The sequence below is a fragment of the Streptosporangium sp. NPDC049046 genome (assembly GCF_040649155.1).
GTDB lineage: Bacteria > Actinomycetota > Actinomycetes > Streptosporangiales > Streptosporangiaceae > Streptosporangium.
The window spans coordinates 170730-228157 of the sequence record NZ_JBEZEZ010000003.1 but is presented as its reverse complement, the minus strand read 5'-3'; the positions used below and the strand labels follow the sequence as shown (position 1 = coordinate 228157).

General features: G+C 66.6%; 53 protein-coding genes, 1 tRNA gene and 2 pseudogenes (2 of these 56 cut by a window edge). 29 read left to right on the top strand and 27 right to left on the bottom strand.

The genetic code is table 11. The features are described from left to right. Positions 1-173 carry the end of a transposase gene (locus AB0B96_RS05445; RefSeq protein ID WP_362896741.1) on the top strand. The gene continues 1069 nt to the left of window position 1, outside the view, so 173 of the gene's 1242 nt are visible here — the last part of the coding sequence; the start codon falls outside the window, past its left edge; the stop codon is at positions 171-173. Between the two features lie 197 nt (positions 174-370). On the opposite strand, the gene AB0B96_RS05440 is transcribed toward AB0B96_RS05445, so the two are convergent. Beyond that, a complete protein-coding gene (locus AB0B96_RS05440; RefSeq protein WP_362896740.1) occupies positions 371-799 on the bottom strand; it encodes a MerR family transcriptional regulator in 429 nt (142 codons plus the stop codon). A gap of 28 nt (positions 800-827) precedes the next feature. Between AB0B96_RS05440 and AB0B96_RS05435 the strand changes: the two genes are divergently transcribed. Further along, on the top strand, positions 828-1514 hold the full coding sequence (locus AB0B96_RS05435) for a methyltransferase domain-containing protein (RefSeq protein ID WP_362896739.1): 687 nt from the start codon (positions 828-830) through the stop codon (positions 1512-1514). 119 nt (positions 1515-1633) lie between these two features. Next, positions 1634-2302: a DNA alkylation repair protein gene (locus tag AB0B96_RS05430; protein ID WP_362896738.1), complete on the top strand. Its 669-nt coding sequence runs from the start codon at positions 1634-1636 to the stop codon at positions 2300-2302. A 133-nt stretch (positions 2303-2435) separates the two neighbouring features. On the opposite strand, the gene AB0B96_RS05425 is transcribed toward AB0B96_RS05430, so the two are convergent. Further along, positions 2436-3071, bottom strand: coding sequence for a TetR/AcrR family transcriptional regulator (locus AB0B96_RS05425; protein ID WP_362896737.1), 636 nt, complete (start codon positions 3069-3071; stop codon positions 2436-2438). A gap of 201 nt (positions 3072-3272) precedes the next feature. Here AB0B96_RS05425 and AB0B96_RS05420 point away from each other — a divergent pair, with 201 nt between their 5' ends. The 4 genes from AB0B96_RS05420 (at position 3273) to AB0B96_RS05405 (ending at position 6721) form a co-directional block, all read left to right on the top strand. Beyond that, a complete protein-coding gene (locus tag AB0B96_RS05420; RefSeq protein WP_362896736.1) occupies positions 3273-3833 on the top strand; it encodes a hypothetical protein in 561 nt (186 codons plus the stop codon). Between the two features lie 244 nt (positions 3834-4077). Then, positions 4078-4911, top strand: coding sequence for a CPBP family intramembrane glutamic endopeptidase (locus AB0B96_RS05415; protein ID WP_362896735.1), 834 nt, complete (start codon positions 4078-4080; stop codon positions 4909-4911). Then, positions 4908-6065 carry a histidine kinase gene (locus tag AB0B96_RS05410; RefSeq protein ID WP_362896734.1) on the top strand — a complete coding sequence of 386 codons (1158 nt, stop codon included), beginning with the start codon at positions 4908-4910 and terminating at the stop codon, positions 6063-6065. The genes AB0B96_RS05415 and AB0B96_RS05410 overlap by 4 nt, the downstream gene beginning before the upstream one ends. Next, positions 6062-6721, top strand: coding sequence for a response regulator transcription factor (locus AB0B96_RS05405; RefSeq protein ID WP_362896733.1), 660 nt, complete (start codon positions 6062-6064; stop codon positions 6719-6721). The genes AB0B96_RS05410 and AB0B96_RS05405 overlap by 4 nt, the downstream gene beginning before the upstream one ends. A 132-nt stretch (positions 6722-6853) precedes the next feature. Here AB0B96_RS05405 and AB0B96_RS05400 read toward each other — a convergent pair whose 3' ends face one another. Continuing rightward, positions 6854-11413 (bottom strand): VWD domain-containing protein, encoded by a 4560-nt coding sequence (locus tag AB0B96_RS05400; RefSeq protein ID WP_362896732.1) that lies wholly within the window; start codon positions 11411-11413, stop codon positions 6854-6856. A 419-nt stretch (positions 11414-11832) separates the two neighbouring features. Between AB0B96_RS05400 and AB0B96_RS05395 the strand changes: the two genes are divergently transcribed. Beyond that, positions 11833-12753, top strand: a complete 921-nt coding sequence (locus AB0B96_RS05395; protein WP_350942802.1) for a hypothetical protein — start codon at positions 11833-11835, stop codon at positions 12751-12753. A 67-nt stretch (positions 12754-12820) separates the two neighbouring features. On the opposite strand, the gene AB0B96_RS05390 is transcribed toward AB0B96_RS05395, so the two are convergent. From AB0B96_RS05390 to AB0B96_RS05370, 5 genes are all read right to left on the bottom strand, one after another. Then, positions 12821-13747, bottom strand: a complete 927-nt coding sequence (locus AB0B96_RS05390; RefSeq protein ID WP_362896731.1) for an NAD-dependent epimerase/dehydratase family protein — start codon at positions 13745-13747, stop codon at positions 12821-12823. A 99-nt stretch (positions 13748-13846) separates the two neighbouring features. Beyond that, positions 13847-14917 (bottom strand): 2-oxoacid:ferredoxin oxidoreductase subunit beta, encoded by a 1071-nt coding sequence (locus AB0B96_RS05385; protein WP_362896730.1) that lies wholly within the window; start codon positions 14915-14917, stop codon positions 13847-13849. After that, positions 14910-16763: a 2-oxoacid:acceptor oxidoreductase subunit alpha gene (locus AB0B96_RS05380; RefSeq protein ID WP_350942808.1), complete on the bottom strand. Its 1854-nt coding sequence runs from the start codon at positions 16761-16763 to the stop codon at positions 14910-14912. Before AB0B96_RS05380 ends, AB0B96_RS05385 begins: the two co-directional genes overlap by 8 nt. A 233-nt stretch (positions 16764-16996) precedes the next feature. Further along, on the bottom strand, positions 16997-17080 hold the full coding sequence (locus AB0B96_RS05375) for a putative leader peptide (protein ID WP_350943552.1): 84 nt from the start codon (positions 17078-17080) through the stop codon (positions 16997-16999). Positions 17081-17149: 69 nt separating this feature from the next. After that, positions 17150-18592: a polysaccharide deacetylase family protein gene (locus AB0B96_RS05370; RefSeq protein WP_362896728.1), complete on the bottom strand. Its 1443-nt coding sequence runs from the start codon at positions 18590-18592 to the stop codon at positions 17150-17152. Positions 18593-18886: 294 nt separating this feature from the next. On the opposite strand from AB0B96_RS05370, the gene ndhC reads away from it, so the two are divergent. The 5 genes from ndhC (at position 18887) to AB0B96_RS05345 (ending at position 22779) form a co-directional block, all read left to right on the top strand. Beyond that, entirely contained in the window at positions 18887-19258 is a 372-nt protein-coding gene (ndhC, locus tag AB0B96_RS05365) for an NADH-quinone oxidoreductase subunit A (RefSeq protein ID WP_362896726.1), read from the top strand. A 111-nt stretch (positions 19259-19369) separates the two neighbouring features. Beyond that, positions 19370-19810 carry an NADH-quinone oxidoreductase subunit B family protein gene (locus AB0B96_RS05360; protein WP_350943554.1) on the top strand — a complete coding sequence of 147 codons (441 nt, stop codon included), beginning with the start codon at positions 19370-19372 and terminating at the stop codon, positions 19808-19810. Beyond that, positions 19803-20513, top strand: a complete 711-nt coding sequence (locus AB0B96_RS05355; protein WP_362896890.1) for an NADH-quinone oxidoreductase subunit C — start codon at positions 19803-19805, stop codon at positions 20511-20513. Before AB0B96_RS05360 ends, AB0B96_RS05355 begins: the two co-directional genes overlap by 8 nt. A gap of 243 nt (positions 20514-20756) precedes the next feature. Next, complete coding sequence (gene nuoH, locus AB0B96_RS05350; protein WP_350943557.1) at positions 20757-21710, top strand: NADH-quinone oxidoreductase subunit NuoH; 954 nt, start codon at positions 20757-20759, stop codon at positions 21708-21710. A gap of 130 nt (positions 21711-21840) precedes the next feature. Next, positions 21841-22779 (top strand): hypothetical protein, encoded by a 939-nt coding sequence (locus AB0B96_RS05345; protein WP_362896724.1) that lies wholly within the window; start codon positions 21841-21843, stop codon positions 22777-22779. A gap of 365 nt (positions 22780-23144) precedes the next feature. Here AB0B96_RS05345 and AB0B96_RS05340 read toward each other — a convergent pair whose 3' ends face one another. Beyond that, positions 23145-24728 (bottom strand): protein kinase, encoded by a 1584-nt coding sequence (locus tag AB0B96_RS05340; RefSeq protein WP_362896722.1) that lies wholly within the window; start codon positions 24726-24728, stop codon positions 23145-23147. A gap of 254 nt (positions 24729-24982) precedes the next feature. Here AB0B96_RS05340 and AB0B96_RS05335 point away from each other — a divergent pair, with 254 nt between their 5' ends. The 7 genes and pseudogenes from AB0B96_RS05335 to htpX all read left to right on the top strand — a co-directional run bounded on the left by AB0B96_RS05335 (position 24983) and on the right by htpX (position 33330). Next, the gene (locus AB0B96_RS05335; protein ID WP_362896720.1) at positions 24983-25648 is read left to right on the top strand and encodes a 4Fe-4S binding protein; all 666 of its coding nucleotides are present in this window, start codon (positions 24983-24985) and stop codon (positions 25646-25648) included. After that, positions 25645-26181: an NADH-quinone oxidoreductase subunit J gene (locus tag AB0B96_RS05330; RefSeq protein WP_362515062.1), complete on the top strand. Its 537-nt coding sequence runs from the start codon at positions 25645-25647 to the stop codon at positions 26179-26181. Before AB0B96_RS05335 ends, AB0B96_RS05330 begins: the two co-directional genes overlap by 4 nt. Before the next feature lies 1 nt (position 26182). Then, positions 26183-26467 (top strand): annotated as a pseudogene (gene nuoK / locus AB0B96_RS05325) (NADH-quinone oxidoreductase subunit NuoK); the annotation flags it as partial. A gap of 167 nt (positions 26468-26634) precedes the next feature. Continuing rightward, complete coding sequence (locus AB0B96_RS05320) at positions 26635-28674, top strand: NADH-quinone oxidoreductase subunit L (protein ID WP_362896718.1); 2040 nt, start codon at positions 26635-26637, stop codon at positions 28672-28674. A gap of 162 nt (positions 28675-28836) precedes the next feature. Further along, positions 28837-30645 (top strand): NADH-quinone oxidoreductase subunit M, encoded by a 1809-nt coding sequence (locus AB0B96_RS05315; protein WP_362896716.1) that lies wholly within the window; start codon positions 28837-28839, stop codon positions 30643-30645. Beyond that, positions 30642-32405 (top strand): NADH-quinone oxidoreductase subunit N, encoded by a 1764-nt coding sequence (locus tag AB0B96_RS05310; protein WP_362896714.1) that lies wholly within the window; start codon positions 30642-30644, stop codon positions 32403-32405. The genes AB0B96_RS05315 and AB0B96_RS05310 overlap by 4 nt, the downstream gene beginning before the upstream one ends. A 73-nt stretch (positions 32406-32478) precedes the next feature. Continuing rightward, positions 32479-33330, top strand: coding sequence for a zinc metalloprotease HtpX (htpX, locus tag AB0B96_RS05305; RefSeq protein ID WP_362896712.1), 852 nt, complete (start codon positions 32479-32481; stop codon positions 33328-33330). 60 nt (positions 33331-33390) lie between these two features. Here the strand turns inward: htpX and AB0B96_RS05300 are convergent, their stop codons facing one another. From AB0B96_RS05300 to AB0B96_RS05290, 3 genes are all read right to left on the bottom strand, one after another. Then, positions 33391-34269 carry a hypothetical protein gene (locus AB0B96_RS05300; protein WP_362896710.1) on the bottom strand — a complete coding sequence of 293 codons (879 nt, stop codon included), beginning with the start codon at positions 34267-34269 and terminating at the stop codon, positions 33391-33393. Between the two features lie 424 nt (positions 34270-34693). Beyond that, positions 34694-35269, bottom strand: a complete 576-nt coding sequence (locus tag AB0B96_RS05295; protein ID WP_350942823.1) for a pyridoxamine 5'-phosphate oxidase family protein — start codon at positions 35267-35269, stop codon at positions 34694-34696. 331 nt (positions 35270-35600) lie between these two features. Then, entirely contained in the window at positions 35601-36095 is a 495-nt protein-coding gene (locus tag AB0B96_RS05290) for a YajQ family cyclic di-GMP-binding protein (protein WP_350942824.1), read from the bottom strand. Positions 36096-36586: 491 nt separating this feature from the next. Between AB0B96_RS05290 and AB0B96_RS05285 the strand changes: the two genes are divergently transcribed. Further along, positions 36587-36671 (top strand) — tRNA-Tyr (locus AB0B96_RS05285). A gap of 240 nt (positions 36672-36911) precedes the next feature. Continuing rightward, positions 36912-37424: a GNAT family N-acetyltransferase gene (locus AB0B96_RS05280; protein WP_362896889.1), complete on the top strand. Its 513-nt coding sequence runs from the start codon at positions 36912-36914 to the stop codon at positions 37422-37424. A 68-nt stretch (positions 37425-37492) separates the two neighbouring features. Here the strand turns inward: AB0B96_RS05280 and AB0B96_RS05275 are convergent, their stop codons facing one another. From AB0B96_RS05275 to AB0B96_RS05240, 8 genes are all read right to left on the bottom strand, one after another. Next, complete coding sequence (locus AB0B96_RS05275; RefSeq protein WP_362896707.1) at positions 37493-38857, bottom strand: tyrosine-type recombinase/integrase; 1365 nt, start codon at positions 38855-38857, stop codon at positions 37493-37495. Beyond that, on the bottom strand, positions 38854-39051 hold the full coding sequence (locus AB0B96_RS05270) for a helix-turn-helix domain-containing protein (protein WP_362896705.1): 198 nt from the start codon (positions 39049-39051) through the stop codon (positions 38854-38856). Before AB0B96_RS05270 ends, AB0B96_RS05275 begins: the two co-directional genes overlap by 4 nt. Next, the gene (locus tag AB0B96_RS05265) at positions 39048-40661 is read right to left on the bottom strand and encodes a replication initiator (protein ID WP_362896888.1); all 1614 of its coding nucleotides are present in this window, start codon (positions 40659-40661) and stop codon (positions 39048-39050) included. Before AB0B96_RS05265 ends, AB0B96_RS05270 begins: the two co-directional genes overlap by 4 nt. 44 nt (positions 40662-40705) lie before the next feature. Continuing rightward, positions 40706-40861 carry a hypothetical protein gene (locus tag AB0B96_RS05260; RefSeq protein ID WP_362896703.1) on the bottom strand — a complete coding sequence of 52 codons (156 nt, stop codon included), beginning with the start codon at positions 40859-40861 and terminating at the stop codon, positions 40706-40708. Continuing rightward, entirely contained in the window at positions 40854-41054 is a 201-nt protein-coding gene (locus tag AB0B96_RS05255; protein WP_362896701.1) for a hypothetical protein, read from the bottom strand. The genes AB0B96_RS05260 and AB0B96_RS05255 overlap by 8 nt, the downstream gene beginning before the upstream one ends. Further along, positions 41051-42463 (bottom strand): FtsK/SpoIIIE domain-containing protein, encoded by a 1413-nt coding sequence (locus AB0B96_RS05250; RefSeq protein WP_362896699.1) that lies wholly within the window; start codon positions 42461-42463, stop codon positions 41051-41053. Before AB0B96_RS05250 ends, AB0B96_RS05255 begins: the two co-directional genes overlap by 4 nt. An 88-nt stretch (positions 42464-42551) precedes the next feature. After that, on the bottom strand, positions 42552-42869 hold the full coding sequence (locus AB0B96_RS05245; RefSeq protein ID WP_362896697.1) for a hypothetical protein: 318 nt from the start codon (positions 42867-42869) through the stop codon (positions 42552-42554). Beyond that, complete coding sequence (locus tag AB0B96_RS05240; protein ID WP_362896694.1) at positions 42866-43315, bottom strand: plasmid replication, integration and excision activator; 450 nt, start codon at positions 43313-43315, stop codon at positions 42866-42868. Before AB0B96_RS05240 ends, AB0B96_RS05245 begins: the two co-directional genes overlap by 4 nt. A 132-nt stretch (positions 43316-43447) precedes the next feature. Between AB0B96_RS05240 and AB0B96_RS05235 the strand changes: the two genes are divergently transcribed. Next, positions 43448-44023 carry a DUF4265 domain-containing protein gene (locus tag AB0B96_RS05235; protein ID WP_362896692.1) on the top strand — a complete coding sequence of 192 codons (576 nt, stop codon included), beginning with the start codon at positions 43448-43450 and terminating at the stop codon, positions 44021-44023. A gap of 45 nt (positions 44024-44068) precedes the next feature. Then, entirely contained in the window at positions 44069-44335 is a 267-nt protein-coding gene (locus tag AB0B96_RS05230) for a hypothetical protein (RefSeq protein ID WP_362896690.1), read from the top strand. A gap of 84 nt (positions 44336-44419) precedes the next feature. Here AB0B96_RS05230 and AB0B96_RS05225 read toward each other — a convergent pair whose 3' ends face one another. Both AB0B96_RS05225 and AB0B96_RS05220 read right to left on the bottom strand, forming a co-directional pair. After that, positions 44420-45136, bottom strand: a complete 717-nt coding sequence (locus AB0B96_RS05225) for a GntR family transcriptional regulator (RefSeq protein ID WP_362896887.1) — start codon at positions 45134-45136, stop codon at positions 44420-44422. A 389-nt stretch (positions 45137-45525) separates the two neighbouring features. Beyond that, positions 45526-45933, bottom strand: coding sequence for a hypothetical protein (locus AB0B96_RS05220; RefSeq protein WP_362896688.1), 408 nt, complete (start codon positions 45931-45933; stop codon positions 45526-45528). A gap of 120 nt (positions 45934-46053) precedes the next feature. On the opposite strand from AB0B96_RS05220, the gene AB0B96_RS05215 reads away from it, so the two are divergent. Continuing rightward, positions 46054-47271: a helix-turn-helix transcriptional regulator gene (locus tag AB0B96_RS05215; RefSeq protein WP_362896686.1), complete on the top strand. Its 1218-nt coding sequence runs from the start codon at positions 46054-46056 to the stop codon at positions 47269-47271. On the opposite strand, the gene AB0B96_RS05210 is transcribed toward AB0B96_RS05215, so the two are convergent. The 3 genes and pseudogenes from AB0B96_RS05210 to AB0B96_RS05200 all read right to left on the bottom strand — a co-directional run. Beyond that, a complete protein-coding gene (locus AB0B96_RS05210) occupies positions 47252-47812 on the bottom strand; it encodes an NUDIX hydrolase (protein ID WP_362896684.1) in 561 nt (186 codons plus the stop codon). The two genes, AB0B96_RS05215 and AB0B96_RS05210, sit on opposite strands and share 20 nt — an antisense overlap. 583 nt (positions 47813-48395) lie before the next feature. After that, the gene (locus tag AB0B96_RS05205; RefSeq protein WP_362896682.1) at positions 48396-50105 is read right to left on the bottom strand and encodes a DUF262 domain-containing protein; all 1710 of its coding nucleotides are present in this window, start codon (positions 50103-50105) and stop codon (positions 48396-48398) included. A gap of 150 nt (positions 50106-50255) precedes the next feature. Continuing rightward, positions 50256-50917 (bottom strand): annotated as a pseudogene (locus AB0B96_RS05200) (transposase family protein); the annotation flags it as partial. A gap of 358 nt (positions 50918-51275) precedes the next feature. Between AB0B96_RS05200 and AB0B96_RS05195 the strand changes: the two are divergent. Next, positions 51276-52466 (top strand): hypothetical protein, encoded by a 1191-nt coding sequence (locus tag AB0B96_RS05195; RefSeq protein ID WP_362896680.1) that lies wholly within the window; start codon positions 51276-51278, stop codon positions 52464-52466. Positions 52467-53139: 673 nt separating this feature from the next. Beyond that, entirely contained in the window at positions 53140-53586 is a 447-nt protein-coding gene (locus tag AB0B96_RS05190; RefSeq protein ID WP_362896678.1) for a hypothetical protein, read from the top strand. A 180-nt stretch (positions 53587-53766) separates the two neighbouring features. Here AB0B96_RS05190 and AB0B96_RS05185 read toward each other — a convergent pair whose 3' ends face one another. Continuing rightward, the gene (locus AB0B96_RS05185; protein ID WP_362896676.1) at positions 53767-54141 is read right to left on the bottom strand and encodes a hypothetical protein; all 375 of its coding nucleotides are present in this window, start codon (positions 54139-54141) and stop codon (positions 53767-53769) included. Positions 54142-55041: 900 nt separating this feature from the next. Between AB0B96_RS05185 and AB0B96_RS05180 the strand changes: the two genes are divergently transcribed. Next, positions 55042-55710, top strand: coding sequence for a GNAT family N-acetyltransferase (locus AB0B96_RS05180; RefSeq protein WP_362896674.1), 669 nt, complete (start codon positions 55042-55044; stop codon positions 55708-55710). Between the two features lie 353 nt (positions 55711-56063). Next, positions 56064-56606, top strand: a complete 543-nt coding sequence (locus AB0B96_RS05175) for a GrpB family protein (protein WP_362896672.1) — start codon at positions 56064-56066, stop codon at positions 56604-56606. 248 nt (positions 56607-56854) lie between these two features. Here the strand turns inward: AB0B96_RS05175 and AB0B96_RS05170 are convergent, their stop codons facing one another. Then, positions 56855-57428: the 3' portion of a hypothetical protein gene (locus tag AB0B96_RS05170; RefSeq protein ID WP_362896670.1), read on the bottom strand. Its footprint extends 5 nt past the window's final position; the window shows 574 of its 579 coding nt (coding positions 6-579); the start codon falls outside the window, past its right edge — the gene reads right to left on this strand; its stop codon occupies positions 56855-56857.

The window sequence follows — 57428 nt, the reverse complement described above, 5'->3', positions numbered from 1 at the left end:
ACGCGGCGATCAACATCCTGGCCGAGGGCCGACGGACCGTCGCCGCTGGACGGAAACCCGCCGCTGAGACGCGGCGGGAGGCGGAGACGTTAAACGCCTGTGGAGGTGACGTAAGACCACCGCTCGCGGTGGCGGACGCCGATGAAGCAGGTAGCCACAGAGGTGCCGCATGACGCGGCACGGGCTGATTCCCCGGCTCTTCAGGTCGGGGAGCGCGTCAACTCAAGCGGATATTCGAGAAGGTGAAGGTGTCGACCCGCGGTGAACTCACCGCGAAGATCTTCGCCGACCACTACAAGGAGACGATGCACCCGGACTTCGCCCTCGACCTGTGAGGCGTTCGTCGCGGCGGGGAAAGCCGAGCGGGCCTTCAGGGGGCAGGCGTGTCCGGCCGCGTCCGGTCCGCGTCCGTCGCGGGAGACGGCGGCAGCCGGTCGGTCAGAAGACTTTGGAAGTGCGGGCACGTCATGAGGTCGTCGTGCGGGCATTCCAGGCCGCCCTCCAGCATGTCGAGCGCGACCTGTGCTCGGGCGATCCGGGTCAGCAACCTCTCGCGGTGATGGGCCATCACCTCGTGGCGAGCCGGTGCGGACCGGGCGGTCAGCATGGTCCGGATGTCCGCGAGTCCGAAGCCCGCCTCCTTCGAGATCAGGATCGCCGCCACCCGGTGCAGGTCCGCGTCGGTGTAGCGGCGGCGGTCGCCCGCGCGGGCCGGTGTCATCAGCCCTTCCGCCTCCCAGTGGCGCAGCACGTGTGCCGGTAACCCGAACTGAGCCGCCACCTCGCCAATTGACTTCATGCCGACATTAAGTCGCACAATGACGCCCATGTCCACGTTACTTAGTGTTCTTGACGCCTATGACGACCTGCCTCAAGCCATCGACCTGCGGGAACGCACGTACCAGGCGCTGGGCGACACCGTCGTCGACGTCGGCTGCGGGAGCGGGCGCGCCGTCGGCGAGCTGGCCGCCCGTGGGGTGAGGGCGATCGGCGTCGACCTGGACCCCGCCATGATCAAGATAGCCGCCGGGCGTCGGCCCGCGGGCGAGTTCCGTCTCGCCGACGCCACCGCCCTGCCTCTGGACGACGGCTCGGTCACCGGCTACCGCGCCGACAAGGTCCTGCACACCCTTGCCGAGCCCGAGCGAGCCGTCGCCGAGGCCCGCCGCGTCCTGGCGAGGAACGGCCGCGCGGTGCTCGTCGGCCAGGACTGGGACACCCTCGTGATCGACTCCGACGACCCCGACCTCATCCGCACGCTCGTGCACGCTCGCGCGGACGTCGTGCCGAGCCCTCGGGTCGCCCGCCGACACAGGAACCTCCTGCTGGAGAACGGGTTCGTCGACGTCACCGTCGAGGTCCACACGATCGTGTGGACGGGCACCGAGGGCCTGCCGGTGCTCGCCACCCTGGGCGAAGGCGCCTGGCTCGACGACCAGGCCGCGCGGGCACGCGACGACCGGCTGTTCGTCGCCATCCCGTTCTTCCTCGCCTCCGGGACCCGCGCCGACTGAGCACGCGGTCGCCGGACGGGGAAACCGCCCTCCTCGCCGGTGGCCGCCGAGCCGGAACGTACGAAAATGACAGAGGGCCGTCGTAGGCTGATCCTCGCCCGTGACGGAGGGAGCCCGAGGTGGCCGAGACGACGGTGGCCGACGTGATGGCCGAGCTGGCCGAGCTCGAGGACCCGAGGATGCGCGAGGTGAACGAGAGACACGGTGACGATCACGGTGTGAACCTCGGCAGGCTGCGCGCGATCGCGAAGCGGCTGAAGACGCAGCAGGAGCTCGCGTGCGGGCTCTGGGAGACCGATGACACCGCGGCGAGACTGCTCGCGCTCCTGATCTGCCGCCCGAAGGCGTTCGGACGTGACGAGCTGGACGCGATGGTGCGCGAGGCGCGCGCACCGAAGGTGCACGACTGGCTCGTGAACTACGTGGTGAAGAAGAGCCCGCACTCCGAAGAGCTGCGGCTCGCCTGGCTGGCCGATCCGGATCCGGTGGTCGCGAGTGCGGGGTGGGCGCTCACCGTCGAGCGCGTGGCGAAGAAGCCCGAGGTCCTCGACCTCGTAGGACTGCTCGACGTCATCGAGGCGGAGATGAAAGGCGCCCCTGATCGCCTGCAGTGGGCGATGAACCACTGCCTGGCCCAGATCGGGATCGAGCACGCCGAGCACCGCGCCCGCGCGATCGACATCGGTGAGCGCCTGGAGGTGCTCAAGGACTATCCGACCTCCCCTGGCTGCACGTCTCCGTTCGCGCCCGTCTGGATCACCGAGATGGTGCACCGGCAGGCACGCTGAGGCGGTGACCCGTCCGGCGAGCCACTTCCGACCCCCGATCTCGTGATACGGAGGGCTCTCGGTCACGGTCAAGGACTTTTCCGTCCGTGCCGTCGGCAGCGGAGAGGCGGAATGGGATCAGCGATGGAGCCGGTCAACGTGTAGGTGGGTTGGCGGCGTCTTCGGAGCCCACCGGTCCGGCGTCGTCGGTGGTGGCATGAACCTGCACGAGCCTCTCGACCCCGCGTAGGAAGGTCTCGCAGACCAGCGCCGGGTCGAACAGGCAGCCGGCGGCCATGGCACCGTCGCGCATCATCACGAAGTGGCGGGCGGCGGGGTCGGCGTCTGTCTCCCGGACCTTGGCCAGCAGTTCCGTGACGGTTTCCAGGAACCATTGGCGGTGGGCGAGCACGGCCTTGTGCACCGGGGACTCGGGGTCGGGATACTCGGCGGCGGCGTTGAGGAAGGCGCATCCCCGGAAGCCGGGAGACCGGATGCCCCGGGCGATCGATTCGCCGAGGGCTTGGACGGTGTCGGCGGCCGGGAGCCCGGCGGCGAGGGCCTCGTCCGCCTGGCTTCGCATGGCCCGGTCGACCACGTTCAGGTAGGAGAGGACAAGGTCTTCCTTGCCGGGGAAGTGCCGGTAGAGGGTGGCCCGCGTCACCTGTGCCTCCGCGACGATGCGATCGATGCCGACGGAGTGGATGCCCTCCGCGTAGAAGAGCCGGGTGGCCGTGTCGAGCAGCCGGGATCGTGCTTCGGACGGCCGGCCTTCGGATTGGCTGCGCATGCCGCCATCTTAGTAGGTAGAACGTTCGGTCTTGACAGTTCATGACACAGGGGGCCATGCTCGGTGAAGGTAGAACGTTCTGTCTTGTTGAGGATCGTTCCTCGGGTCCCACGCCGGCTCGGTCGCCAACCTGATCGAGAAGGTCGGCCACGGGACGCGCCGAACCGCTCTCCTCGTCATTCGTCCCCCGAAAGGATCATCGTGAGCACGATCGCTGCTTCGCCCGCCATCTCAGGGACCGCGTCCGCACTGCGGCGGCTGTACTTCGTCCGGTTCGTGTTCGCCATCGCCTGGGCCCTCGCGATGTTCACGACCGCCTCGGCACTGGGCCCGGTCGCGGTCACCCTGCTCGTGCTCTACCCGCTGTTCGACGCGGCCGCCGCCGTCGTCGACGCCCGCGCGACGCGCACCACCGGATCACCCGTCCTGCCGTACGTGAACATCGCGGTCAGCCTGATCACCGCCATCGGCGTGGCCGTCGCCTGCGCGTCCGGTATCCCGGCCGTGCTGCGCGTGTGGGGCGCCTGGGCGGTCGTGGCCGGGCTGGTCCAGCTGATCGTGGGTGTCACCCGCCGTGGGATGGGCGGCCAGTGGCCGATGATCATCAGTGGCGGCATCTCCGTACTCGCTGGCGCGTCGTTCATCCTCGGCGCCTCCGCGGACAACCCGACGCTGACCAACGCGGCCGGCTACGCCATCCCCGGCGGCATCTTCTTCCTCATCTCGGCCTTCCGTCTCGGTCGCGCCGCGAAGGGAGACTGACACGGACGGCAACATCTGCGACGTCGTCCTCGGGGTCGGCCCGGCCGGGGAGAACGTCGCCGACCGGGTGGTGCGGGACGGGCTGAGCGTCACCCCGCTCAACCCCGCGCGCGGGGTGCGTTCGTCCCCCGTGCGAGCTACCCGCGAGTGTCCACCGCGCGGTGACGATTCGAGGGCGCCGAATCCATAGCGTTCTCGACGTGACCGCGGCGCTCCGGCCGCGGTGTCTCGTGAGGGAGTCGTCATGCGCCTGTTGAAGCAGCTTCTGGTCGTCGCGGCGGTCGCCTTCGTCGGCAGCGCGGCCGTGGAAGCGGTGCGGGGGAACGCGTTTCTCACCCTGGTTCTCGGGGTCGCGACAGCCGTTCTCGCGGTGGTCGCCTACGCCTGGGTGGTGCGCTGGTCCGAGCGCAGGGCGCCGGTCGAGGTGGCCACCGCAGGCGCCGTCGCCGCTACGGGGCGGGGCGTGCTGATCGGTGTCGGGATGTTCGCGGCGGTCATCGCGAACATCGCCCTGCTGGGCGGCTACCGAATCGACGGCGCGGGCTCGGTGACGAGCGCGGTCGCGCTGTTCGGCTTCATGGCGGCCGCCGCCGTGACGGAAGAGTTGATCTTTCGTGGCATCCTGTTCCGGATCATCGAGGAACGCGCAGGCACGTGGATCGCGCTGGCACTGACCAGCGTGCTGTTCGGCCTGGTGCACCTGTTCAATGAGCACGCCAGCCTGTGGGGCGCGATCGCCATCGCGGTCGAGGCAGGGGGCATGCTCGCCGCCGCCTACGTCGCCACCCGCACCCTGTGGGTGCCGATCGGCCTGCACTTCGGCTGGAATTTCGCGGCGGCCGGCGTCTTCGGCACCGAGGTCTCGGGCAACGGCGCGTCACAAGGGCTGCTGAACGGTGTGACGTCGGGCCCGGCCCTGCTCACCGGCGGTGAGTTCGGGCCGGAGGCGAGCCCGTACGCGGTCCTGTTCGGGGTGCTGCTGACGATCGCCTTCATGTGGCTGGCCCGTCGGCGCGGCAACCTGGTCCCACGCCGGCGCGGTGCGCGGTCCGGCGAGACCGCTACGCTCCCCCAGTGATCGATCTGCGGCGGTTCCCGGATCTGTGGCGGCGGCTCGACGTCACGGTCCGGGACCTTCCGTTCGCGCTGTCGCTGATCGTCGCGTCACTCCTGCCCGCGCTTCACGACAACGGGACGCAACTCGGCGACCTGCCGGGCCGCCCCTTCGACACGGCGGCCGTCGCGGTGATCGTCCTGGAGTGCCTGCCGCTCGCCGTACGCCGACGGTGGCCGGCCGTCTGTCTCGTCCTGGTGTCGCTCGGCTTCGCCCTCGACCAGCTCCGCGCGTACCACCTGGTGGCGGGCGTCGCCCTGCCCGTCGCGCTCGTGAGCGCGGGCGCCTATCTGGAACGTCACCGGCGCGTCACCGCGATCCTGCTCTCCGCGGCGTACCTGTCACTCGCGCTCGCGCTCGACCGGCTCGGCTCGACCGAGGGGCCGGAGGGGTATGTGACGTTCTACCTGGCGCTGGTCCTCGCGTGGGGCATCGGGGCCTGGCTGCGCTCCGCCTGGGCCGCCGAGGCCGAACGCCGCCGCCACGTCGCCGAGACCACCCGCATGGCCGAACGCACCCGCATCGCCCGCGAACTCCACGACGTCGTCACCCACCACGTGACGGCGATGGTCGTGCAGGCCGAGGCGGCACGCTACCTGACCGCCGCCCCCGATCGCCTCGACGCGACCCTGAGCGCCGTCACCGACACCGGCCGGCGGGCCATCGCCGATCTGCGGCACCTGCTCGATCTGCTCAACCCCGACCACGATGAGGCCGTCAGGAGGATGCCGTCCATCGGCGAGCTTCACACGCTGGTGGAGCAGACGCGCCTGGCCGGGCAGCCGGTGGAGTTCACCGAGGAGGGCAGACCGGCGCGATCCGCCGGCAGCGCCGAGTTCGTCGCCTATAGGGTCGTGCAGGAGTCCCTGACAAACGCCCTCAAATACGCCCACGGCAGCCGCACCGTGGTCCATGTGCACTTCGGCGAGAAGGAGATCACCGTGCAGGTCGGCACCGACGGGTCCGGTTCGCGGACCGGCTCGCCCGGTGGGAGCGGGCGGGGCCTCGCCGGGCTCCGCGAGCGGGTCGACGCCCTGGGCGGCGAGTTCGGCGCCGAACGGCGGGCGGACGGCGGTTTCGTCGTGCGGGCACGCATCCCGGTCGGGAGCCCGTCGTGAACGCGCCGATTCGGGTCCTGGTCTGCGACGACCAGGCGCTGATCCGTACCGGGTTCGCGACGATCCTTGACGCGCAGGCCGACCTCGAGGTGGTGGGCGAGTGCGGGGACGGTCGCGCCGCGGTCGACCTCGCCCGCCGGCTGAACCCGGACGTCGTGGTGATGGACGTCCGCATGCCGGTGCTCGACGGCATCGAGGCGACCCGCCTGCTGGCCGGTGCCGGAGTGGCGCACCCCGTCAAGGTCCTCGTGGTGACGACGTTCAACCTGGACGAGTACGTGTACGAGGCGCTGCGCGCGGGGGCGAGCGGGTTCCTGCTCAAGGACGCCCCACCGGCGCAGTTGCTGCACGGCATCCGTACCGTCGCGGCGGGTGCCGCGCTGCTGGCACCCGAGGTGACGCGGCAGCTCGTCGGCAGGTACGCGGCGCGGATTCGTCCCGCGGAAGGCGCGCCGGGCGACATCGCGCTGACCCCGCGCGAGCTGGAGGTGCTGCGCCACATCGCCGAGGGCCTGTCCAACAGCGAGATCGCCGCGACGTTGGTGATCAGCCAGGAGACCGTGAAGACCTACGTGTCGCGCATCCTCACCAAACTCGACCTGCGTGACCGCGTGCAGGCGGTGGTCTACGCCTACCGCACGGGTTTGGTGACCTGAGACGCGGTGAATGGCCGTACCTGGGGAGACCGCTCGTTGCCCGGGTATGCCGTGGTGAGCCGGCCATACCGCTGGGTGACGCCCCGAGGCGCGGGGAGCGAGCGCCTCGCTCCCCGCGCCGTCAAACTGAACTCAGCCGGTGACAGCTCCGGAGATGGTGCCGATCGCCGGGCCGGACGGATCCACGAAGATCGTGTAAGCACCCGCCGTCGGTAGGGCGAGACTTGGGAAACTGACACTGGCAGCGGAGGTGGACTTGCTGGTCAGCGTGGTGCCGTCGGGTTTGCGGACGATGAAGGACGTGCTCCCGTAGGCGTTTCCCGTCAACGTGACCGTGACGGTTTGGCCTGCCGTGCCGGAGAACGTGAAGCTCGCGTTCTGGCCCGGGCTCGTGGTGGTGACGGGGCGGCTGCCACCGTTGACCGTCAGGGCGGTGGTGACATCCGCCGGGACCTCGGTGACTGCCACCGTCAGCGCGCCGACGGCGGCCGCCTGCCCGTCCAGGAGGATCGTGTACGTGCCGTCCACGGGAAGAACCGTGGTGTCCCACTGGCAGGACGTCCCGCAGAACTGATCACTCTTCAGTATCGAGCCATCGGGCTTTTTGAGTGAGACTTTGGCGTCGTAGAGGTCGCCGAAGGTTCCGCCGGTGAAACGCAGGTACACCTTCTTGTTCGCGGTGCCCGTGAATTTCCACATACCGTCCTGGCCGGGTGAGGCGAGGGTGATGGTGGAAGGGGAGCCTCCAATGGTGATGTTGTTGGTGATGTATCCGGTGTCGATTGTTGCGGTGAGTTTTCCGGTGTAGGCGCTTTCGGGGACGAGGGCGACGGTGTAGGTGCCGTCGGTGGGGAGGGTGGCGGGGGGTAGTGAGCAGGAGGTGCCGCAGAAGGTGGGGTTGATGATTGTTGTTCCGTCGGGTTTTTTGACGGAGACTTTGGCGTTGTAGAGGCTGCCGAAGGTGCCGTTGGTGAATCCGAAGGAGACGTGTTGGCCTTGGGTGCCGGTGAATTTCCAGGCGCCGTTTTGGCCGGGTGAGTTGAGGGTGATGGTGGTGGCGGGGTCTCCGACGGTGATGTTGTTGGTGATGTATCCGGTGTCGATTGTTGCGGTGAGTTTTCCGGTGTAGGCGCTTTCGGGGACGAGGGCGACGGTGTAGGTGCCGTCGGTGGGGAGGGTGGCGGGGGGTAGTGAGCAGGAGGTGCCGCAGAAGGTGGGGTTGATGATTGTTGTTCCGTCGGGTTTTTTGACGGAGACTTTGGCGTTGTAGAGGCTGCCGAAGGTGCCGTTGGTGAATCCGAAGGAGACGTGTTGGCCTTGGGTGCCGGTGAATTTCCAGGCGCCGTTCTGGCCGGGTGAGTTGAGGGTGATCGTGGACTCCGGACCGCCCACCGTCACGTTCTTCGTCACGTCGCCGACATCCAGTTTCGCCGACAGGGAGCCGACCTTGCTCCCCTCCGGATTCAGCACGATCGTGTAGGTGCCGTCAACCGGAAGGCTCGCCGGAGCCAGCGAACACGAGGTGCCGCAGTACGCCGTGTTGACGAGTGTCGCCCCGTCGGGCTTCATGACCGAGACTCTGGCGTCGTACAGGCTGCCGAACGTGCCGCCGGTGAATCCGAACGAGACGCTCTGACCGGCGAGACCCGCGAAGGTCCACACTCCGTTCTGGCCCGGAACCGTTATCGCCAGCGGGACGGCGGGGCCGCCGACCGTCACTGTGGCGGAGGCGTCGGAGGGAATCTCCAGGACGCCTGCCGACAGTGAGCCGGTCAGGCCACCGGCAGGGTCGAAGACGATCGTGTACGTACCGCTGGCCGGGAGTTCCGTCACGTCGATGAAGCAGGAATCGTCGCAGTAGGTCGAATTGACGAGGTTCTTCCCGTCCGGTTTCCTGACCGAGACCTGGGCTTCGAGGATGCCGTCGAGGGTGCCTGCCGTGAACTTGAAAGACATGCGCTGTCCGGCGGTTCCGGCGAAGGTCCAGTTGCCGTTCTGTCCGGCGTCGACGGTGGTGAGCGGAACCGCGGTGCCGTTGGTCGGCACTTGCAGCGACACGTCGGCCGCAACCGTGGTGATCTTCGCGGTGAGCTTTCCGACGTAGGACCCGGTGGGGTTCAGGGCGACCGTGTACGTCCCGCTCACCGGCAGGGTGATCGTGTCGATGAAGCACTCGGCACCGCAGAACATCGAGCTCTTCAGCGTGGATCCGTCCGGCTTCTTGAGAGTGGCGTCCGCGTTGAGGCTGCCGAAGGTTCCGTCGGTGAAGGAGAGGAAGATGCGCTGTCCGGCCGTTCCGGTGAAGGTCCAGGCGCCGTTCTGTCCTGGTGCCGTCAGGTTGAGGTCGACCGTCGCGCCTCCGATGGTGATCGGAACGGACAGGTCGGCCGGGATGGTGGTGACGCTCACGGCGTAGGTGCCGCTCTCCTCACCCTGTGCCTGGATGTTCAACCGGTAGGTGCCGGCCGGCAGGTTGCGGACCTCCTTGTCGGAACAGTAGCCGTACGTGACCGCTGTGCCGCTCTGGTCGAGCAGTGTCCATTTGAAATCGCGGCATTCCCTGACGTCGACATAGATCGCGCCGGGTTGGTCGAGGGTGAACCGGTACTGATCCGCCGACACGACCGTCTCCAGGTTGCCCGCACCCGCTGCGGGCACACCGTTGGAGACGGAGAACGGCACGGAGGTCTGGAACTCCTGAGGGGGCACCACCGGCATGGTCAACCGTACGTTGTCGATGCCGAACCCCTGGTTCGAGAGCCCCGCGACGCCGGTGGCGTCGACGGTGAACTCGGCCTGGCTCTCCTTGTGGTCGAAGGGGACGTTCAGCCGGTACTTGGCGAAGGGCAGGCCGCCGACGAGTGTTCCGGTGGCCGTCGGAGTGAGCTGACTGGGAGTGAACGTGACCGGATTTTTCCGGTCTGTTCTGACGGTCACCGTCTCGATGTCGCTGTCGGAAGCCCAGTCACCGATGGTGAGAAGGTCGAGTTCCAGGGTTCCGTTGATATGTGAGGGAAGCTGCTGGACGTAGAAACGGTAGGACTCCGTGCCGCCGAACGGGCCGGCGAAGACGCTTGTCGCCGGGTCCTGCGACACCCTGGCCGGCTGGAGGTTCTTGGCCATGGTGCCCGACTGGAAGTCGACGGACAGGCCACCCTGGGCGTCGAGGGTCGCGGTGAGCGGGTCAACGACGGTGGTCACCTGTTCGGCGGCCATGTCGGCGAAGCTGGCGTCCGAGGTCAGCGCGATGTCGAGGACGCAGGCGTCGAACACCGGACCGGGAGGAACGTCCTTCCCCTGGCAGTAGGCGCTCGCTGCGGAGATCTGTTCCGGTGTCAGATCATGGATGGTGACGATCTCGGAGGGGAAGGTCAGGTCGGTGTAGGTCGCGGTGCTCTTTCCCTGCGCGTAGGTGAACAGCGACTCCTCGTTGGTGATCCGCCAGGAGTCGGCGTACTGACCGTGGATGACCGTCGCGGAGGCGTTCGCCGGTAGCTGGGTGCCGTCGCGGAGTTTCAGGTCGTTTTTGGGGTCGCCGTCGGCGTTGCCCAGCAGTCCGACGAGGTCGCTGGGAGGCTCGTGTCCGAAGGCCAGCCCGGCGTGACAGCAACTGCCGTCCCACTGGAACACGCCCCCGTCCATGCCGCCCCAGAAGACCATGTAGCTGTTCCCGTCGCGCAGGACGCCCGTGGTCTCGCCGAACTGCACCGCGTTGCCGCTCGCGAGTGTGCGTGGCTCGCCGTCGATGACAAGGTTGTCGCCGATCTCGACGACGTGGTCGTCGACCGCCACGGCCACCCGGTCGATGACCGACACGTTGTCGCGCCGCTCGGTGAACCGGGCGTGGATGCTGAGATCGTGGCTGTCGGACTCGGCCAGGACGAACTCACCGACGGACTGCATGTCGTACGCCAGTCGGTCCATGGTGATCAGGTGCGGCTCACCCCAGACCTTGGAGAACCTCAGGCCGCGAAGCCACTCCATGAAGTCGGTGTAGGTCTCCCATATCGTGTGCGCCTGGAGAATGGCCAGTGCGAACGCGGCCTGGGTGACGATGGTGATGACGCTGACGTCGTTGTCGGGCAGCGGGATCGGGTTCGGGACGGGCACCGGCCAGGGCTGCGGGACCGGGACGGGAAGCGGGTCGGGAACCGGGATGGGGAGAGGGTCGGGCAGGGGGTCGACCGGCTCGCCGGGCACCCTCTTCTTGCAGTTCTTCACTTCTTTCGCCAGCGTGATGAGCAGGAGGCCATCGCGTGGGGAGGTGACCGTGTACGCCTGGATCCGGTAGCCGTACTCGGTCCGGCTACATCCGAAGTTCACCCAGAACTGGTCGACGTAGTCGCGGAGGACGTTGCCGAGGCCGACGTTGGTCATGCCGCGGCTGGTCATCTCCCTGATCTGCTTCTTGACCTGGGTGTTCCAGTCGTTGGGCTTGTAGTTGGTCGCGACCTTCGCCTCGATGACCTGGACGAAAGGCTGCTGCTGGGGGGTGAGGGTGTGCTTGTAGTAGATGATGTCCGGCCTGGACTGCCCGAACGTCGTCTCCCACTGAAGGTCGGGGTGGATCCCCTCCCCCGAACCACCGGTGATCTTGGTGTTGAGGTAGGAGATGGCTCGCGCCTGACCGATGTACTCGATACCGGAATTCGTTTCCGGGCCGTTCTGGCCGCACTGGTTCTTCGAGTACATCTCCACCGGGCCGTTGAGTCTGCCGAGTAGACAGCCCGGACCCTTTGAAATTCGGGCCCTGGTGTTCGCGACCACTCCGTTCACGCAGCGTCTTTCACCCTGGGTATTCGGTACACTCCAATTCGTGTCGTTCGTGCACGCCGCCCCCGCGGCGTTTGCGGACTGTGCTTCCTTGAAAGGTCCCACGGGCACGAGCAGCCCGGCGACCAGCGATAACGCAACGACAATGACTTGTAAACCCTTGTGTCGCATGAGCTCCCCGTATGCGAGATGTGCGCAAGATGATCAGGCGCGATGCGATGTTAAGCTAAAAATGTCGTAAAAAAATAAGAAGTGTGATCCATGTCACATGGAATGCATTTCAAATTGGCGCACGAAGTTTGCGTGCGAAGAGTTTTCTGGTCACAGCGGAGAGTGATTTGGCGCGTTATCCTGCGGAATTCGCTCTCGATTCGCTGCCCGAGCGGCTTGTTCGCAGGGCGGCACTGCTCATCGAGACGGAGGGCGACCGGTCCGTAGTGCTCGACGCGGACCGGAACGAGTTCGCCCGCCTGCCGGAGTCGGCGGACGGAACGGTCGTCGGTTCCCTGTCGCACGACGGCACTCATCTGATACTGGTGGCGCGCTCCGGCAGCGGCGTGGGGGTGCGGGCTCTCGGCGGCGGCGAACCGCGATGGTTCGACGGCCCCGATCCCGAGTACGAGCACGACCGGCATGCGACGTCATCACCCGACGGCACGACCATCGCGGTTCTCAGCGGCGACGACGGAGACGAGCCGGGCACAGCGGTGGTGAGCCTGCTCGACCCCGCCTCCGGAGCGCGCCGCCGCCTCTGGTCGGCGGTCGGGGCGGCGAGTTGGGAGTGCGGGCTGTGCTGGTCACCGGACGGGCGGCTGCTCGCCGTGACCTACATGATCTGGGACGACGAACGCGACGACGACGCACTGTCGACCGTGGTCCTCGACCCCGCCACCGGACAGGTCCTGGCGTCCTACCCGATCGCCACGATCGCCGCAGCCACCTACGCCACCTGGGCGAATGACCACGAACTCCTTTACCGACACGAATACGACGACGTGAACCGCCGTTTCGTGGCGGACCCGCGCACCGGGACGGTGTGGACCACGCCTGAGCTCACCGGCAGGCTCTGGGGGGTCGTCGGCGGACGTCATCTTCATGAGGTCGCCGCCTACGAGGAGCCGACCGCGTCACACAGCGCGTTCTACACCACGAACCTCGACGGGACGGCCCGGCGTTCGTTTTTCGGTTACCACCCCAAGACGAACGTCGGCCGGGTTCACCTCGCTCCCGGGGCGTTTCCCGACCTCGCGACCCGCTGAATTCGGCCGGTGTCAAAATGGGGCCGCTCGACGGGAAGGTGCGGGGCGGTCTGGACGAGGGGTGCGCTCAGCGGCCTTCGCGGGAGAACCAGTCGACGGTCCTGCGCAGCCCCTCCTCCAGGCCGACGGCGGGGCGCCAGCCGAGGATCTCGGCGGCGAGGGCCGGGTCGGCGATCCTGGCGCTGTCCAGCGCCCTGTCGGCGAGCACGCCGTAGCGGGGCCGGGTCCGGCCGCCGACGATCTCGGAGAGGAGTTCCACGGTGTCGCGGATGGAGGTGCCCGTCCCGGTGCCGATGTCGAAGGCGCGGCCCGCCGCCTCCGGGGTCTCGCCCGCGGCGAGGAAGGCGTCGACCACGTCGTCGACGTACACCCAGTCGAGGTGGCGCGTCCCGCTGCCGAGCTCGGGCTCTCGCCCGCGCAGCAGCGCGAGTGCCACGTAGGGGACCAGCTTGTGGGTGTCCTGGCGGCCGGGGCCGTAGACCATGCCGATCCGCAGGTTGCTGACCTGGACGCCCCACAGGTGGTGGAACATCCGCGCGTAGCCGTCGGCGGCCCACTTGGACACCGCGTACGGCGAGGACGGTGCCTTGTCGCCCTCCTCCGGCCGGAGCTCCTCCAGCGAGCCCGCGAGCACCACCCTGGTCTCGGGGACGGCGGCGACCGCCGTCAGCAGGTTGACCACGCCGGTGAGGTTGCTGTGCAGCATCGGCAGCACGAGCTTCGGATCCCTCGCCCCGGCGACCTCGCTGGCGAGGTGGAACACGACGGCGGGGCGGGTCGATTCGACGAGCCACTCGACCTCGCCCGCGTCGGCGACGTCCGCGACGTGCCACGTCTCGCCGTACGCGCTCTCCCGCAGACGGCGGCCGACCGCGTGCACCCGCGCGCCGAGCGCGCACAGGCGTCGCACCAGATGTGCCCCGATGAAGCCGGCGGCACCCGTCACCAGTACGGGCCTCGCCCGCCAGTATTCTTCCGCCACCGGGCCATCCATGCGTTTTTCTCCTGTTTTAGGGGGATTTGCCGCAGGTAAGCGGTAAGGCCCGCTCCGAAGAGCGGGCCTTACCGGGTGATGCCGTGTGTTCGTTTCGGATCAGCTGATGCGCCAGGTGTCCCCGCCGAGCAGCAGGTCGTTCAGGTCACCGGGACCCCGCTCGCCGACGGCCTCCTGGAGCTGCTCGGCCATGAGCTCGTCGTAGGAGGGGCGGTCGACGTTGCGGAAGACGCCGATCGGGACGTGCTCGAAGGCGGGCTCGTCCAGCCGGGAGAGCGCGAAGGCGAGCGAGGGGTCGGCGCGGTGGACGTCGTGCACGAGGATCTCCTCCTCGCTCACCGACGACCTCGGGACGACCTCGATGCCGCCGTCGGCCGCCCTGCGCACCGCCTTGGAGGCCGAGGCGATGGGCTGCCCGTGCTCCAGGCGCAGCGTGATGTCGTCGCGCTGCTCCGGGTCCTTCAGCTGCTCGAAGGCGTTGTCGTTGAAGATGTTGCAGTTCTGGTAGATCTCGACGAGCGAGGTGCCCCGGTGCTCGGCGGCCTCGCGCAGCACCGACTGGAGGTGCTTGCGGTCGGAGTCGATCGTCCTGGCGACGAAGGAGGCCTCGGCGCCGATGGCGAGCGAGATCGGGTTGAACGGCTTGTCCAGCGAACCCATCGGGGTCGACTTCGTGATCTTGCCGATCTCGGAGGTCGGGGAGTACTGGCCCTTGGTCAGACCGTAGATCCTGTTGTTGAACAGCAGGATGTTCAGGTTGACGTTGCGGCGCAGCGCGTGGATGAGGTGGTTGCCGCCGATGGACAGCGCGTCGCCGTCACCGGTGATCACCCACACCGACAGGTCGGGACGCGAGGCGGCCAGACCGGTCGCGATCGCCGGGGCGCGGCCGTGGATCGAGTGGAACCCGTAGGTGTCCATGTAGTAGGGGAACCGGGAGGAGCACCCGATGCCCGAGACGAACACCATGTTCTCGCGCTTGAGCCCGAGCTCGGGCACGAACGACTGGACCGCGGCGAGGATGGCGTAGTCACCGCATCCGGGGCACCAGCGGACCTCCTGGTCGGTCTTGAAGTCCTTCATGCCGAGTTTCACCTCGGACTTCGGGACGAGCGAGAGCGCACCGCCCCTCGAAGGGGTGGAGATCTCGGGCAACTCAGCACTACTCACTGTCGATCACGTCCTGGATCACGCCGGCGAGTTCCTCTGCCTTGAACGGAAGCCCGCGCACTCGGTTGTAGCTGATGATGTCGACCAGGAAGCGGGCGCGGAGCAGCAGCGCGAGCTGGCCGAGGTTGATCTCCGGAAGGAGGACCTTGTCGTACGCGCGCAGGACCTCGCCGGTGTTGGCGGGCAGCGGGTTGAGGTGCCGCAGGTGGGCCTGGGCGACCTTGCCCCCGCCCCTCCTGATGCGCCGCACGGCCGCGGCGATCGGCCCGTACGTCGACCCCCAGCCGAGCACCAGCACGCGCGCGTCGCCTTCGGGGTCGTCCACGGTGAGCGGCGGGATGTCGTTCGCGATCCCGTCGATCTTGGCCTGGCGGACCCGGACCATCCGGTCGTGGTTGTCGGGGTCGTAGGAGATGTTGCCGGTGTTCTCGGCCTTCTCGATGCCGCCGATCCGGTGCTCAAGGCCCGCGGTGCCGGGGATCGCCCAGGGGCGGGCGAGGGTCTCGGCGTCGCGCTTGAACGGCAGGAAGGTGACGCCGTCCTCGGCGTTCGGCCCCGTGGCGAACTCGGTGGAGATGTCGGGAAGGTCGGCGGCGTCGGGCAGCTTCCACGGCTCGGAGCCGTTGGCGAGGTAGCCGTCGGAGAGCAGCATGACCGGGGTGCGGTACTTCACCGCGATCCGCACCGCCTCCACCGCCGCGTCGAAGCAGTCGGAGGGGGTCGAGGGCGCCACGATCGGCAGCGGCGACTCGCCGTTGCGGCCGTACATCGCCATCAGCAGGTCGGTCTGCTCGGTCTTGGTGGGCATGCCGGTGCTGGGACCCGCGCGCTGCACGTCGACCACGATGAGCGGCAGCTCGGTGGTCACCGCGAGGCCGACGGTCTCGGCCTTCAGCGCCACACCCGGCCCCGAGGTCGTCGTGACGCCGAGCGCCCCGCCGAAGGCGGCGCCGAGCGCCGCGCCGACGCCCGCGATCTCGTCCTCGGCCTGGAAGGTGCGGATGCCGAACCGCTTGTGCTTGGACAGCTCGTGCAGGATGTCGCTGGCCGGGGTGATCGGGTACGAGCCGAGGAACAACGGCAGCCTCGACTGCACCGAACCGGCGATCAGACCGTAGGCGAGCGCCTGGTTGCCGGAGATGTTGCGGTATACGCCGGGGGCGAGCTTGGCCGGCTTGACCTCGTACGAGACCGAGAAGGACTCGGTGGTCTCGCCGTAGTTCCAGCCCGCCTGGAAGGCGGCGATGTTCGCCTTGGCGATGTCGGGCTTCTTGGCGAACTTGGTCTCCAGGAACTGGATCGTCGCCTCGGTGGGCCGGTGGTAGAGCCAGCTCAGGAGCCCGAGGGCGAACATGTTCTTCGACCGCTCGGCGTCCTTCTTGGACAGCGCGAAACCTTCGAGCGCCTTGACCGTGAGCGAGGTGAGCGGCACCGAGTGGACCCGCCACTCCGAAAGCGAGTCGTCCTCCAGGGGACTGACCGCGTAGCCGACCTTCTGCAGGTTGCGCTTGGTGAACTCGTCGGTGTTGGCGATGATGTCGGCGCCGCGCGGCAGGTCGGAGAGGTTGGCCTTCAGCGCGGCGGGGTTCATCGCGACCAGGACGTTGGGGGCGTCACCCGGCGTGAGGATGTCGTGGTCGGCGAAGTGGAGCTGGAAGCTCGACACACCCGGCAGGGTGCCTGCGGGGGCGCGGATCTCGGCGGGGAAGTTGGGCAGTGTCGACAGGTCGTTGCCGAACTCCGCGGTCCCGGCTGTGAAGCGGTCACCGGTCAGCTGCATGCCGTCGCCGGAGTCGCCCGCGAACCGGATGATCACGCGGTCGAGTTGCTGAACCTGCTTGGTCACAGCTCAGTCCTCCTCGACGCGACAGGGCGCCGTTGCTCGTGGCACATTCTTTTTTCCATGCTAGATCCTCGGGGTCACGCGTAGTCTTTTCGCGTTCCACTCGGCGGAGGAAAGTGACCTTTGTCCCATATCCTTAGTGCCGCTGAGTCGAATCTGAGTCGAAGCCTGGGCACGGACGTCGGTGTCGCGGCCGTCGTACGGTCTGCGTCGTACGGTCTACGGAGAAGTCGCGATCACGGACGGCCGGCCTGACACAGCCCGGCCGCGAGCCGACACAGGTCAACGTGCAGGCGGCCGAAGAGGACAGTTGGGATCACGATGCCCAACTATATGTCCCGTCGCGGAGACGCTCTCATCGCCTCCGGCTATGGCCCCATAGCCACAGGTTATGGCATGGATTGATTTTTCAGCACGTCCGACACGGTCCCGGAGTCGTAGGTCCGGCCCGGTTCCATCGCGTGTTGGTCATACAGTTCCGGAACGGTGACAAAGGTATAACCCTTGGCGGCGATCTCGCGCAGGATCTCGGGGGTCGCGTCCACGGTCGCGTCGTGAACGTCGTGCATGAGGACGATCGATCCCGGCTTGATCCGGTCGACGGTCCGACGGGCGATCGCCCGGGGGTCGGGGTCGCGCCGGTCCTCGGCGTCCACGCTCCAGCGCACCACCGACATGCCCAGCCGGCGCGCGGTGGAGGTCACCCGCGCGTCGGCCGTGTCGTACGGCGGGCGCATCAGCGTGGGGACCTGGCCGATCGCCTGGGTGATCACGTACTGCGCGCGGGTGAGCTGGTCGGCGAGCAGCGCGGGGGGAAGCGCGGTGAGGTCGCGGTGGGACCAGCTGTGGTTGGCCACCAGATGGCCCTCGTCGCGCATCCGCCTGAGCAGCTCGGGACGCGCGGAGGCGTTGGAACCGAGGGCGAAGAAGGTCGCCCGCGCCCCGTGGGCGCCGAGGATGTTGAGCAGCCGCCCGGTCTCGGGGCCAGGCCCGTCCTCGTAGGTCAGCGCCACGCACCTGACCCGCGCGCAGTCCACCCCGCCCGCCTTGGAACTGTGCGCGGCGGGCCTGTCCCCGCGTGCCGCGAGCAGGTCCTCCTGTGAGGTGAGGGTCGCGGTCCCCACGGCCGCGTCCCGCGCCCGCAGCCCGGTCGCCGACAGCAGCGGCGCCGCGGTCGCGGACGGTACGGCGACCGCGACCCGGCCGGTCACGCCGAGGCTCACCTGCTCGTCGTCGAACTCCACGACGAGATCGCCGCGCGGGTTGAAACCGATCGAGTCGAACATCGCGGGGATCGGCTTGAGCGCGCTGGGATTCACCAGCGGACCCCGCAGCGCCAGCTCCTTCCTGACGAGCCCGGCGAGCGTCGCCAGTGTCGTGCCGTTCTTGAGCAGGTCGGGGGAGTCCAGGGCGCGCCTGCTCATCCGGTCGTACCAGACGGTGGTCCTGGACTCCCGCCAGCCGGAGCCCATGGACTGGCCGATGCGCAGCCGTACCCCCAGGACCTCGGGGGACGCGGCGGCGAGCTGCCAGTCCACGTTGAACTCGGGCCTGGGCAGGGCACCCCGGGAGACCTTGCGCCGGGTGAACCGGTCGAGGCTCTCGGCCACCGTCTCGCGGAGCTTCTCGGTGAGGAGGGGGGCATGGGAGATGGCGGGGTAGGTGGCGTGCACGCGCCGGCCCTTGCTCCCTTCCGGGGTCAGGCTTCTCGTGCTCAGGCCCTGGACCATGGAGGGGTCCACGTAATTGATCAGTGTCGGCTCTGAGGGGACGGGGGACTTCGCAGGGGGAGAGGCGGTGGCCACGCCGCAACCGGCCAGCATCGCGGCCATCCAAGCGATTCCTCCGATGAATCGCACTTTAGGCATGAAGCGACGTTATAGGGCCTAATGGGGTGTTTGCTGTTGCTTGATGTGAAGTGGACAGAGGCTTTAGCCGTCGCGCGGCCGGTGGTTCCGCCGCGTGACGGGGAGGGCGAATACTGCTATAGGTAAGCGAAGAACCTCCGTGCGGCGGTGGGTCCCCGACCGGGTTCGTACGATCGGTCTTGGACCGCTCTGTAGCGGTTCCGAGTGGTCGCGCGGCGGTTCCGAGGATTCGTGCGGCGATCCCGAGGAGGAGAGGACATGAGCGGATATTTCGGCTCATATGTGGTTGTCCTCGCCCTGTTCGCGATCGGTCTGCTGATCGTCGCCGGGGCGTTGCTCGTCAACCGAGGACTCCGGCCCAACCGCCCCACCCCGGAGAAACTGCTCACCTACGAGTGCGGCGTCGACCCGGTCGGCGACGGCTGGGCGCAGTCCCAGATCCGCTACTACGTGTTCACCTACCTGTACGTGGTCTTCGCGGTGGACGCGGTCTTCCTGTTCCCCTGGGCGACGATCTTCGCCAAGCCCGGCTTCGGGACGACCACCCTGGCCGAGATGTTCGTCTTCCTCGGCTTCATCGCGCTCGGCATCCTTTACGCCTGGCGCAAGCGCGTGCTCACCTGGACCTGAGGGCCCGTGAGACCGGGCGAGCGCGAGCACCGACTCTGAAGGAGAATGCGTGCCATGGCGGATCTCCCGATGCCCACCGTGGGGCCAGTCTCGCGTCTGGCCCCCAAGCCCATGCGCTTCATCCTCAACTGGGGGCGCCGTTACTCACTGTGGGCGTTCAACTTCGGTCTCGCCTGCTGCGCGATCGAGTTCATCGCGACCTCGATGAGCAGGCACGACTTCATCAGGTTCGGGGTCATCCCGTTCGCGAACGGTCCCCGGCAGGCGGATCTGATGATCGTCTCGGGCACGGTGACCGACAAGATGGCCCCCGCGGTCAAGCGGCTCTACGAGCAGATGCCCGACCCCAAGTACGTGATCTCCTTCGGAGCCTGTTCCAACTCCGGCGGCCCGTACTGGGACTCCTACTGCGTGACCAAGGGCGTCGACCAGATCATCCCGGTCGACGTCTACGTCCCCGGCTGCCCTCCCCGGCCCGAGGCGCTGCTCCACGGCATCATGATGCTCCAGGAGAAGATCGCCGCGGAGAACCTGAGTGATCGCTATGCCTGACCGCCCCGAGTCCCCGAACCCCGCCACCCCCGGCTCCGAGCCCGGTTCCGTGTCCGGCTCCGCGCCCGGTCCGGAGATCGGCTCCGCACCCGTCTCCGGTTCCGCACCGGCGTCCTCACCCGGCTCCGGGCCCGGTTCCAAACCCGCGCCCGGACCCACCCCCGGCTCCGCGCTCGGTTTCGCGTACGGCGAGGGCGCCCGGGTGTCGGAGTCCTTCGGCCAGATCACCGTCGACGTGGATCCCGACGGCTGGCTCGGCCTGCTGGAGTCCGCGAGGGCCGAGGGCTACGAGTTCTTCGACTGGCTCACCGCGGTGGACGAGCCGCCGGACGCCTTCGCGGTCGTCGCCCACCTCTTCGCCCCCGTCTCGCGCGCCCACCTGCTGCTGCGCACCCGGGTGCCGCGCGCCGACCCCCGGCTGCCCAGCGCGGTCGGCGTCTTCCGCGGAGCCGACTGGCACGAGCGCGAGACCTTCGAGATGTTCGGCGTCGTCTTCGAGGGCCACCCGAACCTGGTGCCGCTGCTGCTCCCCGAGGGGTTCGAGGGCTTCCCGCTGCGCAAGGACTTCGTACTGGCCGCCCGGGTCGCCAAGGCGTGGCCGGGTGCCAAGGAGCCGGGAGAGTCCGGCCACGGCTCGCCGAGCCGTCGCAAGACGCTCCCGCCGGGGGTGCCCGCCGACTGGGGGCGCGAGCGTGACGACTGAGACACTCCGCAGGCCGTCTCGCACCCGCGAGACACCGCGCGTGCCGCGCGACGGATCGGCCAGGCTGTTGTCATGCGACGGCCCTGCCCGGCCGTCTCGCGCTCCCGGGATACCGCGCATGCCGCGCGGAGGGTCGGCCGATCCGCTGTCGTGCGACGGGCCCGCCCGGCCGTCTCGCGCCCGCGCGACCCGCGTGATCCGTGGTGGCCGGGGAGTCTCCCCGAGGGACCGGAGGTGCCCGTGATCGCCGAGGTGCTCGACGTCGTGGTACGGCTCGTCGTGATCGTCGCGGTCTTCCTGGTGCTGCCGCTGGTCGCCGGGCAGATGGAGCACAAGGTGATGGCGCACATGCAGGCGCGCCTCGGTCCCATGTACGCCGGGGGCTTCCACGGCTGGGCCCAGCTGATCGCCGACGGGGTCAAGTTCATGCAGAAGGAGCAGGTGATCCCGGTCGCGGCCGACCGCCGGGTCTTCACCCTCGCCCCCGGCGTGGCACTGGTCCCCTATCTCCTCGCGATGGTCGTCATCCCGATCGGACCCGGGCTGGTCGGGGTCGACCTGGACGCCGGGCTGTTCTTCGTCCTTGCCGTCATGGGGGTCGGCGTGCTCGGTTCGATCATGGCGGGATGGTCCTCGGGCAACAAGTACTCCGCCCTGGGCGGGATGCGCTCGGCGGCCCAGCTCATGGCGTACGAGCTGCCGCTGGTCCTCGCGGCCTCCAGCGTCGCGATGGCGGCGGGCACGCTCTCCCTGCCGGGCATCGTGGAGGCCTGGCAGTGGTGGTGGCTGCCCTGGCAGGCGATCGGCGGCGTCGTCTTCTTCGTCGCCGGGCTCGCCGAGCTGCGCCGCCCGCCGTTCGACATGCCGATCGCCGACTCCGAGCTCATCATGGGCCCGATGACCGAGTACACCGGCATGAGGTTCGCCCTCTTCATGCTGTCCGAGTACGCCGGGATCATCGTGGTGTCCGCGCTCACCAGCGTGCTCTTCCTCGGCGGCTGGCACGGCCCCTTCCTGCCGGGGCCGGTGTGGATGCTCCTCAAGGTCTTCCTGCTGGTCTTCGTGATCATCTGGCTCCGGGTGAGCTATCCCCGCCTCCGTGAGGACCAGTTGCAGAAGCTCGCCTGGGTCGTCCTGGTGCCGCTGGCGCTCGTCCAGCTCGCACTGACGGGAATCGTCGCTATCGCCATAGGATGAACCTTTTCGTCCCATTCACCCGAGCTTTTCCGTGCCGTCCGGGGCGTTTTACCGGATGATCTGACGTTCGAAGTCTCCTCACAGGGCAGGGAGTTACACTCTGTGACACCACCTGCCAAGGACGGAATGCATGACCCTCGCGCTCGCCGTGGACAAGGATGAACTGGTCGTCGATGTGCCGGAACATTCGCCGGTGCGGCTGCCGCTCACCGGGGAGGGCCGGGCGAGCACACTGCTGATCTTCGGATATCCCGGCAGGGGCAGGACGAGATACGGCCTGGCGATACTCGACGAGTCCGGCCTGGTCATGCTGGAGGCCCCGGGCTCCCGGTCGAGGAGGGCGGTGGAGACGTTCGCCGCGGACAACGGGCTGGAGTTCGAACTCAGGGCGTTCGACACCCCGCAGCAGGCCAGGGTCGCGCTCGCCCGCCGGTCGCCGAGATGGCGCGCGGTGACCTGGCGCCGGGCGCCCGCGCCCCTGCCGCGCCTACGCGTGCCCGGCGTGAGAAGCCTCAGACCGCCGCTGAGCTCGCCGAAGGTGTGGTGGCGCGAGCAACTGCTGTACGTGCTCATGTGGGCGGTGCTCGCCTACGGGGCGGTCTTCGTGACGCTCGTGCTCCTCAACCTGACCGAGACCCGGGCCGACGTCACCCGGGGGATGGGGCCGCTCGGGGTCGCCGCCCTCGTGCTGGCCGCGCTGACGGTCGTCGGGGCCGTCGTCGTGGTCGGGGTCGGCCGTCGCAGGTCCCGCAACCAGACCGCCCAGGGACGCGTGCTCAGGCGCGAGGGCCAGCCGCACTGCCGCCTGGTGGCCGTTCACGGCCGCCTGCTGCTGGAGACCGCGCGCAGGACCCGCGAGCTTGAGGCGTCCGAGCTCCTGCTGTACTCGGTGGAGACAGGGGAGACCGGCCTGCTGGTGGGCGGGGATCTGTTCCACCTGCCGGGACGCTGGGACGAGACGCAGGTCGAGCGCTTCGCCACGGGAAACGACCTGGAGCTCACGATCCGCAGGCTGACGCGCGAGGAGTATCTGGACCTGACGGCGCGGGCGAAGGACGCGGTTCCCTAGAACGCCGATCAGGTAAGGAACAGGCGATGTCCGGCCATCGGTGAACCGCGGGTCGCAACGGATCGGTCTGGCCGCATCCGATGTCGATCAATGCTCTGCGCGGTCATCTGACCGGCTCTCCGGAGCCGAGCTCGGCGGGGTTTCCCCGGCACGGTCTCCCGGGGACGGCCTTTCCGGTGGCCACCTCTCCGGCACGGTCCCCGAGAGGCGGTCTTCCCGGTGTCCCGGCACGGTCTCCGAGAGACGGTCGGTGCCCCGGCCCGGTCTTCCGGGGACGGTCCTCCCGGGCGCCACCTTCCCGGCACGATCCTCCGGGCGCGGTTCTCCGCGCCCGGCTCGGTGCGGGCCCCGGTGGTCGCGGTCCCCTACTGCACGATCCGCAGCATGATGTCGGAGGCCGTGGGCCGGTTGCCCGGCTCCTTGTCCAGGCAGGCGGCGGCGAGCGGGCGCAGCGACTGGGGCAGGGCTGTCAGGTCCGGATGGTGGTTGATCACCCGGTTCAGGATGGCGGGGATGGTGTCCTCCCCGAAGGCGGCCTTTCCCGAGGCGGCGAAGATCATGGTCGCGGCCCAGCTGAACACGTCGGTCTCCGGGCCGATCGTCCGGCCCGCGAGCTGCTCGGGCGACATGTAGGCGGGGGTGCCCATGATGTTGCCCGACGTCGAGGTGACCTGGTCGAGGGCTCGGGCGATACCGAAGTCGATGACGCGGGGGCCGTCGGCGCCGATCAGCACGTTGGCCGGCTTGAAGTCCCGGTGCACCACGCCGGCCCGGTGGATCGCGGCGAGCGCGCCCGCGGTGGCGAGGGCGAGCCGGGTCAGGCCGTCCTCGTCGCGCGGACCCTTGTCGCGGACCAGCTGCTCCAGGGAGTCGCCCTCCACGTACTCGCTGACGACGTACGCCTGGTCCTCGTTGATGTTCACGTCGAGCACCCGCGCCGTGGAGAACGTCGCCACCCTGCGCGTCGCCTCCACCTCCCGCAGGAACCGCTCCCTCACCACCTGGTTGCCGGTGAAGTGCTCGTGCAGCACCTTGATCGCGACTTTCTGTCCCTGCGGGGTCAGTGCGAGGTGAACCGTTCCCTGGCCGCCCTTCCCCAGGTGGCCGATGAGCCGGTACGGCCCCAGCCAGCCCTGGGGGGTGGGGGTGTTCCGGCTCTGCGCGGGGTAGGTGGGCCCGGCCTGGGCGAAGGGGGTGTGCGGGTTCTGGGAGGTGTGGGTGGGCTGTCCCTGAGCGAAGGGGACGTGTGGGCTCTGGGAGGCGTGGGTGGACTGGCCCTGCGCGAAGCGGTCCCGGGGGGTGTGCGCGGGCCCGCCCTGCGCGAAGCGGTCCTGGGAGGTGTGGGTGGGCTGGCCGTGGACGAAGTGCCCCTGGGCGGGCTGGGGCGGCGCATACCGGGGCGGCCGGTCGTCGTGACGGGGTTGTGGCTGCGGTTGGTACCCGCCGTGGTGCTGCGGCGGCTCGGGAAGTCGCGGCTGCGGCCGTTGCGCGGGCGGGTGCAGCATCGAGACCTCGGTGGGACCCGTCTGGTACGACGGCGGCCGGGGCGGTCGCTGGACGTGGCCGTACCCGGGAGACGACGGCCCCGGATGGAACGCGGGGGAGGTCCCCTGCGAAAAGACCGACCCCCTGAGGATCAGCGCGTGGCCCAGCCCACCGAGCCAGCTGCCGAAGAGACCGATCGTCGCGACGGTGTCCAGCGCGATCGGAATGTCGTCGGAACTCCCGTAGATGGCCGCGGCGGTCATGAAGATGCCGACGCCGAGGCCGTAGAGGACGGCGGCGAGGGCCAGCAACGGGCTCCGCAGCTTGCGCGCGGCGTGGCCGATGATGAAAGGTGTCCCGACGCCGCAGGTCAGCGCGGGTACCAGCGTCCACACGACGCTCCACGCCGTGTTGGATCGTGCCGGTGGTTGCGACTGCCAGGCCGGCCCGTACTGGTGGGACATGGGGCGAACAATACGATTTTTTCCGGATCTCTGCAGACGCTTCGGTGGCGAGTCGGCGATTGGAGGGCGGTTCTCGAACACACAGTCTGTGGATAACTTCTGTGGATAACCCGGTTCCCTCGCTGATTCCCCCGTCATTACGGTCTCGTGGTTCCACGCATTCCCGAGCGCCCCACTGTGCGTCATGATGTTGAGTTGTGGCACGGATACCAGGAGTGGGATTGGCGAAGGGGCTTTCCGTCACCCTTCGCCACATGCTGAGCAGGTCGGTGACCCAGCAGTACCCCGAAGTCCGGCCGGAGCTGCCCCCGAGGAGCAGGGGGGTGATCGCGCTGGTCGAGGAGAACTGCACGGTGTGCATGCTCTGTGCCCGCGAGTGCCCCGACTGGTGCATCTACATCGACTCCCACAAGGAGACCCTCCCGGCCCCGGAGGGCGGCCGCCCCCGGGCCCGCAACATGCTCGACCGCTTCGCGATCGACTTCTCCCTGTGCATGTACTGCGGGATCTGCATCGAGGTCTGCCCCTTCGACGCGCTGTTCTGGTCGCCGGAGTTCGAGTACGCCGACGGCGACATCCGTAACCTTCTCCATGAGAAGGACAAACTCGCGGCCTGGGCGCAGACCGTCCCGCCGCCCCCGGCGCACGAGCCCAACGCCGATCCGCCGAAGGAACTCGCGGCCGCCCCCCGTCCGGTTCGCCCCCGGCCCACCTCCTCCGGAGCCGCTTCTCCCAGACCCGCTTCGAGCGTCCGGGCGATCCGGCCGCCGGGGGCCCTGCCGAAGAAGAACGATCCGTCCACAGGCGGGTCGTCCGTCGAAAAGTTATCCACAGGCGGGGACGACGCGCCTCCGGCGACGGCCGCGCCGGGGCAGACTCCTCCCACGGATCCGAGTGGAGAGCCCGGGGAGGAGAGGTGACCGAGGTGCCGTCCTACCTGTCGCCGACCGGGCAGGAGATCGTCTTCCTTCTGCTGGGCGCGATGGCCGTCGGGTCGGCGCTGCTCGTCGTGACCACCAGGCAGCTCGTCCACGCGGCCCTGTGGCTGGTCGTCTGCTTCGGCGCGCTGGCCGGGTGTTATCTGGTTCTCACCGCCGAGTTCGTCGCCTGGGTCCAGGTGCTGATCTACGTCGGCGCGATCGTGGTCCTTCTCCTGTTCGGCATCATGCTCACCCGCGCCCCGATCGGCAGGAGCGCCGACCTCGACAGCCCTAACCGTCCGGCCGCGGCGGTCGTGGCGATCGCCACCGCGGCCGTGCTGGTCACCGTGGTCGTCGACGGCTTCCGCATGGCGTACATCCAGCTTGAGCCCGGTGGCGGCTCGGCCGCCGAGCTCGGTTCCAGCATCTTCCGCAACTGGGTGCTTCCCTTCGAAGCGCTCTCCGTCCTGCTGCTCGCGGCCCTGATCGGCGCCATCGTCCTGTCACGCACCGACATCCGAGGGAGGGACTGACGTGCACGTCGTCTATCCCGCGGTCGTCTCGGCACTGCTGTTCTCCATCGGCGTGTACGGGGTGCTCGCCCGCCGCAACACGATCCTCGTGCTGATGTCCGTCGAGCTCATGCTCAACGCCGTCAACCTCAACCTGGTCGCCTTCGACGTGTGGTTGCGCGACCGGCTGCACAGCGGGCAGGTCCTCACCCTCTTCGTCATCGTGATCGCCGCCGCCGAGGTCGGCCTCGGCCTCGCGATCATCCTCGCGCTCTACCGCAACCGCCGGACCGTCGACCTGGATCGCCTCCGCTCCCTGTCCGACTCGCCCGACCCGGCCCTGTCCGACTCGACCGACCCCGTCCTGTCCGGCTCCACCGATCCGGTCCCGGCCGGAAAGACCGCGCCTGTCCCGGCCGGAAAGACCGACTCGGCCCCGGCCGGAGAGCCGGACCCCGGGCAGGGTGACACGCCATGATCACCATCGCCTCGCTCGTGATCCTCCTGCCCTTCCTCGCGGCGGCCGTCGGGCTTCTCGGCTCCCGCTTCCCCCGGCGTCCTCGAAGCGTGACGCCCCCGGACACCGGCGACAGCGCCGCCCCCAAGCCCACCACCTCCGAGGTCAACCCCGCCCCCGACACCGACGCCAACCGCAGGGCCGCCTGGATCGCCGTGGTGCCCACCGCGATCTCCGCGGCCCTGGCGATCTGGCTCGCCTACGCCACCTGGGCGGCAGGCAGGGGCGGGAGCGGGATCGAGTCGCCCGCACCGGCCGGGGCAGGGGCCCAGGGGGCGATCGACGGTGTCACCGCGACGTTCGCCGTCATCGAGACGGGTTCGGTGCCGATCTCGGTCGGCCTGCTGGTCGACGGCCTCGCCGCGTCGATCGCCGTGCTCGTCGGCGTGGTCGCGCTGGCCGTGCAGGTCTACTCCGTCGGCTACATGCGCGGTGACCGGCGCTACCCGTCCTACAGCTCCTTCATCAGCCTGTTCACCAGCGCCATGCTGCTCGTCGTCTACGCGGCCGACCTCCTGGTCCTCTACGTGGGCTGGGAGATCATGGGGCTGTGCTCCTACCTGCTGGTCGGGCACTGGTGGGAAGACCGGGCCAACTCGCGAGCGGCGATCAAGGCGTTCCTCGTCACCCGGATCGGCGACGTCGGCTTCCTGTTCGGCATCTTCGTTCTCGGGACGGCGGCGGGCAGCTTCAGGATCGCCGACGTCATCGCGAAGGTCCCCGAGATGTCGTCGGGCACGCTCATCGCGGCCACCATGCTGCTGCTGGCCGGGGTCGCGGGAAAGAGCGCCCAGGTGCCGCTGCACGTCTGGCTCCCCGACGCGATGGCCGGACCGACACCGATCAGTGCCCTCATCCACGCGGCCACCATGGTCGCCGCGGGTATCTTCGTCGTCGCCCGCCTCTACCCGGCCTTCCTCGGCGCCCAACCCACCCTGGACATCCTCGCGGTCCTGGCCGCCGTCGGAATGCTCGGCGCGGCCCTCGCGGCCCTCGCCCAAGACGACCTCAAGCGCGTCCTCGCCTACTCCACGATCAGCCAGCTCGCCTACATGGCCGGCGCCCTGGCCGCCGGATCCCGGAGCGCCGCGGTCTTCCACCTGATCACCCACGGCGCCTTCAAGGCACTTCTCTTCCTCTGCGCCGGTGCTGTGATCCACGCGGTCGGCTCCAACCTGATGAGCACGATGGGAGGCCTGAGAAAGGATCTTCCCGTCACCTTCGCCGCGACGACGATCGGCTTCGCCGCCCTGGTGGGCCTCCCCCCGGCGAGCGGTTTCTTCAGCAAGGACGAGGTGCTGGTGGCGATCGAGCGTTCCCTGTCCTCGGGGACGCTGACCGGCAGCGCGGCCCTGCTGCTCTACGGCTGCGCGCTCACCACGGTCGCGGTGACCGGCGCCTACGCCACCCGGGCGTGGCTGCGCACCTTCTTCGGACAGCGCGCCCCCCAGCCCCATACCCTCCCCGAGCTCCAGCCCGCGCCGGGCACGCCTCACGCCGCCCATGCCGTTGTCCCCACCGCCGCCCACACTGCCGTTCACGAGGCTCCGGCCACCATGCGCGTGCCCATCCTCGTCCTGGCCGTCCCGGCGCTGCTCCTCGGCCTCGTCCGGGTCGGCGACGTCCACTGGGGCACCGCCGCCCTCGGTCTCGCGGTGGCGCTGCTGGGTGCGGGGGCGGTCTACGCGGCGTGGCGCTCCGACTCCATGCGCGACCCGGCCCGCCTGCTCGGCCCCTTCAGAGCCCCGTGCGAGCGCGCCTTCTACGTCGACTCCCTGTACGCCAGGCTTTTCGTCCGCCCCACGCTGCTCTTCGCGAGCCTCGTCGCCCGCACCGACAGCCGTGTGGTGGACGGTGCCGTGCGCGGCTCGGGCCAGGCGACCCTGGGCCTGGCGAGACTGGTCCGCCTGATGCAGAACGGCAACGCCCAGCTCTACATCACCGGCCTGCTGGCCGGAATCCTCCTGATCGCGGCGTGGGCGGTGATTTTCAGATGATCTCTCTGCTGTTCTGGGGCATCGTCGCTCTCGTGGTGCTGCTCCTCATCCGTCTGGCGGTGATGCGCCGGTGACCCCCTCCCCGCGACCGACCCCGACACCGGTCCCAAAGCCCGGCACGGCGACGGACCCGGTGCCCGGCCCCTGTGAGGTGGTCACGCCATGAGCTGGCTGCTGATCGCGCTCCTCGGCGTGCCGCTCGCCGGGGCCGCCGCGCTGCTCGCACTCCCCGGAGCGGACGTCGCGGCCAGGAGGCGGCTGCTCAGGGTGCACGGCCTGGTCGTCTCCGGGCTCACGTTCGCGCTGTCGGTGCTGCTCGCCGCCACGTTCGACTACGGAAACGCCGCCCCGCCGCAGTTCGTGACCGACCTGGCCTGGATCCCCGGCCTCGACCTCAGGTTCCACCTCGGCGTGGACGGGATCTCGCTGCCGCTGGTCGTGCTGACCACGCTGCTGACCTTCCTGTGCTTCGTCTACCTGTGCCGGGGCAGTGCCGAAGGACCCGGGCAGCTGCTGGCGCCGCGGCCGGGAGGCAACCGGCCACGGGCGCTGGTGTTCACGCTGCTCGTCCTCGAAGTGGGCATGATCGGCACGTTCCTCGCGCTCGACCTGCTGCTGTTCTTCGTCTTCTTCGAGGTCGTCCTCATCCCGATGTACTTCGTGATCGCCGTCTGGGGCGGGCGTGCCCGCCGCGCGGCGGCGATCAAGTTCATCCTCTACACCCTGCTCGGCTCGGTGGTCCTCCTGCTCGGCCTGCTGCTCATCTGGTCGCAGACCGGCACCCTGGACATGACCGCCCTCGCGCAGGCACGGGGGGCGGGCATGTCACCCTCGGTGCAGACCCTCGCCTTCCTCGCCGTCGGCATCGGTTTCGCGGTCAAGGCCCCGATGTGGCCGCTGCACACCTGGCTGCCCGACGCGCACACCGAGGCACCGACCGTCGGTTCGGTGCTCCTGGCGGGTGTGCTGCTCAAGATGGGCACGTACGGCATCGCCCGCGTCGCGATCCCGATCCTGCCCGACGGTGCCGTCGCGGTGGCGCCCTGGCTCGGAGCCTTCGCGGTGGTCGGCATCGTCTACGGCTCGCTGGCCTGTCTCGCCCAACGCGACCTCAAGAGGATGATCGCCTACTCCTCGGTCGGCCACATGGGGTTCGTGCTCCTGGGCTTCGCCACGCTCACCCCGGCCGGAGTCAACGGCGCCCTGTTCGGCAACATCGCCCACGGCCTGATCACCGCCCTGCTGTTCTTCGTCGCAGGAGCGATCAAGGAGCGCTACGGCACCTCCGACATGCCGGCTCTGGGCGGCGGCATGATGACACGCCTGCCCCGGCTCGCCTCCCTGCTCACCTTCGCCTGCGTCGCCTCGCTCGGGTTGCCGGGACTCGCGGGCTTCTGGGGCGAGATGCTCGCCCTCCTCGGTGCCTTCGAACCGGCCGCGGGCCTGTCCCGCCCCCTCTACCTGGTCTTCATGGCCCTCGGAGGTCTCGGTACCGTGCTGACCGCCGCCTACTTCCTGCTCATGCTCTCCCGCGTCACCCACGGCCGGAGCACCGAGACCGTCCACGTCCCGGTCCTGGCCGGAGTCACCACGGGCGGTCTCCCCTCCACGGGCCCGACCGGTGAGGAGAACGATCACAGAGAGAATGACCGCGAAGAGGGCGCTCCCACCCCCGAGGCCGACGAGAAGGAGGGCATCCCCGTGGCGACAGGCGGTGGGAGAGACGCTTCCTCTCCGGGGGCGATCTCAGCGGCGACTTCGGAAACGGTTGCGGGGACGGTTTCAGAGACGGCCTCGGCGGTGACCTCGGGGACGACGAGCACGGCCAGATCACGCATGCCCGACGTCACGGGCTACGAACTGGCCGCCTGGGTGCCGCTGATCGCGCTGATCCTGCTGTTCGGCCTCTGGCCCAAGGCGCTCCTCCTGCTCACCGATCCGGTGGTCCGGACCCTGGTGGGCGCGCCATGATCCAGTCGATCGACTACTACGCGGTCGCACCGCCCCTCATCCTCGCCCTCACCGCCGGGCTCGTGCTGCTCCTGGACGCCTTCCTGCCCCGCAGGCCGTACGTCCGGACGGCACTCGGCGCGGTCACGCTGGCCGGGGTGATCGGCGCCCTCGCGGTGGTGATCTCGCAGGCCGTACGCGCCGGAGACCCGCTGCGGACCTTCTGCGTGCCCGAGGGCCTGCTCGGCTCCCCCCAGGCGGCGATCGGGGCCATCGTCCCCCCGGTCGCCGGGCCGACGGCGCCCACGGCCGCCGTGGCACCCTGCTCGTTCGTGGTCGACGACTTCACGCTGGTCTTCGCCGGGCTCGCACTGTTCGCCGGGATCGTCGTGGTGCTGCTGTCGGCGACCGAACTCTCCTCGGGAGACATCCCCGTCGGAGAGTGGTACTTCCTGCTGCTCTGCACGCTGGCGGGCGCCGTCGCCCTGCCCGCCTCCCGTGACCTGATCATGCTGGTGGTCGCTCTGGAGCTCGTCTCGCTGCCGGTGTTCGCGCTCACCGCGCTCAGGCGGTACGACGGCCGAAGCTCCGAGGCGGCGGTCAAGCTCTTCCTCGTCTCCGTGGTCTCCACGGCGGTGATGCTCTTCGGGGTCTCCCTGCTGTACGGGACGACCGGCACCGTCTACCTCGACCGCATCGCCCACGTCCTGCGGCAGGGCGTCTCCGCCGCCACCGGTCTCGGACCCGGCTCGGGAGGCGCCGGCACCGCCTACGAGTCCTCGCTGCGGATCGGCTACGACCTGCCCGCCGTGGTCACCGTGGCCGTGGTCCTGGTCATCGCCGGGTTCGCCTTCAAGATCGCGGCGGTGCCGTTCCACGCGTGGGCGGGCGACGTCTACCAGGGTGCCCCCATCCCCGTCGCGGCCCTGCTGTCCGTCGTCTCCAAGGCGACGGGGTTCGCCGGGCTGATCCTCGTCCTGGTCGTCGCCCTGGGCGGCCAGGGGGCCACCTGGGTCCCGCTGATCGCGATCCTCGCCGCGCTGACCATGACCGTGGGCAACCTCCTGGCCATGCGCCAACGCCACGCCGTACGACTGCTCGCCTGGTCCTCCGTCGCCCAGTCGGGCTACATCCTCGCCCCCCTCGGCATCAGGAACGACGAGGCGATGAACGCCTCGGTCGCCTATCTGGTCTTCTACGCGGCGATGAACCTCGGGGCGTTCGCCGTGGTCACGCTGGTGTCGAGGCGGTCGGGCGGGGGAGAGCTGGACGACTACCGGGGCCTGGCGCTCCAGAGGCCGGCCGCCGGGCTGGCGCTCGCCTTCTTCCTCATCTGCCTGGCGGGCCTGCCCCCCGGGTTGGCCGGGCTCTTCGCCAAGATCGTGGTGTTCCGGGAGCTCCTCGGCGGAGGCGGTGGCTGGCTCGCCGTCGTGATGGCGGTGAACACGGTCGTGGGCCTCTACTATTACGTCGCCTGGGTCGTACGGATCTTCACTCCGGTTCCGGTCCTCACTCCGGTTTCGGCGACCGGGAGCGCCATGACGGGAGGCGGCGCGACCGGAAGTGCCGTGGCGGGAGGCACCGCGACCGGGGGTGTCATGACAGGAAGCGCTGTGGCCGGAGATGTCGTGGTGGGGGGCGTGAGAACGGATGGCCGCGGTGCCGGATGGATACCCGCGACCGCGGCGATCGCGGTGGCGGCGATCGTCGCGATCGCGTTCTCGGTCGCCCCGCAGCTCGTCCTCGACCTCGTCCCCTCGGGCCTCATCGCCGTGGGCTGAACCGTCCGGGAACGTTCGACCTGGCCGGGGACGTTGTCACGGGTGAACCAGCATCATCCGAGAGGGGGGTGTAGTGCATCACAACGGTCTGCGTACCGCGGTCCTTCTCGGAGCATTGTCCGCGGTGATCATCGCGGCGGGGGCGTGGCTCGGAGGCAGCGCCGGCGTGCAGATCGCGGTCCTGATCGCGCTGGCGACCAACGGCGTCGCCTATTTCTTCTCCGACCGCATCGCGCTGTCCGCGATGCGTGCCCGGCCCGTGGGCGAGGTCGAGCAACCGGTCCTCTACCGGATCGTGCGCGAGCTCTCCACCGAGGCCCGCCAGCCCATGCCCCGGCTCTACGTCTCGCCGACCATGCAGCCCAACGCCTTCGCGACCGGGCGCAACCCACGCAACGCAGCGGTCTGCGTGACCTACGGGATCACCCAGCTGCTCGACGAGCGCGAGCTGCGCGGGGTCATCGGACACGAGCTCTCCCACGTCTACAACCGCGACATCCTGATCTCGTCGGTGGCCGGCGCGCTCGCCACCATGATCACCTACCTCGGCTACGTCGGGCTGTTCTTCGGCGGCGGTGACGACGACGAGGGGCCCGGGTTCATCGGCGCGCTCCTCATGATCGTGCTCGGCCCGGTCGCGGCCGGAATGATCCAGATGGCCATCTCCCGCTCCCGCGAATACCAGGCGGACGAATCCGGCGCCCGGTTGACGGGTGATCCGCTCGCCCTCGCCTCGGCACTGAGGAAGATCGAGATGGGCACCCGTCAGCTACCCCTCCCGGAAAACGGCCGGATCGCCTCCGCCTCCCACCTGATGATCGCCAACCCCTTCCGCTGCGCCGGGATCGGCAGACTGTTCTCCACCCACCCGCCCACCGCCGAGCGCGTCGCCCGCCTGGAGCGCATGGCCGGCTACCGCCGCTGACCGCACGCTCGCGCTTGAGCCCCTGCCCACCCCCGTGAAACCTCCACGGTTCGGGGCGGCTCAGGGGGTCAGCCCGGTGACGATCGGATTGTGCACGGATCCGGGCACGACGAAGCCCCCCATTCGCTCCGTACCACCCGACTCCTGATCGACCCGATACCAGGCGTAGCGGGCACCTCCCCCCTTCCTGAGCCTGCGCGGGATCACCGTCTGCAGGTCGAGATTGCCCGCGCCGTTCCAGCGCATCCGGGTCGGGGTCCTGCCGACGGGCACGGCGACGGGGTCGCGCCTGGGGATACCGCCGGTGGACACGTCCCACAGGCGGATCCCCGCGTCACGCGCCGTGAAGTGAGCGACGACCTCGCCGCCCGGGCCGAGCGCCCCTCCCACCGGAACGCGCCCCCGCTCGGCGAAGGGCGAGAGCGAGTAGATCCCAGCCTGGAACATGTCATCCACCACGAGCACGAACCTCGCGTCAGGACTGAAACTCCACGGCCGCAGTCCGGGCGGCAACGGGACACCCTCCCCGCTGTAGGTGTCCAGGATCTGATACTCCCCGCCGATACCCAGCACCGCGTACCGCCCACCGGGGGAGAGCTCGACCCGTGCCGTGCGCATGCCGTTCGACCACATCACCCCCGGCACCACGCGCACCTCGCCGGTGGCCATCTCCCGCACCACCAGAGCCCCGTCCCCCAGCTGGAAGTACGCGACATACCTGCCGTTCGGCGACAGGGCTAGCGGTGCTCGTTGCCCGCGCACGGAGAACACCCGGGCGTCGCGGAGGGCGACCACCTTGCCGCCGCGTACCCAGAGTTTCCACGGCGCGCAGACACACCCGTCGAGCCCCGCGTACCGGACCGGCGGCCTCGCGCTCGCGGCCCCCGCCGGGCCACCCGCTCCCATGACCACGGCGACCGCACCGACGCAAACACTCAAGCGGCGGAACAACCCCACTGACGCCCTCCCGAGTCTTTCCGGACAGCGGGGGACGTCCGTCACGTACGGGCTCACTGTACGCCTCGGGGAAGGCCGGTCGACGGTGCCGCCGCGAGTGTCATCCGACCTCGCCGCGAAGCGGACACCCTTTCCGATCGGTGGTGTCGCCGTACGGGGGAAGCAGACCGAGGCGTGGAGCGGACATCCCTTCCGGCCGGTGGTGCCGCCGTACGGGGGAAGCCGGCCAAGGCGTGAAGCGGAGACCCCTTCCGTTCGGTGGTGCCGCCGAAAGGGGCGTCCGCTTCCGGTCGGCGGTGCCACTGGAAGGGGCGTCTTCCGGCCGAGGCAGGAGCGGAAACCCCTTCCCAGCGGGGCGAACGGACCAGTCCTGCGGCGCGGGCCGGTCCCGGCCGGGACGGCCGTCTCAGGAGTGATGCGTGACCGGGTCGGTCTCCTCCGCGGAGAGACCGGGGATGCCGTCGATGCTCTCGCGGTTCTTCTGCGCCCGATGGGCGCGCCGCTGCTGGACGTCCCTGCGCCCCGCCCACTCGTCCAGCAGCGTCCGGTCCTCCTCGAAGGACATGAAAGGCACCGAGAAGCCACAGGAGTCGGAGATCCGGTCACAGTCGACGACGATGATCGATCGCACACCCGGATGCGGACCGAAATTCTTGATCAGTGTTGCGAAGTCGGGGCTCTCCGGTACGACGACCCGGCCGGTGCCGTACAGGCGGAGGATGTTGGGAGGGCCGGAGAAGGCGCAGAACATGACCGTGATGCGGCCGTTCTGGCGGAGGTGCGCGATCGTCTCCACCCCGCTGCCGTCCAGGTCGAGGTAGGCGACGGTGGTGTCGTCGAGAACGGCGAAGGTGTCGGCGTACCCCTTGGGGGACATGTTGACATGACCCCCCTTCTCGGGAGCCGTGGCCACGAAGTAGACCGGCTGCGCTCCGATGAACTCACGCAGCCGGTCGTTGATCCTGTCGTGAATTTTCCCCATGAACAGGACGATAGTTCTTTGCCGTTCGCCGGTCTGCGTCGCCTCCAACAGCTGTATCCAACCGGTGAGCCCTCTCGCCCGCGGACACCCCTTCCCCCTCGGACTCTCCGCTCCCGGCTCTTCCCGCCTTCCCCGTCTCCTGGTCCCGTCTCCCGCCTTGCCCGCCCTCTCCCTCGCCGAGAGGCCGTACCTCCGCTCACGGACCGGGGAGGTGAAGCGACCGGGGCACACGCGAAGGCATGCGCGTGTGCCCCTGGCCGTGTGCCCGGATACGCCTTCTTCGGCGGGCTGGATCCCGGAGCCGGAGGCCGGGGTCGCGACCGCTCACCCGCTAGCGGTAGTTCGAGAACTGAAGGGCGATCTCCAGGTCCTTACCCTTGAGAAGGGCGATGACCTCCTGCAGATCGTCCCTCTTCTTCGAGCTCACCCGGAGCTCCTCGCCCTGGATCTGGGCCTTGACGCCCTTGGGCCCCTCATCGCGAATGATCTTCGAGATCTTCTTGGCGTGCTCCTGGTCGATGCCCTCCTTGAGGGTCACCACCAGGCGGTACTCCTTGCCGGACAGCTTGGGCTCGTCCGCGTCCAGGATCTTGAGAGAGAGCCCCCGCTTGATCAGCTTGTCCTTGAAGACGTCGAGCACCGCGTTGGCGCGCTCCTCGCTGTTGGCCTTGATCTCAACGGCCTTCTGGCCGCCCGACCAGGCGATGGCCGCGCCGGTGCCCTTGAAGTCGAATCGGTGCCCGATCTCCTTGATCGTCTGGTTCAGCGCGTTGTCGGCCTCCTGGTGGTCGATCTTGCTAACGATGTCGAACGATGAATCCGCCAAAGCACAATCCCCTCTGACCTGCCAGAACTATGAATCACTCCCCGGCTCCCGCAGACCACGGACCGCGAATCACGGCGACGTCCGCGAGCCGGTTCGGTAGACGCGTACGTAACGGATCAGCCTAGCCAGCATCTCCCGCCGATGCCGAGGCGGCAGCGTGTCCTCACCCGTCCTTCACGGGTCCTTCCCACCTCGGCGCGTCTCATCTCCCCTCTCACCCCTCCCGCCCCTCACTCACCCTGCGCGTCTTCCCTCCTCAGTCCTTCGCGCCCCCTGCCCGTCCCCGGCCTCCACCCCCATCGGGCCACCTCACATCCCGGCACCGCGACGCCTCTCGCGTCACTCCTTCCCCAGAAGGCGCCAATCCGAGCAGCGGTATGGGCACAAAAGTCCTGATAGGAGCGGGTATCCGGAGGTGCCCTCCGTCGATGTCACGTCACCCCCGGAAGTCCGCTATTCTTCTTCCTGTCGCCGCCGCAAGCGGAAGACATGGCAGGTTGCCCGAGTGGTCAAAGGGAGCGGTCTGTAAAACCGTCGGCTCAGCCTACGCAGGTTCAAGTCCTGCACCTGCCACCAGCCAAACTGGCAGCTCAGAGGCCCTCCGGGGCCTCTTTTGCGTTTCCGGGACATGCAGCCGAACGCAGTCGTGAGCAGCCGCATGTCACCACTCCACCAATATGCGTGCAATGATCTTGGCCGCGTTTTCCCAGGTCGTGCTGGCTTTCCAGCGCCGTGTCAGCCAACGTCCGCTCTCTCGGTTTCACAGGCGTCGCTCTGGTGGCCACGATTGCTCAAGACGGGCATGCTGATCAGGTGATGGACGCTGTCGTACCGTGCACTGTTCGGACTGCCTCTCCAGAGGACCTGTTGGCAGTCCTGCAGGTCTACGCCGCCGAGCGAGATCCCGGAGATGACTCTCCCCGCGCAGCTTCGGATCTTGAACAGCGGACCTGGACGCGGATGATGCGATCCGACGATCTCACCGTCTACCTCGCCGAGGTCGACGATCAGGTGGTCGGGACGGCGATGTTGATGACGATGCCGAACCTGACCTACAGCTGTGCCCCTACCGCGTTCGTCGAAGCGGTCGTGGTTTCCATCGGTCATCGCCGTACGGGCGTGGCTACCGCGATGATGCGGCGACTTCTCAGTGACGCTCGATCCGCGGGGTGCAACAAGGTCCAGCTCCTGTCCCACAAGCGCCATGCCGTCGATGGCGCCCATCGCCTCTACACCTCGCTGGGCTTCGAGCCGGAGGCGGAAGGATTCCGGCTCTATCTCCAGGAGGTTCCCGCCGCCGTTCGGGCCGCCAGGGCGGCACAGCGCTGAGGACCGGGTTCCTGAAACGCAGAAGGACCCCGGAGAGTCTCCGAGGTCCTGGTCGTACGGCAGGCATGTCATGCGGTGAGCGCGTCACCGATCCGCTTGTTGGCAAGGTCCTTCTGGCCGTCGAGGCACTTGGCGTAGACCCGCAGCAGGACGTCCACGCTGTGCCCGGCTCGCTCCGCCACGTCGGGAGCCGAGACACCCGCGTTGAGCCACAGCGAGACCGCCGCGTGCCTCAGGTCGTACGGTCTGCGAGCCAGGGGAGAGGTCACCTGGGCCGGAGTGAAGGCCAGCTTCCGAGCCTCCTGCCACACCTCGGTATAGGCCGTCGACGCGATCACGCCGCCCCGCTCGCTACGGAAGATCCGCCCGTCCGCGCCGGTTCCGTACTCCTCGATGTGCCGACGAAGGATCGCGACCAGCTCCGGCGGGATCGGCACCGGACGCACGTCGGCACGGCCCCGGTGCTTGAGTCCCCGTTCCTCGTGGGCGTCCCCGCTGTCCGTCCAGTGCGTGTTGACCTCTGGCCGGGAGATGTCGACCGTCAGCCGCCCCCAGCCCTTGAGCGGAAGGTGGCAGTCCTGGAGGCGCAGGCCGACCGCCTCAGCCGGACGCAGCGCCGCGTAGTACATGCAGGCGAACAGCGCCATGAGCCGCCGGCCACGCCCGCGCCCGCCCACATAGGTCACCATCGTGAGCAGCTCTTGAGCCTGCCGGGGATTGACCGCCACGCGAGGATCAACGGTCTCGGTGACCTTCGGGGGCTTCCACTTGACCTTGTGCAGCGGGTTGGCGTCCAGCTCTCCCAGCTCCACCGCGTACTCCAGCACGGCATGGAAGACGGCTCGCTTGCGAGCGATGGTGTTCGGCGCCGCGGCCTTGCCGTCGAGACGGAGGGCGAGCGCGTCGAGTGCCAGCCGTACCGTCTTGGCGTCGTTCAGGGCAGCCAGGTCGAGCGAGGCGGACTGAAGCCAGCGGATCGCCTGCGCCATCTCCGGGGGAGTCTCCGCCCTCCTACCCTCCGGGAGGAGGAGGTGTTTACGGAGAACCGTTCGCATGGTCTCGGCATCGGGACGGCCGGGACGGTCCTTGGTCAGCGAGGGGAGGACCGTGGCGAGTGCGTCTGACATGCTGTCCCGGCTCTTGGCCGCCGCGTGGGGCCACTTCATCTCGATGTAGGCCACGACGAACTCAAGGACGGTCCGGGCCTCCTTGGCCTTGATCATCGACAGGGGGAGACCGCTCTCGACGTCGAACGCCTCACCTCGCTTGGCCGCCTGCCGCAGGTCGGACAGGAAGCTCTCGGCGAGCGCCTTGGTGCGGTAGGTCTTCGAGGACCGCTTCCGGGCGACCGCCCAGCGCACCACGTACGAAGGCGTCTTGCTCGACTTGTTCCGGCTGATCTCGAAGAACTTCACGTCGTACGAGGTGTTCACGCCGCCTCCCGGAGGCTCTCAAGCCACGCCTCGAACTCGCTGCGGTAGAGGCGGATCTCGTCGTTGGGCAGTCGCAGGCCACGGGGGAACTTGCCGATCTCGCGCCAGCGATAGAGGGTCCGGACGGAGATCCCGCCGAGCTTGTCGAGGATTTCGGGGACGGTCATGAGCTTGTCGTCGTCCTTCTTCTTCATGCCGCCTCCCTGCTTGCCGAAAGGTCTTGTCCGGTCGCCTTCTCTTGAAGTGCGAGCAGGGTTGCTCGCCAGCGCTGGCGTTCGGCGACCATACGCAGCAGTCGCAGGGCCAGGGAGGGGATGTCACCGTCGCCGGCCGGGACGGGCTTCCAGACGTAGCGGTGCGGGTCGGGGACCTCGTCGGCCAGGCCGAGCGCTTCCATGACCCAGGTGCGGCGGTCGCGCTTGTGCTCGGACAGGGTCTTGTTCGACCACTTACGGGAGACCAGGACGCGACGGCCCGCGTAGCCGAGGTGTTCGGGCTTGTGCGCCTTGCCCCGGCACCGGCCCGGTGCCATGCCTGCCTTGGGGTTCTTGGGCTGTACGCCGTAGCGCAGCCAGTTCGGGCAGGCCGGGGAGCAGGGTTCGTAGCGCAGTGCTTCGACCATGCGGGCGGCATGCGCTCGCTGGGCGGGGTTGTCGGTGTCGAGGGTGTCGCTGAGGCTCTTGGTCAGGTACTTGCTCAGGTAGCGGATGCACTGGTCGGCGTCCGGGGTGCCGGACAGGACGCCTTGGACATCGACCTGAGGGCCGAAGCGGACCACGTGCAGTGGTTCGGCGTCCTCGTCGTTGTCGAGCTGGTCGAGTGCCTCGTGCCAGGTCGGGAGGAGTTCCCCGGTGGCCGGGTCGAGGTAGTCGCCGTCCTGCCCGTCCGGGTAGGGGGTGCCGTCTTCCCGTGGGGAGCGTTCGGCCCACACCGGGAGGTGATCGCCGTCGAACTCGACCTCATCGACGGACGGCCACCACACCTGGTGATAGGTCGCAGCCGCGATCTGCTTGATCTCAGCGCGCGGCATGGTGCCGCGGATCGCCATGTGCAGGTGCGGAGCGAGCCGCTTCTGTGGTTCGACGGAGGAGAAGTACTGCACGTCATAGCCCGCGACCCGGCGAAGGTTCTGCACGAAGCGGTCGACGAGCTTGGAGAAGTGCAGCGCGTCCCGAGCCGCCCGCGTGTAGTCGTAGGCGTCCGGATCGACGGGCACGCCTTGTCCTGCCCGGATCTTGCCGTACGAGGGAAGCGTGAGCGTGACGAACAGCGACGGCCGGTAGACGGCCCCGTCCGATCCGGTGAAGGTCCGCCCGAGCGTGGTGTTCTGCCGGACCCGCTTGGGCAGGTCGGGGGCGTCCTGGCGTCGCCGGGTCGAGCGGTTGCGCTTACCGGCGGCACGGCCGAGCAGGTTGCCCCGCATCCCGGCCTCGTTGATCTCGGCATCGAGCCCGGTGAGGATCGCGTCCAGGTCGCCGGTGTCGTCGTCGGCCTTCTCCGCGGCATCGCGCTGGGCTTGGATGTCGGCGCGGAACTCCACCAGCCAGCGCTGTTCCTCATTCGGCTCATCCGGAGTGGTCGAAGGTTCGGCCTCCAGGTGCCAGCCTTCCCGGCACTGGGCCATCCGCAGGTAGCGGTTGCGTCGAGCGCAGGAGGGACACTTGGCGTCCATGGTGGCCCCGCAGGGCACGTTGACGTCCTCGGTGAGCCCGGTGTGGGTGTCCAGTCGACGCAGGACCACGGGCCGGATGCACACGCCGTTGTGCTTGGCGATCTCCATGGCGACATCCAGCGCGCGCGGCATTCTCTGACGTTCGGCCCGCGACAGGCCGTGCTCGTTGGGGTTGCTCACACGTCCTCCCCATCGTGGTCGGGGTCGAGGAAGGCGCCCTGTCCGCACTCGCGGCACTCGACCAGGCCGCGGATCAGGTCCAGCCACAGGGTGTTGACGGCGTGGCAGGCTGAGCAGCGCAGGCCGTCGAGGATGTAGGCCAGCTCAGTCACGCTCGCTCCTCTCCACTTCGGACAGGTCGGCCGACAGCCGGAACGTGCTCTGGTAGGGGTCGGTGCTGACGCGGATGTTGAACAGTTCGAAGGCCAGGACGGGCTGAGCGTGACCGGTTCCCAGGACGGCCAGGATGGGCCGCTCGCACAGGCGGGTGATCTCCTCGTCGGTGCCGTAGAAGCAGACCCTCACGCCGCCACCTCCAGCGCCATCGCGCGGATGTCGGAGTCGGAGACGTACGCGGCGCGGACCCGGATCGGGTCGGGCGAGGTCTCCAGACGGACGTAGCCGATACCGGCGCCCTGCTCGGGGATCGGAGAGATGTGATCGGCCAGCGCGCCGCGATCCCGTGCGCCGTCGCCGAGGACCATGTCGACCTGCTCGGACTCGTCCAGCCGTAGGGCGATCTTGTCGGGGAACAGGTTGCGGATGTTCATGACCTCTTTGCGCGGGTCCTGGAGTGCGGCCATGACGCCGAACCCGACCGCGCGGCCCTGCGTGGTGAGCGTCGCCAGGGCAGCCGAGATCCGCAGCTTCAGACCCTTGTCGGACTGGTAGGCGGTCAGGAACGCCACTTCGTCGACGACCACCAGGACGAACGGGTCATCGAGGGTGGGGGTGTGGTTGCGCTGGAGTCCGGCGTAGCGGTCGGCCCGCTCCTGCATGATCTGTACGGCGGATTCGAGGAGGTCGGCGCAGTCGGCCGGGCTGGCTGCGTAGCGGGTGCCGAACAGGTCACGTCCGTAGGACAGTTCCATCCGTTTGGGATCCAGTGCCCACACCTGGGCCAGGCCCGCGCGGGTGGCGGGGAGCAGACCGCGGATCGTCGACCAGATGACCGAGCCCTTGCCCGCCCCGGTGGCTCCGGCGACCAGGACATGAGTGCCATGGACCTTCAGCAACCAGGGCTTACCGTCCTCGCAGGTGCCGACCTCCACCGGACCCACCGACGCCTCAGCCGGAACCGGCACGGCCGCGAGCGGAGTGGCGAGGGGATCGCGCCGGGGGAAGACGAGCAGCAGCCGGCCCGAGCGTGCGACGGAGACCCGGCACGATTGGGCACCGAACCCGTGGGCGAGATGGTCGGTGCGGTCGGCCCAGTCCTTGACCGCCTGCCCGGTGAGCATCCGCACCGTGACCAGGTCGGCCCACGAGGTGCAGGTGACGCGGACGATGCGGGGAAGGTAGTCCCGGCCGCGTAAGTGACGGCCGAGTCCAGAGATGATCATTACCGGTTGCCAGTGACGCCGGTAGACCCACACCAGTCGCCACCAGGCCAGCAGCCGCCAGCCCACCAGACGCAGGAACGACGGACGAGCGAGCAGGCACCACGCGGTGAGGCCAAGCGGGACCAGGACGACGAGGCCGAGGCCCCAGCGCCAGCCGTAGAAGTAGGTGAGCACACAGGGGGTGAGGGCGACGGCCGAGGCGATCGGGTGACGCCACAGCAACCGCAGGAGACCGGCCAGCAGCCGCCACGCGAAGATCACAATGGTGACGATCGCCGGGGTACGGACGACGGCCGGACGGAAGACGACGGCGGTATCGGGGGTGGTGGAGACGAGGTGCTGTGCCTCGTCTCCAGGCAGTTTCTTGAACATTAGGCTGGAACCTCTTCCTTGAATTCGCGTGAGAGGGAGAACCGAGGGGCCGCCGGAAGTTGGCGCTTCTGGCGGCCCCGCTTACGTGTCAGGCCGTCTTGTCCTGCTCGACCTGGTCGGGGTTGATGGGCTGTTCGGTGTGCAGGCGCTCGCAGTCGGCCAGGTAGCGCGCGGAAGCGGCGAAGATCTCCCGCGCGAGGGTCACGTCCCGCTCGGTGACCGGCCCGCCGCCCGTGGTGGTGACGGTCATCTGCGCCTCAGCGCTGGACAGGGTCAGGAACGGCCGCTCACCGTCGCCCCCGAACGCCTTGGCCGACATGTCCGAGGTGCAGAAGGAGACATCGAAGCGGGTGAGGCCCTCGTGGATCGACGCGGTGACGTAGGTGTAGGGCTTGTGCTCGCTCACGCGGCCACGTCCTTACCGGTCGTCTCCTTGACCGGAGCCGCAGCGGCCTGCCGAGCGGGAGTCGTCGCGGAGCGGGGAGCGCGCATCGACGTTGCCCGGATCGACCAGGCCAGACGGCCGGTGTTCTGGCCGACGTACGCGGTTGCGGTCATGCCGTCGAACTCCACCGGCACGAACGGCAGGCCCGGCAGCGCGGCCGGGACGACGGGCTGAGTCGGGGACAGGATCTTGACCGAGACCGTCTTCTGGCCGGCCTTCACGGTGGGATCGGCGTCCATCACGGCGACCTGCCAGATGAGTTCGCCGGTGTTCTTGTCCTTGGCGTAGACCGTGCGCCCCTTGCTGGAGGCGTCGAAGTCCTTGACCTGCTCGACCTCGCCGACGACGTAGCAGCCGTGCGGGAAGACCTGCGTGAAGCTGACGGGGATGGGGCCTTGGATAGCCATGTCAGATGCTCCTTCCACTCTGTACGGGCCGACCTACAATCGGTCGTCCACTTGTCCGATCGAGTTGAGACTAGCCTACGGCAACTTGTCCGCACAAGTGAATGAGTGGATTGAGGGAGGAGAGGTTGGCCGGTGTTCTGGTTCGTCTCCTCGGGCGTCTTGGCAGGGCTCGATGCCCAAGAAGAATGCGCGATCATGTCGGTCATGGCCTCCACGACTTCACCGGAGCACGACACCACCGAGGACAACCGGATCAAGGTCTGGTTCCGGTTCGTGCCGCGAGAGGGGTGGCTTCCCTACAGCACCGAGGGGCTCTGGGCCACGCGGCTTGGCGAGGACACCGCCCGTCTGGAGAGCGTCCCCTTTCTGCAGGAGGGGGTGGCCATGGGAGATGTCGTGCGGTTCGCTACCGATGCCGAAGGGCTTCACTGGGCCAAGGAACGTGCGGAGGCGTCGGGAGGCTGTACCGTGCGGGTCCTGGCCGTTCCCAGCGGTCCACTCGGACCAAGTGCCCAGGCCGTGCACGAGCGGTTGGCGCCGTTCGGTCTGGACGGAGAGGTCTTCAGCAAGGACCTACCGCTGGTTGCTTTCAACGTGCCGCCCGACGCCGAACTCGGCCAGATAAAGGCGCTACTGATTCGTGGCGAGGAAGACGGTTGGTGGCACTTCGAGGCTTCCTGTGTCACCGATGCCTGGCGCAACGCCTGATGCCGCATTGGGCAACACGTGTCCCGTTCGAAGTACGGTCAGCTCATGAGCGGCGACGAGCAGCCGGGACTGAACGAGATCGAGCAGTGCTTCGTTGCGGTTCTCGATGGGCGGATGAGCCGGGACAAGGCCGACCGGTGGGCATGCCGCTGGGTTGTTGATGATTATCTCGTTTGGGACGACCTGGAGTGGTGGGCGTTGAGGCTGCTGCACGGGATTGATCTGGCCCACGGGCCGGATGGGGACTTTCTGCACGGCGACGAGCAGGTGCGTGAATGGCTTGAGGAGCTGCGGCGTCGTCGCGCTTTGTGACAGGTCTCCCGGACGCTGTCTCAGACGGTACGGCGCCGCCGAGAGACCATCAACAGGGCGAACGTTGCCTGATGCAGCACCCGGCTAACTCACCTGGTAGACGTCCTGGAGTTCGTGCAGGTCACCGGGGAGAGCCACGCTCATCACGAGAAGCACGCTCCCGGTGGCGTCATGCACGGTGGCCAGCACCCCGAGGACAGGTTTGGAGGAGCCGAGCGACTCCGCCTCTTCCTTGGTCGGGTTGCGCGCGGTCAACCGCTCGGTGACGTGATCGAAGCGGAGGTGCTTGACCGCCTGAAGGTGATGACGCACCCCGCGCGTCAGCGGTTCGGGCTTGTCGACGTCGGTACCCAACGCGATCTCCAGTGGGAACCACAAAGTCTCCACCGCAGACAGCCGGCCACCCTGCTTCACCACACGCCGACGAGAGATCACCGGGGTCTTGTCCTGGACCCCCAGTAGACGAGCGATATGGCGGGGAGCCGGAACACGGGCCACCTCGGTCACCATGTCACCGCTCTCGACCTGCTCAGCCACCGCCAAGCCCGGCCGAACGCGATCGGCGGCACTCTCGGGACGACCCTTCACGAACGAACCGCGGCCATGCTCACGCTCGATCCAGCCCTGCATGGCCAACGTCTGAAGCGCCCGCACCACCGTCGTACGGCCCACTCCGAACTCCCGGACGAACTGCGTCTCCGAGGGCAGCATGTCACCGGCCGCATACTGCCCGGCCTCGATGCGCTCCTGAATCGCGCCCATCACCTGGGCATACTTCGGAGGGGCGAAATCCCTGCTCATCTTGACCGCCTGATCGCTCTTCCACTTGTCTGCACAAGCACAGTACCGGCTGAGGCCAGACCTGTCAGGAGGCACGGCAGCGACAGGCGGCTACCTGGCCAGCCCCGCCAGAATCCTGATCCATATCACCCGCGCCTGAGCAGGAGTCTGCGCCTCACTGTGAAGTACGGTGCTGCGGTTTCCGGCCCGAACCGTCTTGCGGATGAATGACAGACCGCCCGCATCGCACAATTCGTAAAACGTCACCCGATGCTCGTGACAGGTCCAGGCCACCACCCGAGACCGCCCGAAACGCCGCGCCCTATTCCAGGTCAAAGACACACATCCAGGAACAGCGGGCACGAGATGATGCGCCACGCACGACACTTCCCGCTGGGCAGAATTCTCGCTCATGATTCCTGCCGCTCGAAACGCACCGAACCGGCCGCATCCACGGTGGCGTGAAAGAGGACCTGCTTTGACCAGTCTTCCTGCATGGTGCTGAAGTCGCGAACCCGGTGGGTGATACGTCCCCAGGCCGCCGCGTTCGACGCCATCTGGCGCAGCGCCATCCGGAGCGCGTCCATCGACGGGGCCTGTCCCGAACTGGTTCCGCACGGCCCGAGGTCATCGGTCCCGGAGGTGGTGAACACCTCCCACTCGAACATCTCGACGAGCTGTTCCGTACCGCCGCAGTAGATGCAGTCCTCGTGTGCCGAGAACTCCAGGCGCAGGCCCATGGCCGCCACGCATCCACGACGGGTGACGATCTTCCAGCCGCGCCCGTCGCACTCCGTGCACTTAACCGGTGTTGTCATGTCGGAAAGAATGTCCGCGATAACTTCTCGCTCCTATGCCACGCGGATATACCACCGGGAGATATAGAGTTTCGACGTGTAGCGATGCACCACTTCGGGAGTCGCTGGCCGGAGGACGGAATGCAAAGGAACGCATTTGACCCCATCCAGATTCCAGCGGAAATCTGGGACCACGAAGCAAGTAGAGAGATCCTCAAAAATCGCGACGTATCCGGACTATTTAATCTCGCCGTCAAGTACAGCGGTGCCAGTCAGGTTCGGATCAGCACGGCGACCGGGATATCCCAGGGCCGCATCAGCCAGATCATCCGAGGGCAACGCCAGGTCACGGACCTGGAGGTCTATGAGCGCATCGCTGGCGGCCTTGGCCTGCCCGACCACGCTCGCATGCTCTTCGGCCTGGCCCCGCTCGACCTCGCTTCCCCTACCGGCGATCACGACGACAACCATCAGGAACAGAGCGACGAGCTGGCGGCCCGGATCGAAGCCGCCGCTGTCATCGATCCCACCACGATCATGATTCTTGCCGTCGACACCAACAATCTGCGCCTCCTGGACCGTCGACGCGGCGCAGCAGCGATCGCCGACAAGATGCGCGCCCAGATCACCCAGATAGAGCGAGCCCACCGGCACGCCATCCGGCCAGGTATCCGCGCTCAGCTCGCTCACATACTGTCGGAAACCGCTGCCCTTGCCGGATGGCAGGCCATCGATACATGCGCTCTGTCAGACGCTTGGGACCACCACGAAAACGCCATCTCCGCCGCCCGGGAAGCCGAAGACCCCGCCCTGCTCGCCTACGCGTGCGGACAACAGGCATACGTCCTGATCGACCTCGGACGACCGGCCGAAGCCACCGAGCTCCTCCAGCACGTTCGCACCACCTACGATCGCCGCGTTCCCGGCCATCTGCGGACCTGGCTCGCCGCTGCCGAAGCAGAGGCCGCCGCTATCCTCGGCGACGAGACCACTTGCCGCACCGCCCTCGACCAAGCCGCAGCACTACTGCCCGAAGACGACACCGATCCTCACGTGCCGTACGTCTCTCTCAACACCCACCATCTCGCCCGCTGGCGCGGCAACTGCCTCGTCCGGTTCGGTGACCCCGACACCATCGACGATCTCCGCTCAGCCCTCGCAGGCATGGACGGCACCTACAGCCGCGCCGAAGCCGGACTCAGATGCGATCTCGCCCACGCTCTTCTAGCGATGGGAGAGCCGGACGCCGCACAACCACACCTCTACCGTGCCGACCAACTCGCCAAGATGACCGGCTCTCGCCGGCACGGACGACGCGTCAAAGAACTCATGCGGGTGACTACCCGCGGACTCCGTTGAGCCGCTCCCGCGCATACAGCAGCCCGACCAGCACCCCGGAGTTCCACACATCCCCGCGGGCGATCATGTCCGGAATCTGAGCCATCGGAATCCACTCCAGCCGATCGGCCTCCACCTCTCCCACCGGCTCACCGACTAACTCGGCACCCCGGCCGAGGAACACCAGGTGTTCGGAGTCGACCATGCCCACCATCGGCTGGAACGTGATCAGGTGCTCCATCGCCTTGGGCCGATACCCGGTCTCCTCCTCCACTTCACGAGCAGCCGTGTCCTTAGGGTCTTCCCCGACTTCGACGAGGCCGCCGGGGAGCTCCCAGCCCCACCGGTCGAACAGGAACCGGTGCCGCCACATCATCAGCACCCGGTTCTGCTCATCGACCAGCACCGTCATGGCTGCTCGTCCCAGATGAACCGCGTGATGCTCGAAGCGCTCTCCGTCCGGGATCTCGACATCCACAAGCCCGAGCCGGATCCACTCGTTGTCGTAGATCAGCCGCTCGCCGTGGACGATCCAGCGCGTCTGCTCCTCGTTGGTAGCCACACAGCGAAGTTACAGCCCAACATCCCCGACGTACACGGGCATCAGCGCAGCGCCAGCAGTCCGTTCCGAGACGGGGCATCAGGCCGTCCCGGAGGATTGCCGAATTGTTCTTGTGAGGTATCAAGGGCGGCGGCGCTCGCCGCCGCCGCACGGCCCGCCACCCGCACGCCCGGCCGGGCATGCGGCGTGGGCGCCGGTCCCGGCCAGCGGCGGGAACGCGGGCCGCCCACCGTACGAAGCACTCACCGCACCAAGCGGTCCCCGCCGAGCAGTGGACGCGCCGCCGCCCAGATGCAGCACGACGATCGCCATGCTATGGCCAGCCATCACACGGGGCTGGGGGCGATCGAAGGTCCGGGCATCGTTCCTCAGCCCGGCCCACCGTCTTGCAGGGGGCGAAGCTTGGTTAATCCAAATAGTCGTCGCGCTAAGCAGAGGCGAATAATACGTTACGCCCGACTTGCGCCTCCATCGCCAGCCCACTGTCGCTCCGCAGTAAAGTTAACAGCAAACGGGATGGATAAGTATGGCGGGGCGAGCTATCGCGCCTCAGCTGCCGTGAGGTTCGGACTAGGCTACCAACCTAGGCAATATTCCCTGGGGCTGGTGATTCGGCCGGCGCATCGGGCTGGTCGCTAAGTCTACTATTTGCCACCTCCGATCGCACTACTTCCAACATTTCGGTTGTGATTTCAACCGTGAAACTTGTGGGTGCTATTTCCACCTCACTAAGCGTGCACGCTTCCAACGTAAGGGCTAGCGCGCGCTCCCTAAGGAAAGCTTCGTAATCATCGCGAAAAAGTGACTCTGGAAGCACGGCCGAGCGGCTGATTTCCGTGATGTCCGTTGGCATGAGGTGTCGATATTGAGAGGGTGCTTTGTCGCTTATCGTACGGTTATCCGCCCTGGAAATAATGGCAAAGTTCGCAAGAGTATTGATCGACCTGGGCTGTGATCCGCCACGTGTGAGATGTGCTCGCGGAAAGCAGTGATGATACTCTTTTCTATTCGGCTCAGCCAGCACGTCCTCAATGGGGACCAGTTCTCCCGAGATGAAGCTTCGAGGACGCAGGGAAGCTAAGAGCAGGATCAGAGCTTTGCTAGCAACACTCTTCCCCGAAAAGGCATTTGTTAGGAAGAAGTCTGGATTAAGCTTCAGATAAATATCCCCGAGTGTGCTTGACTCGCCCTTTCTCAGCTTCACTGCTTCGTCGATATCACGCTTGATGTTGCGTTGCGGATTTCCGCTGTAGCGATGCGAGAACGCGCAGCGCCAGAACCAGCGAACTAGGACCCTCCGCTGAGCATCCGTCATGGGATTTGCTACGTCGATAGAGAAAAATGCAGTAAGCGGAATGAGCATACTTGAGTACGGTAGAAATTTGAGGTGCCGAACATGGAAGTTCGCACGCACGAAGTCGATAGCCCTTCTAATCGCATTCTCAACGTTAGGGAAGGCGTCCCGAACACTTGCTCCATTGACATTCACCAAAGATGCGGGCGTCGGCTCCTTCACCAAGACTGCCGCTGCGCATTTCATCATCAAGTCGCTGTCATCGCCTACATCTTCGAATCCAAAGTCTGTAAACTCTTCCGCCAAATCTAGGAATCGTTGCTGCAGGTTAAATTCTTCGCTCCAGGTCCACGCAGTTAACAACTGGAAGGTATCGAGCGGAATGCCCATTCTATTTACCCGCTCGAACACAATAGCGACGCTTGTGCGATCCTCCGTCTCGAAGGTTTGGACCGGAATTAGCAGGGATAAGAATCGCTGTTGTACGCGTGCAATCTCGCGATGCTTCGCCTCTTCTAGCTCTCTTGTGAGTAGCGAAAACTCCACCGGCTCGAGGAATGCTGCTAGCGGAAAGTGACGATCGGCCGATCTTTGGTCGTCAGCTAGGGCAACAAAACGCGAATCCTGAACGTCATCAGCGGCTCCGAAGTCGTAATAGATGGGTAGCCATGTATCCGGGTCCATGCCATCCGATACAAGAACCCTTTGGAAGGCTGTAAATATCGCCGTTATCCGCTGCTGGCCGTCAAGCACGTAATCAACTGGATAATCTTTGTCCGGAGGAGGAAGGATAAATGTTCCAAGGCGGTTCTCATGCGTAAGACGCTCGGATGTGCGCCATAGCAGAATAGAGCCTACCGGAAATTGCTTATAGATAGAGTCCATGAGCAGTGCAGATCGCTGCGGCGGCCACACAAATTTCCGTTGAAATCCTGGAACGCGGATGGTGCCATCGATGAGTCGGTCGATGATCGCCTGGATGCTTAGGTGGTCGCTCATGTTGTGTAGCCTATATGGACCTCTAGGTAAGCGAAAGCCCCTTAAAATCTACTACTGGAAGGTCGGCAACGGAGGAAAGTCGCTGACCAGAGCACATGGGAACTGTTCTGTGCGAGAAGCGCGAACACGAGCCGCTTCGATGAACATTTTTCATGTTGAGTAGCGGTCCTCTTCGATGAGCTGCAAGACGACGATGGCCTGGACGATCGCGGCGACACGGCGTGGGCAGTAGCGCAGCTGGACCAGCGCCTTCCAGGCCTTCAAGGGTGCGGCGACGCGTTCGATCGCCAGGATGCGGGCGTGGGAGCGGTTGACGGCCTTCTGGTTGCGCGACAGGCGTAGCCGGGCCGGTGGCGCTTGAACGGCGTGTGGATCGTGCCGCCCGCGCTCTGATAACCCCGGTCGGCGAAGACGCGGACACCGACACCGGTGAGGGCGTTGATCAGGCCGGTCTGCCGGACCGTGGTCAGAGCGTGCACCGCCCCGGGCAACGTGGGCGAGCCCCACACCAGGCGGCCGACCGGATAAGCGAGGAGCTGGACGTTCATCCCGTGCCGGTGGTGTTTTCCGGAGTAGGACGGCCTGTCGTCGGCCAACTGGTCGATTGAGATGAGCGTGCCGTCGGGGACGGCACGGGCCCGGCGGGAGGCCTTGCGCGCGGCGGTGTGCACATCGTCGGCCAGGGCAGCGACCAAGTCGGCCGCCTCGCGTACGTAGCGCCAGGCGGTGGCGGCGCCGATCGCGAATCTGCCGGCCAGGCGGGCGTAGGTGTTGCCGTTACGCAAGTGCGCCAGGACCAGGAGGGCTTCTTGCCCGGGCCGAGGCGGCGCCATCGGGAGTGCCGTGCATCGGATCTTGGTCGACCACTGTCTTACCGGGGCCTCATCTCACCTCACCCTTGACCTTCCTGCACCCGCGCTGACCAGCGCCGTCAGGTTGAAAAGGGATCCATGTCCGAGCGGGCGAATACGTGAAGACGGGCTTGCTCTTCCGTCCCCGATCCGCTGCCGCTACGCGGTGGGTCGAGGCAGATGGGAGATCAGGTCAGGGAACTTGCACAAGTTGATGACGAGACGTGCCACTTTGCGCGATCATGTTCCGATGGATTGGTTTGGATTCTCATCCTCACTCATACGGAATTTTATGTCAATCTAATTAAAGCGGTGAATAGTGAACGAAAAATTTGATAAAGAAGATGCTCCTCCACCCTACGCTTCGTTGCAGGCCGGATTAACTGGTAGGGATATTTTCAACGCTATAAGTAAGTCTGGATATCCATTTCAGGCGGAAGTGGCGGATGTGCTACGAACAGCTCTCTCTGAATTTGATAAGCGGCCTACCATTCAAGAAGAGTGGGCTTACGTAGACTCCGATTCAGGGCAGACTCGTTCTATCGATGTGCTCGCGGAAGCTTCTATCCTGGACTCTGAGTTCGAAACTCAGTACAAAGGTCCAATATCCCCATACGTGAGCCTGCTGATCGAGTGCAAGCAAAGTGAAACGCCATACATATTCTTCTTGCGTGGAGACTATCCAACCCGCTCTTTTTCATTCCCGGAGATTGCAGGCCTCAAGAACACAGACGTACAAATTTATGGTTTTCCGCCGGGCATTGAGAACGATGCGCCGTGGTTGATGAGTATACATGACCTAATTGGATGCCACCATCTACCTTTCTTTAATACCCCTACCTTATTTGCGGTATCTTTCGCCAAATCTTCTTGGCGCAAAGGCGGAAATCTTGAGCTCTCTGGAGAAGAGGCGTACCGCGGCCTAACGCTACCCTTAATAAAGGCGAGCGAGCATTTTCGAGGCGCATCTTCACCTGCCGCAGATCAGGATGCATTCACTTTGCGATTCATCGTGCCCTTGGCAGTTATAAGGGCGCCCATGATTGGTGCTTATCTGCACAATGGTAAGCACGTATTGATGGGTATTCCTTGGGTTCGCTGCTGCCGAACAGATCCTTGGCCAGACAAAACTGGTAGTGGACCATTTTTAGCCGAGGACAGCAACCTTCATTATTTCGACGTGGTACATGAAAGCTTCTTGTCGGAATATTTGAATATTTTGATGCGAGACATGAGATCCGCATCCGAAAATATCATTAAAAATAGTGAAGTAATCGCGGCTGGATACGGTGTCCACGTGCCAAATGATTCTAGCGACGCGAGGATCGCTTCCTTGCCTGAAGATATCTTATCTGCATATAATTTGAGCGCTGACCCTATTGGTAGAATCAGCGCCGTATCACCTCCTCTCGAATTTGAACTTTCCCCCGATGTAGAAAAACTTGCGGATGGCGACTTGATGTGGGTGTTTGGAGACCGCATAGTTACTCCATTTAGCGAACCAGAATAGCTTGTCGTCATTAGTGTATTTCAATATCATCTCCGCCTTTAGATTAAAATGGGATAAAAATCTCTAGTTTTAAATCGGAATATTCCGCTCTTCCCGTACTGATCTATCCGAACGAGTGGAATAGCTCATCGCCGAGAGTTGCGATCGCGAAACATGTTCATTCTCGACATTGGGCTAACTGAAGGTCTATCGGTTTTGCCGATATAAGATAAATGATTATTGATGTTGAAGGCGGTCACTCGCGAGCTGTGAGATATGCGTGCGATGATCTTCTATGGTTAAGGGCGCATGAGGTTTTTTCGTCCAGGTGGGAGGGCATGTTGCCGCTGGGAACGTAGCTCTCTTGAAAACCGCTAGGCTGCCAGCGGAGACCTCTTGTATCGTATTCGATTGCGCTCAAATGCCAGCGACTATCTGCGACTGATCACTCCTCACGCGTTTTCCAGCCCACAGCCTGCAGCAGCAGACCTGCAGGTCAGAGGTTCATTGGTAGGTCTGTAAGTCCGTTTACCCAAGCGAGCTTGGTCGGGGACGGGTGGACGTGGCATGGTCCTTCATCGCGAGGCAGTGGCTCGACTCAAGTTTTCAGTAGGTGACATTGTCTTCTGCACCTAGAAGACTGTGGTTTCACACACAACAGGTGCGGGCGAAGAGTACGTAATTGGGAGACCGGGTGGATTGGGGAAGCATTCAGCATGACCCGGCGGAGTGTGCCGACCAGGTCGACGCTGCCTTTGATCGAGGCGATCCTCTGGTCGGGGTGGCCGTGATCGGGTTGTCCCTGTGTCATGACGATGCCGAGGTCATCGCTCCCCGGGCTCGCAGAGCCATCGCCTCCGGTGAGAGGCAGCTTCGCTGCCAGGGGTTGACCGCTGTGTCGCACATGGTCCGCCGTACCGGTGAGATCGATGACGTGACGCTGAAGACTCTCCGGCCGCTTCTGCACGACCTGGACCCTGTGGTTCGCGAATATGCGGACAGCATCGTCGCCGATGTGTGGATCTTCGTCCCGCATCCCCGTCTACCGGGTTGGTTGAGCAGGCGACAGAGACTACAGAGCATCAAATGGTGGTTCGTAATGAGGTGGACCGGCATCGGCCTGTACTTCCGCCGGCCTTGAACGGAGGCCACCTGCCGTCGATCTCGCGAAAAGCGCTTTTCAAGATCCGGGACATGTGCGGATCGGCCTCTCCTCTCCAATGAAGATCACCTGATTTACCAGCAGGTCAACGTGCCGCCAGGCCAAGAAGCAGCGTTCCACTTCTAATCCGACGGCCGCGGGCGTCATCGGAAGTGTCTGCTAGGCCGGAAAGTCGGTGTTCCAGGGGTGGGCGAACCGCTCGGGCGCTACACCCCAATCTTGGAGCAGGGCGAGGAGGTTAGCCTCGTCGGTGGCGACGATGCGCTTTAGCTCGTTGCTTCCAATGTCGTAGTCCCAGCCGTCGAGGCGCTCGATGACGTATTCGCAGTGTGTCAGCCGGAAGCTGCGCCTCTCGTCGTTACGTGTCCGGCCTTCTCGTCGGGCGGCATCATCGGCGTCAGTTCGCAATGGGCGGATCTCGACCCATGCCCGATACTGCGGCCGGCCCGCCTCGACTTCGGCGACGAGGGGCCTGCCAAGGCGAAGCGCGCTTAGCTTGTCTGTTGGGAAGACTGCCTCAGCGGGTTGATCCACAGGGTTCAGCGTCTCATGGTGGCGTCCGGGGGACCGTGCAATATATGTGCAATGATCTTGCTGGTGGAGGCGGCCTGACAAGATGGCGCCGCAGGTCAGAAGCATTGAGGCAGCAGGAACGGTCACGGGCTGTAAAACCGTCGGCTCAGCCTACGCAGGTTCAAGTCCTGCACCTGCCACCAGCCAAACTGGCAGCTCAGAGGCCCTCCGGGGCCTCTTTTGCGTTTCCGGGACAGGCAGCCGGAAGCAGTCGCATGTCACCACTCCACGCAATATGCGTACAATGATCTTGACCGTGCTTTCCCCCGGTCGCGCTGGGCTTTCCGGCGGCTCTGCGACGGGTATGGGCCTTTCGACGACCTGCTGAGACGTGACAGGATGTGCCGCATGCTGACTCGAAGGAACCGTGCCGCGTAGGCCGCCCGGCACTCTGCGTTCAGGGTGCCCTCGATCATCCGGCCACACCCCGGCCAGGCAGATACCTGGAATCTCTCGTAAGACCCATGCCGCGATACGACGGCTGGAAGCCGAGCGTCTGTGGCTGGACGCCCTGGCCGACGCCTTGGACCAGTACGCAGGGTTTCTCCGGCACTCTGGCCGATACCTCTACCTCCGTCCGGACGGGTTGCCATGTTGCGACCCCTTAGAAGCCCGTGACCTCCTGGAAGAAGCCCTTCACGCCCTGCCTTCGTTCGCTCGATCTGAGCTCCGGCGAATCGTGGAGCCTCTGGACACGAAGTTCCGCGACCGGACTCTGCCTGATCCAAGGGCAGACGACGGACGCTCGTCGATGTCAGGCACATGGTGGCGACATCGCCTGGCCGAATGGTGATCATGTAACGGCCTACAGTGTGCAGCACAAGCGAAAGGGTCCCGAATGACTTCCGGGACCCTCTTACGTTGAACATCTCAGCCGACCGGCGTGTCACCGATCCGCTGGTTCGCGAGATCCTTTCAGCGCCACAGGCGCAGACGAGTGCAAGGGGCCTGTTCTATGCTCACGGCCCTATGAGCCCCTTGCGCACGCTATCTGCCACGGAGATCCTTTCGGAGCGACTCCTGCTGCGCAGTGTGTTGCACGATGCCGACCGTGAAGGATTCATCGAACTCTCGACCGACTCCGAGGTTCAGGCATACATCGGTGGTCCTCAGCCTCGGAATGACGTCGAGCGGCGCTTCGATGCAGCAATCGCCAACGCGACATCCAGGCCCGGCAACTACGTCATCGCGGACAACACGACGAACCGATTTATCGGGACGTTGATGCTCGCCCACCGGTCGACCGATAGCCCCGGGCGTGTCACCGAGGATGGCGAGGAACTGGAGCTGGGCTATGTACTGCGGCGCAGTGCATGGGGCGCGGGGTTCGCATTCGAGGCCGCAACAGTCGCGTTGCGCGCTGCGGCTGACGAACTCCCCGACCAGCCGGTCTTGCTCGTGACCCAGACCGCGAACAAGCGATCTCTGAAACTCGCCGCCCGTCTTGGCTTCTGCCCCATCAGCACGTTCGAGGAGTTCGGCGCCGAGCAGACCCTCTGCACGGCACCCTTGTCCAGGTTCCGAGTCTGACCACAGCATCCAACACAGCGGCCCAGGAGGCCCAGGAGGCCCAGGGTTTCAGGTACTTCCCAGGCCGTCAGGAGGTGGGTCTGATGCAGGAGTACCGTGCTTCGAACCAGTCGGTGGCGACATCGGTTTTTGTAAAGCGTCCGATCAGCGCCAAGGCCGAGTTGACGCTCTCTTCCGGTGAGGGGCCCCGGTGAGCCAGGGTTCGTTCTTCACCCCGGCTCACCGGGGAGCGTGGCTGATCACCGTGTTTGGTGCGGGCAGTCCAGTAAGGCTCTGTACGAATGAAGGTGGTTGACCGCCGAACTTCCTAGAGGCTGCTCACGGAAACATGTCGTGCCCATTAGGCTCCAACCGTGATAACGGTAGTTGACTACGACCACGCATGGCCGGATCGGTTTGAGGTGCTGCGCAAGGAGTACGCCAAGGCATTAGAAGCCGCCAGCGTGCCTGTGATTTCCATCGAACATGTCGGTAGCACGTCAGTCCCTGGGCTGGCCGCCAAGCCGATCATCGACTGCGACATTGTGGTAGCAGAGCAAGATGTCGAGGCCGCCACGGACGTCCTGATCGGCCTAGGCTTCTCGCCGTTGGGCGATCGGGGAATTCCCCAGCGATGGGCATTCAAGGAACCCGCACGACTTGCCGGGACCAACACCTACGTCATTGTTGATGGGTCGCTGTCGCTCCGCAATCACCTCGCGGTCAGAGACATCCTGCGAACCAACTCGAGACTTCGTGACCAGTACGCCGCGGTGAAGAAGCGCGTTGCCGAGAAGGCTGCCAACATCGACGACTACGGCCGAGGGAAGAACGCGATGGTGCAGGCCATCCTCGCGGAGGCCGGTCTGAGTGACGGTGAACGAGCATCGATAGATAGCAGCCAGGTGCCGTCATGAGATGAGCTCTGAGGTGACGAACGGCTCATCGCGACTACGCACTGCAAGGCGCGCGCCGACCGCCTTAGCACCGCCTGGGTTGCAGTTTGGGTTGCAGTTCACCGCCGTACCAACTCGTTCCAGGAAGGCCATCGAGGGGTGTTGGTCCAGGTGGGACTGTTCGGAATGATCTCAGCCCTTCAGCTTTGGACTTGATCGCATGATCTCTTGGGGGGGGGAGGCACCAACTGCAGTGGTTGCCGAAAGAATCACGTCGGCCCCGAGACGTTCGGACCCGCTTCGCCCTGTGGCTTCCTCATGCGAAGCAGGCGGCTCTGCGCCTCGGTACGGACGCCGTCGTTCTCATCGGAGGTCAACTCCCGCAGTTGCCGGACCAGTTGATCTGCGCCGCTCTCCGTTATCCAGCGGGGATCACAGTCGATTTCCGCCGCCAGTTGATCAGAGGTGTCGAAAGCCTGCGCGCAGGCGAGTGCCGCCAGTACGGCGCGCAGACCACATGCGTCTCCCCGCTGCATGAGGGCTTCCGCCGTCTCCTGGGTGACCCCTGTGTCATCAGGATCCAGCAGAAGGCGGTGAAGGACCTCGGACACCTCGGGTATGTGCGCCGATGCCGCAAGGCGCCGTCCGGCGGCGGCTCTCACCGACCACAGAGGGGAGTTGGCCTCACGAGTGGCCCTGGTGATCGAGTCCAAGAACGGAAGTTCCTGTTCGGGGTCGTCACGCACCTGCTCAACTCTAAGCTCGCGGATGACGGCCGTGCTGTCTGGTCTCCTGAAGCGTCGATAACACCAAGAGCCTGGGCAGAAGGCAATCAAGGGGTCA

Coding starts and splice junctions, on each gene's coding strand:
- AB0B96_RS05265 (WP_362896888.1), bottom strand. CDS start 40,661: ATGCCGCGCGCGCTGGATGTCGCCATGGAGATCGCCAAGCACAACGGC.
- AB0B96_RS05230 (WP_362896690.1), top strand. CDS start 44,069: ATGAGCGGCGACGAGCAGCCGGGACTGAACGAGATCGAGCAGTGCTTC.
- AB0B96_RS05315 (WP_362896716.1), top strand. CDS start 28,837: ATGAGCTGGCTGCTGATCGCGCTCCTCGGCGTGCCGCTCGCCGGGGCC.
- AB0B96_RS05320 (WP_362896718.1), top strand. CDS start 26,635: ATGATCACCATCGCCTCGCTCGTGATCCTCCTGCCCTTCCTCGCGGCG.
- AB0B96_RS05340 (WP_362896722.1), bottom strand. CDS start 24,728: ATGTCCCACCAGTACGGGCCGGCCTGGCAGTCGCAACCACCGGCACGA.
- AB0B96_RS05360 (WP_350943554.1), top strand. CDS start 19,370: ATGCGCTTCATCCTCAACTGGGGGCGCCGTTACTCACTGTGGGCGTTC.
- AB0B96_RS05225 (WP_362896887.1), bottom strand. CDS start 45,136: ATGAGCAGGGATTTCGCCCCTCCGAAGTATGCCCAGGTGATGGGCGCG.
- AB0B96_RS05415 (WP_362896735.1), top strand. CDS start 4,078: ATGCGCCTGTTGAAGCAGCTTCTGGTCGTCGCGGCGGTCGCCTTCGTC.
- AB0B96_RS05215 (WP_362896686.1), top strand. CDS start 46,054: ATGCAAAGGAACGCATTTGACCCCATCCAGATTCCAGCGGAAATCTGG.
- AB0B96_RS05240 (WP_362896694.1), bottom strand. CDS start 43,315: ATGGCTATCCAAGGCCCCATCCCCGTCAGCTTCACGCAGGTCTTCCCG.
- AB0B96_RS05390 (WP_362896731.1), bottom strand. CDS start 13,747: ATGGATGGCCCGGTGGCGGAAGAATACTGGCGGGCGAGGCCCGTACTG.
- AB0B96_RS05280 (WP_362896889.1), top strand. CDS start 36,912: ATGGACGCTGTCGTACCGTGCACTGTTCGGACTGCCTCTCCAGAGGAC.
- AB0B96_RS05220 (WP_362896688.1), bottom strand. CDS start 45,933: ATGACAACACCGGTTAAGTGCACGGAGTGCGACGGGCGCGGCTGGAAG.
- AB0B96_RS05345 (WP_362896724.1), top strand. CDS start 21,841: ATGACCCTCGCGCTCGCCGTGGACAAGGATGAACTGGTCGTCGATGTG.
- AB0B96_RS05400 (WP_362896732.1), bottom strand. CDS start 11,413: ATGTACTCGAAGAACCAGTGCGGCCAGAACGGCCCGGAAACGAATTCC.
- AB0B96_RS05205 (WP_362896682.1), bottom strand. CDS start 50,105: ATGAGCGACCACCTAAGCATCCAGGCGATCATCGACCGACTCATCGAT.
- AB0B96_RS05310 (WP_362896714.1), top strand. CDS start 30,642: ATGATCCAGTCGATCGACTACTACGCGGTCGCACCGCCCCTCATCCTC.
- AB0B96_RS05295 (WP_350942823.1), bottom strand. CDS start 35,269: ATGGGGAAAATTCACGACAGGATCAACGACCGGCTGCGTGAGTTCATC.
- AB0B96_RS05250 (WP_362896699.1), bottom strand. CDS start 42,463: ATGTTCAAGAAACTGCCTGGAGACGAGGCACAGCACCTCGTCTCCACC.
- AB0B96_RS05425 (WP_362896737.1), bottom strand. CDS start 3,071: ATGCGCAGCCAATCCGAAGGCCGGCCGTCCGAAGCACGATCCCGGCTG.
- ndhC (WP_362896726.1), top strand. CDS start 18,887: ATGAGCGGATATTTCGGCTCATATGTGGTTGTCCTCGCCCTGTTCGCG.
- AB0B96_RS05440 (WP_362896740.1), bottom strand. CDS start 799: ATGAAGTCAATTGGCGAGGTGGCGGCTCAGTTCGGGTTACCGGCACAC.
- AB0B96_RS05435 (WP_362896739.1), top strand. CDS start 828: ATGTCCACGTTACTTAGTGTTCTTGACGCCTATGACGACCTGCCTCAA.
- AB0B96_RS05270 (WP_362896705.1), bottom strand. CDS start 39,051: ATGAAGAAGAAGGACGACGACAAGCTCATGACCGTCCCCGAAATCCTC.
- AB0B96_RS05355 (WP_362896890.1), top strand. CDS start 19,803: ATGCCTGACCGCCCCGAGTCCCCGAACCCCGCCACCCCCGGCTCCGAG.
- AB0B96_RS05370 (WP_362896728.1), bottom strand. CDS start 18,592: ATGGCCGCGATGCTGGCCGGTTGCGGCGTGGCCACCGCCTCTCCCCCT.
- AB0B96_RS05335 (WP_362896720.1), top strand. CDS start 24,983: ATGCTGAGCAGGTCGGTGACCCAGCAGTACCCCGAAGTCCGGCCGGAG.